This is a genomic window from Paenibacillus sp. 2TAB26 (genome assembly GCF_052115145.1).
Classification (GTDB): Bacteria; Bacillota; Bacilli; order Paenibacillales; family Paenibacillaceae; genus Pristimantibacillus.
This window is the reverse complement of record NZ_JBFRGC010000033.1, coordinates 1-57671: the sequence shown is the minus strand read 5'-3', so window position 1 is coordinate 57671 and position 57671 is coordinate 1. Positions and strand designations below refer to the sequence as shown.

General features: G+C 45.2%; 48 protein-coding genes, 6 tRNA genes, 1 rRNA gene and 2 pseudogenes (1 of these 57 running past the window's edge). 10 read left to right on the top strand and 47 right to left on the bottom strand.

Annotated elements, in window-relative coordinates; all coding sequences use genetic code 11:
- The 7 genes from htpG to AB4Z50_RS29750 all read right to left on the bottom strand — a co-directional run.
- A protein-coding gene (gene htpG / locus AB4Z50_RS29780) for a molecular chaperone HtpG (protein ID WP_441885073.1) crosses the window boundary here: on the bottom strand, positions 1–1495 show its 5' portion. 386 nt of this gene lie to the left of the window's left edge; the window shows 1495 of its 1881 coding nt (coding positions 1–1495); it begins with the start codon at positions 1493–1495; its stop codon lies beyond the left edge, outside the window.
- 265 nt (positions 1496–1760) lie between these two features.
- Positions 1761–2819 carry a polysaccharide pyruvyl transferase family protein gene (locus tag AB4Z50_RS29775; RefSeq protein ID WP_441885071.1) on the bottom strand — a complete coding sequence of 353 codons (1059 nt, stop codon included), beginning with the start codon at positions 2817–2819 and terminating at the stop codon, positions 1761–1763.
- Positions 2820–2835: 16 nt separating this feature from the next.
- Entirely contained in the window at positions 2836–3957 is a 1122-nt protein-coding gene (locus tag AB4Z50_RS29770; protein WP_441885069.1) for a glycosyltransferase, read from the bottom strand.
- 6 nt (positions 3958–3963) lie between these two features.
- Positions 3964–4656, bottom strand: a complete 693-nt coding sequence (locus AB4Z50_RS29765; RefSeq protein ID WP_430063383.1) for a glycosyltransferase family 2 protein — start codon at positions 4654–4656, stop codon at positions 3964–3966.
- Positions 4632–5507 (bottom strand): glycosyltransferase family 2 protein, encoded by an 876-nt coding sequence (locus AB4Z50_RS29760; RefSeq protein ID WP_441885067.1) that lies wholly within the window; start codon positions 5505–5507, stop codon positions 4632–4634. The genes AB4Z50_RS29765 and AB4Z50_RS29760 overlap by 25 nt, the downstream gene beginning before the upstream one ends.
- Entirely contained in the window at positions 5491–5691 is a 201-nt protein-coding gene (locus AB4Z50_RS29755; RefSeq protein ID WP_441885065.1) for a hypothetical protein, read from the bottom strand. The genes AB4Z50_RS29760 and AB4Z50_RS29755 overlap by 17 nt, the downstream gene beginning before the upstream one ends.
- Before the next feature lie 189 nt (positions 5692–5880).
- Positions 5881–13437 carry a glycoside hydrolase family 3 N-terminal domain-containing protein gene (locus AB4Z50_RS29750; RefSeq protein WP_441885063.1) on the bottom strand — a complete coding sequence of 2519 codons (7557 nt, stop codon included), beginning with the start codon at positions 13435–13437 and terminating at the stop codon, positions 5881–5883.
- Between the two features lie 334 nt (positions 13438–13771).
- On the opposite strand from AB4Z50_RS29750, the gene AB4Z50_RS29745 reads away from it, so the two are divergent.
- Entirely contained in the window at positions 13772–14218 is a 447-nt protein-coding gene (locus AB4Z50_RS29745) for a tellurite resistance TerB family protein (RefSeq protein WP_076267368.1), read from the top strand.
- A 79-nt stretch (positions 14219–14297) separates the two neighbouring features.
- Here the strand turns inward: AB4Z50_RS29745 and AB4Z50_RS29740 are convergent, their stop codons facing one another.
- The 16 genes and pseudogenes from AB4Z50_RS29740 to AB4Z50_RS29665 form a co-directional block, all read right to left on the bottom strand.
- Positions 14298–14888 carry a thymidine kinase gene (locus AB4Z50_RS29740; RefSeq protein ID WP_441885061.1) on the bottom strand — a complete coding sequence of 197 codons (591 nt, stop codon included), beginning with the start codon at positions 14886–14888 and terminating at the stop codon, positions 14298–14300.
- Positions 14889–14941: 53 nt separating this feature from the next.
- Positions 14942–15511 carry a hypothetical protein gene (locus AB4Z50_RS29735; RefSeq protein ID WP_441885059.1) on the bottom strand — a complete coding sequence of 190 codons (570 nt, stop codon included), beginning with the start codon at positions 15509–15511 and terminating at the stop codon, positions 14942–14944.
- A gap of 314 nt (positions 15512–15825) precedes the next feature.
- The gene (locus AB4Z50_RS29730) at positions 15826–16920 is read right to left on the bottom strand and encodes a toxic anion resistance protein (RefSeq protein WP_441885057.1); all 1095 of its coding nucleotides are present in this window, start codon (positions 16918–16920) and stop codon (positions 15826–15828) included.
- 18 nt (positions 16921–16938) lie between these two features.
- A complete protein-coding gene (locus tag AB4Z50_RS29725; RefSeq protein WP_339205089.1) occupies positions 16939–17631 on the bottom strand; it encodes a hypothetical protein in 693 nt (230 codons plus the stop codon).
- A 169-nt stretch (positions 17632–17800) separates the two neighbouring features.
- A complete protein-coding gene (locus tag AB4Z50_RS29720; RefSeq protein WP_441885055.1) occupies positions 17801–18829 on the bottom strand; it encodes an ATP-grasp domain-containing protein in 1029 nt (342 codons plus the stop codon).
- Positions 18830–18877: 48 nt separating this feature from the next.
- Entirely contained in the window at positions 18878–19675 is a 798-nt protein-coding gene (locus AB4Z50_RS29715; RefSeq protein ID WP_441885053.1) for an HAD family hydrolase, read from the bottom strand.
- A complete protein-coding gene (locus AB4Z50_RS29710; protein WP_441885106.1) occupies positions 19672–20826 on the bottom strand; it encodes a cysteine protease StiP family protein in 1155 nt (384 codons plus the stop codon). Before AB4Z50_RS29710 ends, AB4Z50_RS29715 begins: the two co-directional genes overlap by 4 nt.
- A 27-nt stretch (positions 20827–20853) precedes the next feature.
- Positions 20854–22020, bottom strand: a pseudogene (locus tag AB4Z50_RS29705) (phosphoribosyltransferase family protein); the annotation flags it as partial.
- Between the two features lie 76 nt (positions 22021–22096).
- A complete protein-coding gene (locus AB4Z50_RS29700) occupies positions 22097–23302 on the bottom strand; it encodes an HpcH/HpaI aldolase/citrate lyase family protein (protein WP_441885051.1) in 1206 nt (401 codons plus the stop codon).
- Between the two features lie 100 nt (positions 23303–23402).
- The gene (locus tag AB4Z50_RS29695; RefSeq protein WP_076267376.1) at positions 23403–24194 is read right to left on the bottom strand and encodes a TerC family protein; all 792 of its coding nucleotides are present in this window, start codon (positions 24192–24194) and stop codon (positions 23403–23405) included.
- 23 nt (positions 24195–24217) lie between these two features.
- Positions 24218–25498: a TerD family protein gene (locus AB4Z50_RS29690; protein ID WP_339205092.1), complete on the bottom strand. Its 1281-nt coding sequence runs from the start codon at positions 25496–25498 to the stop codon at positions 24218–24220.
- A gap of 73 nt (positions 25499–25571) precedes the next feature.
- Positions 25572–26150: a TerD family protein gene (locus AB4Z50_RS29685; protein ID WP_076267378.1), complete on the bottom strand. Its 579-nt coding sequence runs from the start codon at positions 26148–26150 to the stop codon at positions 25572–25574.
- 168 nt (positions 26151–26318) lie between these two features.
- Complete coding sequence (locus AB4Z50_RS29680; protein WP_441885048.1) at positions 26319–26900, bottom strand: TerD family protein; 582 nt, start codon at positions 26898–26900, stop codon at positions 26319–26321.
- Positions 26901–26928: 28 nt separating this feature from the next.
- Positions 26929–27522, bottom strand: coding sequence for a TerD family protein (locus tag AB4Z50_RS29675; protein WP_076267380.1), 594 nt, complete (start codon positions 27520–27522; stop codon positions 26929–26931).
- Between the two features lie 541 nt (positions 27523–28063).
- Positions 28064–28759: a response regulator gene (locus AB4Z50_RS29670; RefSeq protein ID WP_441885045.1), complete on the bottom strand. Its 696-nt coding sequence runs from the start codon at positions 28757–28759 to the stop codon at positions 28064–28066.
- A complete protein-coding gene (locus tag AB4Z50_RS29665) occupies positions 28756–30348 on the bottom strand; it encodes an ATP-binding protein (protein ID WP_441885043.1) in 1593 nt (530 codons plus the stop codon). The genes AB4Z50_RS29670 and AB4Z50_RS29665 overlap by 4 nt, the downstream gene beginning before the upstream one ends.
- A gap of 262 nt (positions 30349–30610) precedes the next feature.
- Between AB4Z50_RS29665 and AB4Z50_RS29660 the strand changes: the two genes are divergently transcribed.
- The 5 genes from AB4Z50_RS29660 to AB4Z50_RS29640 all read left to right on the top strand — a co-directional run bounded on the left by AB4Z50_RS29660 (position 30611) and on the right by AB4Z50_RS29640 (position 35470).
- Positions 30611–31627, top strand: a complete 1017-nt coding sequence (locus tag AB4Z50_RS29660; RefSeq protein WP_441885041.1) for a Bug family tripartite tricarboxylate transporter substrate binding protein — start codon at positions 30611–30613, stop codon at positions 31625–31627.
- A gap of 108 nt (positions 31628–31735) precedes the next feature.
- Positions 31736–32191, top strand: coding sequence for a tripartite tricarboxylate transporter TctB family protein (locus tag AB4Z50_RS29655; RefSeq protein ID WP_339205098.1), 456 nt, complete (start codon positions 31736–31738; stop codon positions 32189–32191).
- Between the two features lie 17 nt (positions 32192–32208).
- Positions 32209–33735, top strand: coding sequence for a tripartite tricarboxylate transporter permease (locus tag AB4Z50_RS29650; RefSeq protein ID WP_441885038.1), 1527 nt, complete (start codon positions 32209–32211; stop codon positions 33733–33735).
- 39 nt (positions 33736–33774) lie between these two features.
- A complete protein-coding gene (locus AB4Z50_RS29645) occupies positions 33775–35196 on the top strand; it encodes an NAD-dependent malic enzyme (protein ID WP_441885036.1) in 1422 nt (473 codons plus the stop codon).
- Between the two features lie 28 nt (positions 35197–35224).
- The gene (locus AB4Z50_RS29640) at positions 35225–35470 is read left to right on the top strand and encodes an HPr family phosphocarrier protein (protein ID WP_441885034.1); all 246 of its coding nucleotides are present in this window, start codon (positions 35225–35227) and stop codon (positions 35468–35470) included.
- Positions 35471–35574: 104 nt separating this feature from the next.
- Here AB4Z50_RS29640 and AB4Z50_RS29635 read toward each other — a convergent pair whose 3' ends face one another.
- The 4 genes and pseudogenes from AB4Z50_RS29635 to abc-f form a co-directional block, all read right to left on the bottom strand.
- Positions 35575–35880, bottom strand: a complete 306-nt coding sequence (locus tag AB4Z50_RS29635) for a hypothetical protein (protein WP_441885032.1) — start codon at positions 35878–35880, stop codon at positions 35575–35577.
- A gap of 432 nt (positions 35881–36312) precedes the next feature.
- Positions 36313–36468 (bottom strand): annotated as a pseudogene (locus AB4Z50_RS29630) (helix-turn-helix transcriptional regulator).
- A gap of 227 nt (positions 36469–36695) precedes the next feature.
- Complete coding sequence (locus tag AB4Z50_RS29625; RefSeq protein ID WP_441885030.1) at positions 36696–37145, bottom strand: DUF4362 domain-containing protein; 450 nt, start codon at positions 37143–37145, stop codon at positions 36696–36698.
- 31 nt (positions 37146–37176) lie between these two features.
- The gene (abc-f, locus tag AB4Z50_RS29620) at positions 37177–38991 is read right to left on the bottom strand and encodes a ribosomal protection-like ABC-F family protein (protein WP_441885028.1); all 1815 of its coding nucleotides are present in this window, start codon (positions 38989–38991) and stop codon (positions 37177–37179) included.
- Positions 38992–39426: 435 nt separating this feature from the next.
- Between abc-f and AB4Z50_RS29615 the strand changes: the two genes are divergently transcribed.
- Together AB4Z50_RS29615 and AB4Z50_RS29610 are read left to right on the top strand one after the other, a co-directional pair.
- Complete coding sequence (locus AB4Z50_RS29615) at positions 39427–41301, top strand: 3-oxoacyl-[acyl-carrier-protein] synthase III C-terminal domain-containing protein (protein WP_441885026.1); 1875 nt, start codon at positions 39427–39429, stop codon at positions 41299–41301.
- Entirely contained in the window at positions 41298–42182 is an 885-nt protein-coding gene (locus AB4Z50_RS29610) for a DUF6999 family protein (protein WP_441885024.1), read from the top strand. Before AB4Z50_RS29615 ends, AB4Z50_RS29610 begins: the two co-directional genes overlap by 4 nt.
- A 65-nt stretch (positions 42183–42247) precedes the next feature.
- Here the strand turns inward: AB4Z50_RS29610 and AB4Z50_RS29605 are convergent, their stop codons facing one another.
- On the bottom strand, positions 42248–43486 hold the full coding sequence (locus tag AB4Z50_RS29605; protein WP_441885022.1) for a TraB/GumN family protein: 1239 nt from the start codon (positions 43484–43486) through the stop codon (positions 42248–42250).
- Positions 43487–43762: 276 nt separating this feature from the next.
- A complete protein-coding gene (locus AB4Z50_RS29600; RefSeq protein ID WP_441885020.1) occupies positions 43763–45376 on the bottom strand; it encodes an S-layer homology domain-containing protein in 1614 nt (537 codons plus the stop codon).
- A gap of 182 nt (positions 45377–45558) precedes the next feature.
- Between AB4Z50_RS29600 and AB4Z50_RS29595 the strand changes: the two genes are divergently transcribed.
- Complete coding sequence (locus AB4Z50_RS29595) at positions 45559–46179, top strand: M15 family metallopeptidase (protein WP_441885018.1); 621 nt, start codon at positions 45559–45561, stop codon at positions 46177–46179.
- Between the two features lie 97 nt (positions 46180–46276).
- Here the strand turns inward: AB4Z50_RS29595 and AB4Z50_RS29590 are convergent, their stop codons facing one another.
- The 6 genes from AB4Z50_RS29590 to AB4Z50_RS29565 form a co-directional block, all read right to left on the bottom strand.
- Positions 46277–47293, bottom strand: a complete 1017-nt coding sequence (locus tag AB4Z50_RS29590; RefSeq protein WP_441885016.1) for an LLM class flavin-dependent oxidoreductase — start codon at positions 47291–47293, stop codon at positions 46277–46279.
- Positions 47294–47516: 223 nt separating this feature from the next.
- A complete protein-coding gene (locus AB4Z50_RS29585; RefSeq protein ID WP_076271867.1) occupies positions 47517–47960 on the bottom strand; it encodes an RrF2 family transcriptional regulator in 444 nt (147 codons plus the stop codon).
- A 224-nt stretch (positions 47961–48184) separates the two neighbouring features.
- Entirely contained in the window at positions 48185–49198 is a 1014-nt protein-coding gene (locus tag AB4Z50_RS29580) for a hypothetical protein (RefSeq protein WP_441885014.1), read from the bottom strand.
- 27 nt (positions 49199–49225) lie between these two features.
- Complete coding sequence (locus tag AB4Z50_RS29575; protein ID WP_441885012.1) at positions 49226–49993, bottom strand: RNA polymerase sigma factor; 768 nt, start codon at positions 49991–49993, stop codon at positions 49226–49228.
- A gap of 115 nt (positions 49994–50108) precedes the next feature.
- The gene (locus tag AB4Z50_RS29570) at positions 50109–51017 is read right to left on the bottom strand and encodes an aldo/keto reductase (RefSeq protein ID WP_441885010.1); all 909 of its coding nucleotides are present in this window, start codon (positions 51015–51017) and stop codon (positions 50109–50111) included.
- A gap of 99 nt (positions 51018–51116) precedes the next feature.
- The gene (locus tag AB4Z50_RS29565) at positions 51117–51809 is read right to left on the bottom strand and encodes a type 1 glutamine amidotransferase (RefSeq protein WP_441885008.1); all 693 of its coding nucleotides are present in this window, start codon (positions 51807–51809) and stop codon (positions 51117–51119) included.
- Positions 51810–52015: 206 nt separating this feature from the next.
- Between AB4Z50_RS29565 and AB4Z50_RS29560 the strand changes: the two genes are divergently transcribed.
- Positions 52016–53077 carry an endonuclease/exonuclease/phosphatase family protein gene (locus AB4Z50_RS29560; protein WP_441885006.1) on the top strand — a complete coding sequence of 354 codons (1062 nt, stop codon included), beginning with the start codon at positions 52016–52018 and terminating at the stop codon, positions 53075–53077.
- A 68-nt stretch (positions 53078–53145) separates the two neighbouring features.
- Here AB4Z50_RS29560 and AB4Z50_RS29555 read toward each other — a convergent pair whose 3' ends face one another.
- The 12 genes from AB4Z50_RS29555 to AB4Z50_RS29500 all read right to left on the bottom strand — a co-directional run.
- Entirely contained in the window at positions 53146–54441 is a 1296-nt protein-coding gene (locus tag AB4Z50_RS29555) for a PQQ-binding-like beta-propeller repeat protein (protein ID WP_441885004.1), read from the bottom strand.
- Between the two features lie 142 nt (positions 54442–54583).
- Positions 54584–55072 carry a DUF2203 domain-containing protein gene (locus AB4Z50_RS29550; RefSeq protein WP_441885002.1) on the bottom strand — a complete coding sequence of 163 codons (489 nt, stop codon included), beginning with the start codon at positions 55070–55072 and terminating at the stop codon, positions 54584–54586.
- A 142-nt stretch (positions 55073–55214) separates the two neighbouring features.
- Complete coding sequence (locus AB4Z50_RS29545; RefSeq protein WP_441885000.1) at positions 55215–55799, bottom strand: GNAT family N-acetyltransferase; 585 nt, start codon at positions 55797–55799, stop codon at positions 55215–55217.
- 40 nt (positions 55800–55839) lie between these two features.
- Positions 55840–56013 carry a hypothetical protein gene (locus AB4Z50_RS29540; protein WP_441884998.1) on the bottom strand — a complete coding sequence of 58 codons (174 nt, stop codon included), beginning with the start codon at positions 56011–56013 and terminating at the stop codon, positions 55840–55842.
- A 405-nt stretch (positions 56014–56418) separates the two neighbouring features.
- The gene (locus AB4Z50_RS29535; RefSeq protein WP_441884996.1) at positions 56419–56580 is read right to left on the bottom strand and encodes a hypothetical protein; all 162 of its coding nucleotides are present in this window, start codon (positions 56578–56580) and stop codon (positions 56419–56421) included.
- 286 nt (positions 56581–56866) lie between these two features.
- A tRNA-Leu gene (locus AB4Z50_RS29530) sits at positions 56867–56948 on the bottom strand.
- Between the two features lie 13 nt (positions 56949–56961).
- Positions 56962–57038, bottom strand: a tRNA-Arg gene (locus tag AB4Z50_RS29525).
- A 17-nt stretch (positions 57039–57055) separates the two neighbouring features.
- Positions 57056–57129, bottom strand: a tRNA-Cys gene (locus AB4Z50_RS29520).
- 8 nt (positions 57130–57137) lie between these two features.
- Positions 57138–57212, bottom strand: a tRNA-Gly gene (locus AB4Z50_RS29515).
- A gap of 7 nt (positions 57213–57219) precedes the next feature.
- A tRNA-Gln gene (locus tag AB4Z50_RS29510) sits at positions 57220–57294 on the bottom strand.
- 30 nt (positions 57295–57324) lie between these two features.
- Positions 57325–57400 (bottom strand) — tRNA-His (locus AB4Z50_RS29505).
- Between the two features lie 167 nt (positions 57401–57567).
- Positions 57568–57671, bottom strand: a 23S ribosomal RNA gene (locus AB4Z50_RS29500); the annotation flags it as partial.

Here is a 57671-nt window from a genome sequence, read left to right as displayed (position 1 = left end):
CCTTCTCGTCCTCTTCAATACCAAGATCGCCGCTTGATACCGACTTGAATTCTTTATCCTTATACTTCGCAACCATCTTGATGGCAAATTCATCAATATCGTCCGTGAAGTACAAGATTTCAAAGCCTTTATCCGTTACCAGCTCGGTTTGCGGAAGTCTATCAATCCGCTCAATCGATTCACCGGAAGCATAATAAATGTACTTTTGATCCTCGCTCATTCTTGACACATACTCGTCCAGTGTAACTAGCTTCTTCTCTTTCGAGGAGTGGAACATAAGCAGGTCTTGAAGCACTTCTTTGTTCACGCCGTAATCGTTATATACGCCGAATTTCAACTGTCTGCCGAATGCTTTGTAGAACGACTCATACTTCTCTCTATCATCCTTCAATATGCCAAGCAGCGCGCTCTTGATCTTGCTGTTGATGTTCTTCGCAATCAGCTTCAGCTGACGGTCATGCTGCAGCATTTCACGAGAAATGTTGAGCGATAGATCCTCCGAATCAACCATACCTTTAACGAAGCTGAAATAATCAGGCAGCAGGTCTGAGCATTTATCCATAATTAGAACGCCATTTGAATAAAGCTCCAGCCCCTTCTCATATTCCTTCGTATAATAATCGAAAGGTGTGCTCTCCGGAATATACAAAATCGCATTGTACACAACAGCGCCATCCGCACTAATATGAAGATGCTTGATCGGTTTGTCGAAACCATAACGTTTTTCAAAATAAAACTGATCATAATCTTCCGATGTCAGCTCATTTTTGTTTTTACGCCAGATCGGCACCATGCTGTTAACGGTTTGCTCTTCTTGATATTCCTCAAACTCGTTTTCTGCATCTGCTTTAGGCCGTTGGCCTTTCACATCCATCTTAATTGGGTAGCGAATGAAATCAGAATATTTTTTGATGATCGACTTCAAACGGTACTCTTCCAAGTACTCATCGTATTGATCATCTTCGGTATTTTCCTTAATATTAAGTACAATTTCCGTACCAACGGAGTCCTTCTCGCATGATTCAATCGTGTAGCCGTCGGCGCCAGTTGATTCCCATTTGAACGCCTCATCGCTGCCAAGAGCTTTGGTCACAACGGTAACCACATCCGCCACCATAAATGCAGAGTAGAAGCCCACCCCGAATTGGCCGATAATGTTATGTCCATCCTTAAGCTCATTTTCCTTCTTAAAGGCAAAAGATCCGCTCTTCGCAATAACGCCAAGGTTATTCTCCAGCTCTTCCTTCGTCATGCCAATCCCTGTATCGGTGATCGTTAATGTTCGGTTTGCCTTGTCGGCAACGACTTTAACATAATAATCCTCTTTGTTAAATACCAATTGGTCATCAGTTAGCGCTCTGTAATATAGCTTGTCGATCGCATCGCTGGCATTCGAGATAAGCTCTCTCAAAAAAATCTCGCGCTGCGTATAAATGGAATTAATCATCATTTCCAGCAATCGTTTCGATTCTGCTTTGAACTGTTTTTTGGACATGGATAGATCCCCTTTCCATTCATCAATAATTAGTAAGCCTAAAGGTAACGCAACAGGAAGGCTTGTTCAACGTTTATTAAACCGCTACCTTATATTTTAGCACTCAAACTCTTTGAGTGCCAATCCTTCTTTTTATATATCATAAACTATTTTTCGATGTCAACCTTCTTCCTATAATATCCATCCTTTGTCTATTAAAAAAAGAGCTGCCCCGAAAGTTAATAAACCTTCGGGCAGCTCCTCTTACGCTGTTGCAGCTATTTCCTTAAAACAGTTCTTCTTGAAATGGCTTTTTCAGCAGCTCGCGATAACGGCTCTGATGCGAATAAAACTTTTCGCGAATCATATCCGTTTCTTTTTCAATTTTGGCTACTCTGTCCAGAATGCTTTTGCCAAGTGCCGTATCGCCGGTGGAGAGCACATAATCCTGAAGATCCACCGAGCAGCCAAAGTCTATGCATTTGAATCGATATCCAAGGCTTACGAACGGTACCCCTGCCGCTGCTGACAGGTAACTAGCATGCAATTTGAAATTGACCGTCAGCGCATAGGACTTAAGCTTCTCCATCAAATCCTCATGATGGTACAGCTCCAAATCAAGATCCACATTCGTCTGGTTTCCCAGCTTCGCATACAGACGCTTGCAAGCTTCTCTATCAGGACCCCAAACGGAGAAAATATTGACGCGATAACCCTGCGATATTAATATACGCAGCGCCTCTACCAATTGCTGCTCTACCTTTTCCTCGTTGCCGCCGAAAATTCGATTATAAGCAGTTCCCCAGTTCACACCAATCGTTCTGCTAGCCTGCCCATTCTTGCGTGGCGACGGTGCAGGCAGTAGAAATGCCGGGTCACCGCTTATGATCGCCTGCTCCATTCGGACGCCAGAATCCTCGAGAAACTGATAGGACAACGGACCTCGGACGCCGCAATACTTTGACATCTTCACTAGCTCAGCTAATTTCTCATTCGTTGCTAGGTTCTCACCGGTGTAGGCCAAATGGGCTGCGACCTTCCCCGAGGCATCAAATACAGGAAACTCCTGTCTGTCATGACCGCTGCCCCAAATCATTACTTTTTTATGGTTCCGAGCCGCTTGGTATGCAACATCGATATATCCTGGAATGAGCAGCGAGCCGCCGCCGAGCACGACAACATCATACGGACCCGAATTCCGAATATCTACGCCCGGTATTGACGGAATGACATCATATTTTTTCTCAGGCAGATACGCTCTGCACAGGTCGCGAAACAACAGCCACATTAACTCATCACCAACATTGTTAAACCCTAACCAGCCTACATACAAAATTCTTTTCATTGCGTACCGCCCTTCATTAAATCTCTCCAATTGCTGAACGATACACGCTCATCATTTGATCAATGGATTGATCGATATGAAACTCACGTTCCACCCACCGTCTTCCCTCTATTCCATTAGCGCGCAGCCCCTCCAGCCTGCGGCATCCATCTGCAATCTCGCTTGCAAACAAATAACGGGAATAAGCAGCAGACGAACCGTGGTCTCCAAAATAGTTAAGCCAAGCCTGCTCATAATTACTCGGCTCCACCCAGCCAAAATAGCCATGGTTGCCAATGGCAAGCACTGGCTTCTCGCAAGCCATTGCCTCCAGCGCAACGCGTCCTGTACCGACAACGATATCTGAAGCATTGTAATACTCTCGCATTTGCGATTGTTTCCCAACCATATGAATGAAGCGTCTTCCGCTTTCTGCCTGAATAAATTCCGCAAGTTCTGAAATTGCATTATATTTAGGGCCATCCCCGACAACAACAAGCTCAAGCTTATCCCACCCATAACGATAAAGATCCTTCATCGCCCGCAGCAGGACATCACATGCTGTTGCCTTTCCCCAAGCCAAGCGGCTAGCATACATAAGTACAATTGCATCTTCAGAAATACCTAAGTCTGAGCGAAGCTTTGCGCCGCTGGATGGATAAAACTCCGCTAGATCGATGCCATTCGGGACAACGATAGACGTAAAGCCAAGCCGCGTGATGTAGCTTTGAAGAGGAGCACTTACACATATGACCGATTCCGAGTAAACAAGCAGCGATTTTAGAGCAGTCTGCGGATAATAGGTGCCATGAACGGTAAATATAGACGGAATTCCTAATAAATTAGCTGCCTTTGCCGTAAACAAACCTGATGGAGTCTGATGCACATGAACGCAATCTACTTTCTCGCTTCGCATAATTTCCTGCAGCCTAACGATTCGCTCCGTTTGAACTGACGCTCCAGCTGGCTGGAATTCAAACAAATATACATGGCACCCGGCATCCTCAAACCGAAACCGCATAGGGCCGTCCGCGGCAATTATACCCACTCTTTGACCTATTTTTATTAGTGCTTTTGCTAGACTTAATACATGTGTTTCCGTACCACCGGCATCCATACTGTCCAGAGCCATTAAGACGGATAACGGCGAGCCTGCCATTTCACCTCACTCCTTTTTCGCATAAAAAGCCAATGAACGTTGGCTCGCATGCAGACGATAGTAATAAAGAATTTCAGGAATATTTTCAATACGGGCTTTGTTATTCAAAAATTTAACGATGAACTCATAATCCTCCGCCCCGACAATTCGTCGGCTCAATCCGCCAATTTGGTCAAAAGCATCGCCGCGAAACATGATCGTCCCATGGCAAACACAGTGACCGCCGCTGCGGTAAACATCATGAATATCATCACCGAACCGCAGCCATTTTTCCTGAACATACTGCCTCTTCTCGGCCTCATCAAAGCTAGCGTAGCTCGTTCCTACCAGTGCAACCTCTGCATGGCTTTGGAGATACGCTACTTGTTTCTCTAAACGCTGCGGATGAGAGAAATCGTCCGCATCTTGTACCGCGATATATTGTCCGCGAGCGTGGAAGAAACCCGTCGTAACAGCTCCAGAAAACCCAATATTTCTAGGAAGTCTAACGAGTACGATAGATTCTGTACCCGCTACTCCGTTCGCTTCGCACCAAGCCTCGATAACATCCAGCGACCTATCGGTCGATGCGTCATCTACAATGATGATTTCTTTATTCAAATACGTTTGACTCATCAAGCTGTCCAAACATTCAATGAGATATGCTGCACGATTATAATTTGCAATAACGATACTTACTTTTCCAAATTCCCGCTGCACCCTATCTCTCCTTTCTTGCCCTCTCTCCTATGAATGGCATGCAGAGCCTCAAAATGATCCCCTATTATTTGCATCGTTGCAATGGAATGGTCTCCTCCGGCATTGCTGTGTTTGCTCGGACGATAACGGTTTAAGCGATCAACTTCTACGCAGTGAACAGCCTTGACGGTTAACCCCCCGAGCAGTCCCAGCGCATAAGCTTTCGGCGGACATAATAAATTGGACCAATGAATAACATTAAGCACCCGCCTATTCAGCGCAAATGGAACATGCACGAGTGAAGCATTCGCCAGATCCTCGCGGCCAACTGCCATATTCAGTGCTATTTTCAGCGTTGTCACGGCACTCCAAGGCATGCGCATGCTGAGGTGGTGATCCAGCTTATTAACAGCCAGATCACATTCCCTTAGCAGCGCATTAGGAAAAGGAGCAAGCTCCTTCCAAGGGATATGAAAATCACCATCCACAAACAGCAGCGTATCGCCAGTGGCTGCATATGCGCCAATAGCTCTGCCAACATCCGTTCCGAGAGGCTCCTGAAAAACGATAACCGACGCGCCAAGCTCTCTAGCAATACTCTCTGTACGATCATTGCAGCCATTAACAACTACGATAATTTCAGCTGGCGACAGCAATATTATTTCTTGAATGACACGTCCTATTGTCCGCTCCTCATTTTGAGCGGGTATAATCACTGACAAGCGCTGGAGAACCCCGCGCCGATTGCCAGCTTGGGAGAAATCTCTTCCTTTTCGTAAAGGAGGCAGCACATCCTTATCCGCGATCAATCGCTCGACATAGTCACGCCTTCTTCCATCATCCGTACAGCCATTCCTATAAAATCCGGACATATTCGATGACCCGCAAACGTATCAACACATCTTCCGTCCCACCGTATCCAGGTACACTCAAGGTTCGAACCACAATGTATGAGAAGCCTACCGTCAGCAGCACACCTGCAACCACATCCGCATTAGAGAGAATAACTTCTACGTCTCTCCCTAGGTACGTGCGCAGCTTAAAATAAAATGACACATAATCAACTCCTACCGTTTGATACCCTCATCCTATTCGCTAGATTAATAGTGAGAACGGCATACGACTATTTTGAAAAATTTTTCATAGAATAGGCAAAAAAAAAGAAGCCCTCTTTCCCACTTTAACAGTGAGTTCGAAGGCTTCTTCCTTGTCATTCAATGAGCCGCATCGCTAACCCCAATCTTATTACTTGTTGTAAATGGCATACATAATAACTGCTGCTTCTGCGCGGGTTGTATAACCAAGCGGGTTAAGCTTAGCGCCGTCGCCCTTCACAATGTCGTTCGCTACGAGAAGAGCTGCACTGTCCGTTGCATAAGCTGCTAGCTGCTTCAAATCGGTGAACGATTGCAATTGCTCCGAGCTTCCTGCTTGCAGCTTTTTGCCAGAAATATTTAACGCTCTTGCTGTCATCGCGATCATTTCTTGCCTTGTAATGGAGGCATTCGGATCAAATGCACCGTCCGCACGGCCAGTTACTACGCCAAGCTTCTTCGCAATGGCAACCGCTTCATGATAATAAGAACCTTTTGCCACATCGGTAAACTGACTATCATACGCAGCATTAAGACCTAAAGTTTTCACGAGCAGGGTAATAAAATCTGCCCGCTTCACATTTTGAGCTGGAGCGTATGCTTTATCCGATATGCCGTTGATGACGCCTTTAGCCGACATTACCTTAATCGCTTGTTGCGCCCAAGGATATTTGCCAAGATCGTCAAACGTTTTGCTTACGAATACTACGCCATACGTACTGAAATGATTTACTGTGAAAAGCACAGCACCTTGCGATTTATCATACTTGCCGCTTGGCACTGCAATCACTTTACCTGCTGCATCGAAATACCACACTGTAATTTGCTCGCTGCTCGCCAGCTCATCAGCTGTTGGAGTATAACTAAGCGATACGTTTACAGCAGCTTCTGGATTGCTCCATTCCACTTTAACGCCGTCAACGTAGAGATTCAGCTCAACCGCAGGACGGCTGCCGATGGCTGCCCTCGCATCTTCGCTAAGCTTTGTTTTATCGATGTTCGCAATCACAATGGACACGTTTTTCGCATCCGAAGGCAGTGATTTCAACATATGGCTTGGTACAACAATCGTACCCGTACCTGTCTGAATTTCATACTGTACCGATAGCTTAGCCTCGCTAATTGTCCCTTTAGGCAATTGCACCTCGTAGCCATTAGCTCCATTTACACTCGGTACTTTAATTGTAATGGTTTGAACGGCACCATTATTTCCTTCTACTGATTTCAAAGCTTCGTCGATAAGCGTTTGGCTTATCGCAGTTTTACCAAGTCCGCTAGCCGTGTCTGTGACCGGAGTTGGTGCCGGTATTGTGCCCTTTCCACTCGGAGGCGTCGTAGGAGCTGGCGTTACAGCTGGCCCCGTCGGTGTCGTCGGTGTTGGTGTTGGCTCCGTCGGTGTCGTTGGCGTCGGCGTTGGTGTTGGTGTTGGTGTTGGTGTTGGTGTTGGTGTTGGCTCTTCCCCTGGCGTAATGATATACGTAAATGGTGCAACAAAGCTGTCCTTCATTCCTGCTTTAATCGCAATCGTGCGGAGCACTGTCAGCTCCGAGAGCTTAAGCTCTCCTTTGTACAATTGCCCGTTTGTACTGCTAGGCAGCGATCCATCTGTTGTATAGTAAATGGCTGCTCCTTCTGTAGCAGTCGTTAAAGCAACCGTTTTGATTCCTTTGTAGGCTCCAGCTTTCAGCGAAACAGTCGGAAGCGCTGTGGTCCCTGTAATTTGCGTAACCGCTTCTGTCTGCTCAAGCGTGATCCAATCAAGGTTTGCCCCATCATTATTGCTAGTAAATTGAATCGTTTGTACGCCTTCTGCAAGCTCTACAATGCCAGAAGCCTCCGCATATTTATCCCATCCACCACTTGCTCCTAGCGGCGTAGTAGACAACTTTTGCCCATTGACGGACAACGTTCCACTCACGCCTGCTTGCGGCGTTGCATAACGGTAGGTCACTTTGTAGAAGATCGATTTTGCGATACTTACGTCAAAATAAAGCGAGCCTGCTGCCGCGATAAAACCTACGTTTTTGAATAACAGCGTTTGTCCGTCCATATTGCTTTGAACAGCAGCCGCATCCGCATGGGTGTAGCTTTCCGCTTCAATTTTCATAACACCGCTCTGATCCATTACCTGTACAACATAAGGCTCAAATTTAATGCCTCTAAGCTCGTAGCCGGATGCTCCAGCCAGAATACGAAGCTTTTGGTCACCTTCAACGAGATCAATGACAATTCGCATTTCAACCACCTGGTTGTAAAGGTTTGGTACGTTAATCGTTTTCCGAACTGTGCCATCTTGCGCCTCCAGCACGATGCCATTCACAGCTTGGCCGCCAGATGTAGCCTTAAAGGTTGCAACATAGGAACCAGTAGCTGGCACGTGTACCAAATAATCGGCATAATCGCCCGCATCAATTTGGGTTAGCCTGCTCGCGCTTCCTGTTCCAGACACTGCGAATCCTTTTAATCGATTGAACTGATCCAATGAATCAAGGGACAAAAGATTTACTGGCTCCTTCACATTTTCGGTTCCAAGCAGCACTGCCTTAGCGTTTAACGCCGTACCTCCTGTTGAATCATCGTAGGCTTGCAGTGGAACGTTAACCTGCAATTCCAATTCATTATAGTAAACGGTTCCGCTCCAGTTCAGCGTAAGCTTCACTCGATTAGGGCTGAGAAGCTCCGCCGAGCGCAGTGATACGCCTCCTTGCAAGGTCGCCGCTCCCGACACGGTTATCGCTCCAAGCTGACTCTGTACGAAAGTACCGCCAGCAAGGGTAACGATTAGTTCTTTGCCATTTACGTCATAAGCAATCTGACTCTCTGACAAGAATAACGACTCCGCATCATCAATAGCCTTAATGATAACTTTAGAGCTCATCGTCTTACCGGTGCTTCCATAAGCAGCTTCATATGTGCTGGCTGTTACTGTGACGGTACGATCAGAGTCATAGTCTCTAGTCCCCCCTCCTCCTAAGGTAAGCTTAGCCATATGGTCATCAACACGATAAACGCTGTCTACAACCGTTCCCGCATACCCGTCGATGGACCAGTTGGAGGAAGTCAGCTCCTCTTTATACGTGTCGTTAAGCAGCCGGACAAAAATATTGCTTCCAGCCTCTGCACCTTCTGTTACGGCTGAGGCATCTGCGATAATAGCAGGCCCAACCGCAATGGCATTCAAGTTGAAGCCTTGATCAACGATTCGAACTCTTAGCGTATGAACACCTTCAGTCAGAGTAACTGTATCTGAAGCCATTGCCCAAGCATCCCAGCTCTCGCTGTTTGGTAGTTCAGTCGTTTTCAGTACATTTCCTCCTAGTGAAAGCTCTGCTTTCGCTCCGTCATAGGTCGTGGAATATTGATACGTTATGCCGTAGTTTCCATCCGCCGGAACCTGCACCTGATATTCCATCCAGTCATTCGGATCGGCATAGCTGACCGCTGATCCGTTTACGAGTACATTAAAGGCAGATGTGAATTTACTCGCCTCTATAGATGCGGGAAGTGAAATAGCTGCCTTATCCGCCTTCGTGAACGCAATACTTCTAACATTGAAGTCGTTTTTACTCACTTTCATTGTTAATTTGTGTGCACCCTCTGGAAGCATAACGCGCTCGCGGCGATTAGCGAAGTACTCCCACTGGTACGTCGTCTGATTGATCGGCAGTGACACAAGCGGCTGGCCATCCAGTTCAAAGCTAACCAGACCATCCGTTTGGAAACCTGCAATCGCCAGATCGAGTTCATACTCGCCTGCTTCTGCTACATTTACAACATAATCGAACGAAGCTGTTCCATTTGGTGCAAAAGAACCTAAGTATCCGTTCGGATTAACCTGGAACTCGCCTTCTGCTGAAGCGAAGCGCGTAGCGTCAATCGTTGCTGGAACGTTTGTTATTTGCGTACGATTCCAGCGATAGGTTGCTGCTGATTTGGCTGGAATGACCGCTTCAATTTGAAGTCCATCAACTATCATTTTAAATGGCTGCGGGTCACTCGTTTGGTTGATGACAACCGTTACAATTTCTTTGCCGTCTGGGCTTGCAAACGCAACGTTGGTTACTGTCGCAGCCGAGCCGTAATTGCTATCGATTCGCACATAACCAGGCTTCACGAATTTCGTAAACTGCCCCATCAAATAATACTCCGGCAGCAGCCAGTAGTGATCTGGATTCGAGGAATCCTGTACGACTGGAGTCGGATCAGGAATGCCTACCCATTGATGGGATGAAATATCGCTGTCCAGCATCGTAACCCAGCTGTTATAGCTTTTGGCATAGTTGCGGAAATATTGTGCGATTCGGTCAGCGCCCGTTGTACCCCATACCGCACGCTCCGTTAAATACACGCTTTTCTGCGGGAACAGCTTTTGAAGCTCCGTCATCATGGACAGCTCGCCGCCATAATCGTGGAACGCCGTCCCTTCTATGGCATCGTAAGCCCCTTCTACGGAATTGCCCAGAATTTGTGCTGGATAAGCCATCGTATCGCCAGGATTGTGGTCGAACATCCATAGCTTTACACTTTTGATTTTTGCATTGCTATTCTGATCGAGCTTTGCCCGCAGCAGCTTGGCTAGACGTGACGCTTGCTGCCATGACATCGCTGTACTTGGATAATCAATTTCGAGCAGCGGCTCATTTTGCAGCGTCATGCCTTCAAAGTAGATGCCATGCTCAGCGTATGCCTCTAAAAATTTCACATAATAATCTGCAAGCACAGGAAGATATTCTTCCTTCACTTGACCTCTTACCATGCTGCCCGTTGTTTTCATCCAGCCTGGAGGGCTCCAAGGCGATGCAAAAAACTGAACATCGGGATTAATCACTTGTATCTTTTTGACGGTTGGAATAATGCCAAAATCAATATCCTTCTGAATGGAAAATTTCTTAAGCTCAACGTCCGTTTCACCTGCAGGCAAATCATCGTACGAATAAAACTTTTGTGCTGTAAAATCGGAGGTTCCGATCGTTAGGCGAATCAAGCTCATGCCGATGCCGTTATCCTTGTCGATCAATTGGCGAAGCAGCTCTGTCTGCTTCTCCGGAGACATTTTCACAAGATTATGAATCGTCGCTTCTTCCATGGACGAACCGATTCCTAGCATCGTTTGATACTTTTTATCCGGATTTATCGTAATCGTTGTCGCTTTGCTGTTATCTGGAAGGGTAATATCTAAATTCGTCTGCTGCTCCAGCTTCTTATCGCCAGCTTGATAACGATCCGCATAATACCATTTGCGGTCACCCGCATCACGTTCACTGGAGATCCATGCCTCAACAGCTCCGCTAATAAGGGCTGGCTGTTCGCCGCCTCCATTACCTGGATCAGTGCCGCCACCGTCGCCGCCAGCTGGAACATCGCCTGTACGCGTAAACTCTACCCAGTTAAAATTAATGTCTCCGGCAATAAACTCAAGCCTCAGCTTTTGAATGCCTGCTTGGCTTAGCACGATATTCTCGACGGTGGCCGTTTGCCAGCTTTGCCAGCCTCCTGTGGAGCCTACGCTCAACGTACCAAGCGTCGCTCCCGCTTCGCTCTTAATCTTAATCCCCGTTGCACCGCCGTTGCCAGCATAGCGGAAATCGGCTTTATAGGTACCGGGTTCGCTCACTTTCACCCTATAATCCAGCCATGCGCCGCCGGACGTCCATCCAATATTTTTGCCGCCGCCAATGTCCTGCGTGTCCTCTGTATTCAATCCGCTGCTCTTCGCATCGAACGCTTCCGCCTCGACCTTGCCCGGGATAGGCAGTGAAGGCTTCTCTGGTTCTACAGGTTTGCTCGGCAGATCAGGCGTAGCCTGCCCGCTCATCAAGCCGTAACCGATAGGAAACAGCAAATTCGGACTGACATCGGTCATAATTGGATAATTATTCGTTACATAAAATGGCCATTTAATCGGGTTTTTCCCTTTAAACGGTTTGCCCCCAATCAGTACATCAGCCACGCCTTGACCTTCCGTACCTGGAAGCCATGCTGCGACAAGCGCATCCCAGTCACCCAGTTGATCCGCTATCGTAAGCGGGCGTCCGGATACAAGAACAACAACGAGTGGAATGTTCGGATCAGCTGCACGAATATTTGCAATCGTTGCGAGATCCTCTTCGTCGAGATTCAGGCTCGTACGATCTCCATTCGTTTCTGCATAAGGCGTTTCGCCTACAACAGCAATAGCTACGTCATAACCAGCAGCGCCGCGGCCATGCTTGTTGTACGTTACCGTCTTCGCGGCTCCTGCAACCTCTTTAAGTCCTTCATAGATTGTCGTTCCGGTCGTAATCGCCCCGGATGCTCCCTGCCAAGTAATCGACCAGCCGCCAGATTGGTTGCCGATATCGTTCGCATTTTTACCTGCTACGAAGATTTTGTCCATATCCTTCAGCTGAGACATAATCGGTGAACCGTTCACCTCATCGTTCTTCAGAAGAACGAGCGACTCCGCCGCAGCTTGACGCGCAAGCGCACGATGCTCAGATGCACCGAAGTAGCCTGCCAAGTCCGTATCTGTCTTTGGATTCTCAAATAGACCAGATGAAATTTTTACCTTCAAAATACGGAGGACTGCATCATTGAGACGCTCTTCCGTAATGCTGCCATCCTTAACAAGACTAATTAAATGCTCAAGGCTGGCTCTCCAGTCACCCGTCAGCATGAACATATCTACGCCTGCATTAACGGACGCTTTCAGCTGATCTTTCAAGCCGCTGACTGCTTTGCCGTCTTGATCACGCGTGATTTGCTGAATCGCGTTATAATCCGAAATAACAAAACCTTTAAATCCAAGCTCACCCTTCAGCACATCCGTAAGAAGCCGCTTATTCGCATGCATCTTGAGGCCTTGAATGCTGTGGTAAGATGCCATTACCGTTTGTACACCTGCATCAACGGCAGCTTTGTACATCTCTAAATCACTTGCAATGAGCTGATCCTCTGTGTACTTCGTTATATTCCCTTGGTTAACGCCGTTATCCGTATAGCCTTCACCTAAAAAATGCTTCGCAGCGCCAACGACATGTTTCGTCTGACTGCGCTCCGCAGGTGTTTCTCCTTGCAGCCCTTGAATGTATGCTGCACCAAGCACCTTGGATATCGCTTGATTTCCGCTGTATCCTTCATAGGTCCGGCCCCATCGAATATCCTGCGGGGCTGCAATCGTCGGCGCAAAATCCCAATTTGCTCCGGTTGCACGTATTTCCTTTGCTGTCGCGGCGCCGATTTGTTTCACCAGCTCAGCATTATTCGCTGCACCCAAACCGATATTATGCGGGAACAAGGTTGCTCCCTTCACATTGTTATGTCCGTGTACTCCGTCCACGCCATACAGCAGCGGAATCCCAAGACGCGTAGAAAGCGCGCCATCCTGATAGCCGTCTATAAGCGTCTGCCAATTTTCAAGCGTGCTGTCCTGCTGCTTGCCGTTCGGGAACGAACCGCCGCCGCTAAGCACCGAGCCGATAAAATATTGCTTCACTTCCTCAGGTGTAATATTCGATTTCTCTGGCTGTATCATTTGTCCTGCGCGCTCTTCTAGTGTCATCCGGGCAAGCAGATCCGCCGCCCTTGCATCCACGCTTTTTGATGGGTCCAAGTACTTCGGCAATCCCCCATTTGACTGCGTCAAAGGCGCTGCTCCTACTGAAAGCAAGCTCGTCATTAGCGATATGACCAGCAGCATCGCCGTCATCATCGACATTTTTCTTTTCAAACCAAACCCTCCCCATAACTATAATTGTCGTCTCACGGCATATCCCTTCTTAATTGAAATGGACAGCTGTAGACGAGATTACTTACAAGTATAAAATTGAAAACGATTTCATAATATGAGTCATTTTTAAGATGATGTGCGTTGTTTTTTGTATAATATAATCGATTTCAAAAATACATCGTCTCTCATTCTATAGTTCATCCTATTTCCTTTTCATTCAACGATCTAATCTAATAGCATAAACAGACAATTTACCGCAAAATTTGCTAAATGACCCCAATTAAATCTACAATAGAATAATAAGATTTAAATTCACTCTAGGAGGCTGAGCTAAATGAGCTCTTTCAAATCATGGCTGCAAACAAGTAAGCAAGGACTAACCGATCAGGTCAAAAAATTTAAAAATAAAGAATTCCTAGATGCGGTAGTAGCTGGCTGTGCGATTGTAGCAGCAGCAGACGGTTCCGTCGACTCCAACGAAAAACAAAAAATGGCCGGCTACATAGGCCGCAGCGAAGAATTAAAAGTTTTTGATATGAGTGATGTGATTAACCGTTTCAATCACTTTGTAGGCAATATGGAGTTTGACGCGATGATTGGCAAGCAAGAGGCGCTTAAAGCGATTGCCAAATTCCGCAGCAAACCAGACGTTGCTCGTGTAATCGTTGGTGTGTGCAGCGCAATCGGAGCAGCAGACGGCGATTTCGATATGAAGGAACAAGCTGCTGTGCGTGACATCTGCAATACCCTTGGACTTAATCCAAGTGAATTCAGTCTTTAATAGCAAACCAAACAAAAGAACCTCCAAAGCCACTGCAACAGTGGATCTGGAGGTTCTTTTGTATTGTTATTACCTCTGCTTACGCATTGCGAAAAGCTTCATTATAGCAGCGTCTGCATACAGGCTTATAATCCTCGTTGCCGCCAATCTGGATTTGCGCACCTGCATTCATCGGCTGTCCGTCATTATAGCGTATAACCATCGTTGCTTTCCGATCACAGAACCAGCAAATGGTTTTAATCTCTTCAATTTTATCCGCCTGCACGAGCAAGTTGTAGCTGCCCTCAAATAATTGATTTTGAAAATCGTTTTTGAGCCCAAACGCCATAACAGGGATGTTAAGCTCATCCACGACTTGTGTAAGCTCCAAAATATGATGTTTCTTCAAAAACTGCGCCTCATCCACGAGTACGCAATAAATTTTGGATGGTGCAGCTCCTGCAACGAAGCTTTTCACACTTTCAAAAAGGTTCGTATACTCTTGAACCGGAATGGACTCCCGCTCGAACCCTACACGAGAACCTACACGATCCACCCCGCCTCTTGCACTTACCGATGGTGAATAAATAAGAACCTGCTTGCCTTGCTCTTCATAATTGTGAGCCACTTTAATGATTTCGAAAGATTTACCGCTGTTCATTGTTCCATATTTGTAATAAAGCTGTGCCAACCTAATCTCCTCCAGAACCATTCAGTGCTTCTATTATACAGGAAGTGACTCCGTTATTGTATCGTTTGGAGCCTTGTTTTCGCTTCCCCATATGTTTTGACAATTTGTTGAATTTTCTGGAATTCCGGGTCGGTTGGACCTAGATCAGCCATGAACATTCGGTGCAATATTTGATTATAAAGATTTTGACGCGATTCAATCATTTGTACCTCGATCCGAATAAGATCCTCCAGGTCATTTTCTTCAATTAACTGTTCGATATTGATTTCTTCTGGCTTGGAAGAACGCTGTTCGTCAAAGATCAGGTCCGAACCACCGCGCCCTATACGAGGAAGCGCTTCGTACTCCACCTCTGTCTCCTCCTGCTGTCCAAGCGGAATGGATGTATTCAGCTCGGAAAGAAGAATGCCTTCTTTCGCCAACATCACTTGAAAAGGTTTATGCTGGATCAAATCTGCTATGACAAGCCTGCTCATATCTTTATTGCGAATCAAAGAGGAATCAAAAGGGTGAAGGACCCATTGCTGGTCTCGATTGAACAGATTAAAAGTAAACCACTCACCGCCATAGATGAACCGTACATTAATATTTGACTCCGAAATAATTTCATAGGTAAACTCCAATTGGAACACCTCCGATCAGCCAGTATAATTCATCCTATTATACCAAATCAGAGGTGAACACAAACAGCGATGCTTAAAAATCTTTCAAAATATCCTCCGCCCGTTCAAAGCTGGCAACAACAATTAAGACGACAATGAGTGCAGCTATGGCAATTTCGCCAATCATAGCATGATCACCTCGTTTTTTCTTTAAGACTATGCTGTTTCTTTATGCTTTATGAGCCATTACATGTAGGACATCCGTCATTTCTTCTCAAAAAACGCAAAAAAACGAGCCCTTGGAGAGCTCGTCCTGCTAATTATGCTTTTTTGAATTACTCCAAAAATCCTTTGGCTGCTGAAGAAGGAAGCTCCGCTTGGCTAGCTCCAGAACCCGCTTGAATGCCTAAGCGTTGTCCAACCTTTTGATTAATTTGCGTCATTTTTTCCGTTTGCTGGGATACCGTTTGAATAATTTGTCGATTGGAGTTCTCGTACTTGTCCATCGCGGAGAAGAGATCCGACATTGCCCGCTCCACAAGCTCCATGCTCATAGCCGGCTTCGTTAATGCTTGATTAGCTCGCTCGCTCGTTTCATTCAAAAGACGCGCATTCTCAGCAAATTGATTGCCTAACATTTCGTTCGTTGAATTGACTGCTTCTATTGCCTTCATCTGGTCATCAATCGCACTGGCAATCAAGACTGACACCGACATGAGATGCTGGGTTTTATCAATCGAGCTGTCCAGCGCATCCATTAGCTTATCATTTGTATCATTAATAATATCCGTTGCGGCAATGGCTTGCTGATAAAGCATGATCATTTCCGTATACGTTTGAAGCTTCGTTACAACCTTTCGAAGCCCGCGCTCCAAATAGGTTTTCCGGTGCTCGTTCTCAGGCTTAGCAATTTCCTCTTCGAACATTTTTTTGAGACGATTGCCATATTCGACAAGCAGCTGCAGGTCGTATACATTGTCTAGACTGCTGCGCTTCAAGTTTCTCATGTGAATGACGTTCTCTTCCAAGTTGTCGCGGCCGTCTCTGAGCGATTTGACGATCACCTGCACGTTAGACTTTGCAGATTGATATTTATAAATATAAGCCTTCATCGGTGCTTTCCGAAGCAGCTTCTGCACGAGCGAGAGCTGCTTGCTTTTGCTCAAATCCTCAACCTCGCTGCGAAGCTTAAGCATGTTGTTTGCTACCTCAGACCGTTTGCCTGACATGAGATCCGACAGCGGTCTCTCGAGCATCGTAAGCGTCTGGCTTGAGCGCTCAAGCGTCTTCTGGCCTTTTTTCGTAATCTCATCCATTAGTGTATCCAGATGCATAGCATCGGTTGTCGCTACCTTCAGCATCGTGTTCTGCACTTCTTGCTCCAGCTTCTGAATATCTTCATTTTTTAATTGTACGAGTTGTTGCGCCATTGTTCATTTCCCCCTTCATTAGTCAGTAAGTCGATAACGCTGCTGAATTAACTCAGCCTTTGTATGAAGCTCCATAAGATCCTTTTGCTCAAGCGTCTTCGTATAAAAAGTAAGCTTGGAATCTACATCCTTAATGCCATCAAGCAAAAGCCGCCTATTCTGGCGTTTCGCTTCTCCGCTGAGCCGCAGAAATGGATTAATGGTCGAATTTAAATCCTTTCGCACCAATCGCAAAATGTTGTGATTAATGCTTGAGTCTCCTAACGCCATTAAATCCGGAATTAATCGGTTTAACCGCGACAGCAATGCGAGCGTCTTCTGAACAATTTCATCGTCTAAATTATTTTTCTCGCCTTCGAGTAAAATCATATCTTCAATGATTCCGATGTATTCTAATGCAGAAGCAAGCTCCGGATCTAGAACCTGCGGCGGAATGACAGCTGCAGGAGCTGGCTTTGAGGCCAAAGATGCTTGAGCAGTTGAAGCTGCATTGGGTTGTTGTATGGGCGGGTTTTGCGTATTTTGCTGCAGCTCTGGCTCGCGTGTTGGCTGATTAATTTCTTTCCTTGGACGCTGCTTCCATGATAATGCGATTAACAAACCGAACACGGGAACCGCCATAGCTATATATGGGGAGGTAATCCCATTAACAACTAATGTGACTGCATAAACGCCAATCGCGATGGCTGCGTTTTTTTTCAATGCATTCATTGCTGCACCTCCATATGAGCTTTCTGAACCTAATCTTTATGCTCGTCTTCTTCCTACAATTATCTCGTTATTGGTACATAGAAGTCAATTTTAAAAAATAAAAAAAGGATGTTGTGCCAAATTAATGAGCACAATATTAAAAAAAAGGGGCTCTCGCCCCTTTCTTCGGTTATTCTACTCTGTTCATTTCCATGATCAAAGGCTGCTCTACATAACCCGCTTGTATACCGAACTTCGGATCAGGCGGATCAATCGTTTTTCCTTGCAGCGCTTGAACAGCCAAATAAGGCATATTTACGCCAGACAAGCAGGTAATATACAGGCCGCCAGACATCCGCGGGTTGATCTCCAGCAATTTCGGTATGCCATTGTTGTAACGCACCTGAATATTAAAGGCATAAGGAATACGAAGGCTTGTCGCAATACGATCTGCAATCGCCAGCAGCTCCGGCGTATCCTCCAATAGATAAGTCCTGCCCGTTGATTTGCGGCGAGGAATAGCTGTAATGAGTTCACCCTCAGCAGATGCCACACAATCGATACTATACTCCGTACCGTCGAGCAGCTCCATCACCATCAGCGTGTCAAAATGCTCCGTTAATGACAACGTTTCATAAGCTTGCTCAAATGTTGTAGAAAGGGTTACATATCCATAAAGGTCACGTAGCGGGTCCCGTTCATTATCAATAATCCGGAAACCCATGCCGCCTTCTGACTTCGTTGGCTTAAAGCACACCTTATGACCAGCAGCTGTGAGCTCCTCATAAGCTTGCTTAAACTGTTCTGCTGTATTTACAACACGGTAGTCTGGAATCGTCACGAGATCTTTTCCTTGCAGCGCTTCGTAAAATTTATCCTTCTCAATCATGGAGTCCAGCAATTCGATATCACGGCATACCATGACCTTTGTTCCGATCTCATCAAACAAATGAACAAATCTTGATATTTCCTCCATATGCAAACGAGGAATGAAAATATCAATTTGGTTACTTTTGCAGAAATCTACACAGAAATCTACATATTCGCGTCCAAAAACAGCAGGCTCTGTTCCGATATGATCGGATGCAAGCAAGGACATATGATTAATATCCGGGTGCGTGCCAAAAAACTCAAACGACTCGCCGTCTGGATTGTTCCGAATCATATTAATGTAATGGTAAGCTACCGAAAACCAACGATTCATATAAACTCGTGTCATGTATAAAAACCTTCTTCCATCTGATTAGATATATTTTTGCGATTGCATTTATAATCTTCGTGCATGCTCTAAGATGGAGTCTAGCAGTTCTTCCGAGGCAAGCGCGCCTCTTGCTTGTGTAAATTGAATATGTGGATGTGCCGAATAGGATCGTCCAAGTTCACCATGTACAGGCGATATGGCATAATCAGCTGCTAACAGCAGACTCTCGTCGAGCAGGCTGTCGCCGGCCGCATATACGAAATTTGAAGCGAGCTTCTCTTTCACATACTGGATGGCCGCACCCTTGCTTACCTTCTCTGGAACCAAATATATTTTACGGCCTTGAAGTGAGTAGCTCCAGCCAAGCGAAGCAAGCTTCGGCTTTAGCTCCTCCAACGTTTCATGCGGCAGCTGATCTCTCTCTACCTTAACGGAATAAAAGAGCTCATCACAAAGATCCGTCGACTTCACCCAGTGGGTAGAAGCAATTTCCGCAAACAGGCTCGCAATTTCCGTATGCTCAGCACAATGCTCCCTCACAGCTTCACGAACGAAGCTATGCCACTCCTGATCAATTTCTCCGTTACGGAGAACGGTACCGCCGTTGTTGACGATCACATATTCAGGACGGAACTGTTCTCTTATCGCGAAGATGCGGTTGTATTGCTCCGGAATTCGCGTCGTCACAGGAACAAATCGCATAATGCTGACAAGCTCTTGCAGCTTCTGAATCGCCGGCTTTGTCATATAAGAAATATATCTTTCCTCATAACGCTCAACCGGGATCATTTCTTCAAGTTCTATCTCGCCCTTGGATCGTACGGAATAAATTAAAGTTTGGTCCAAATCGCTCGCAAAAATCATTCCGTCTCCCCCTTCAAAGCCTTAATAATACCGCAGCAGGAATAGGTCATGTTTGGATATTCCTCCACAGGTACACCACGGTCCTTAGCCAGCAGCAGTATATGCTTCAAGTTAGGATTATCAAGACGATCAACGAGGATTTTCCAAGGGACTCTGCGCAGAAGAACACGAGTCGTTTCACCTACGCCAGGCTTGATGAAATTAATATCAGAGATTGCAAAATCAGCTTGGATACGAGCAATATCCTGCATCCCTTGCCAAGTCATTTCATTTTCCGCAGGATTTGCTTCCATTTGAAGAGCTTCCGCTTTGGAGTCATCCGCTATCTGATCAAAATAAGCAGAAATCGTGTCCACAAATAATTGAGACAGATCAGAGCTCTCCCACTCCTTATAATACTTTGCACCATGAAAATCATCGGCGCCAATAAGATCGCTGCGCAATACAGTCCGGCTGACTAAACCTGACACCGTTGAATTAAGGCAAGCGCTTGGAATGAGGAAATCCTCTCTTGTCCCGAACGTACTTGCACAATAGCCGGGGTCTGCGAGCACCGCAAGCTCATCGTTCAGTTCAATGCCGTATTTTTGCTTCATCTGGCTGCAAGCTGCTATGAGCACTTTGGCAATTGCACCTTTGCCCGTCCAGCCATCTACAAATTGCACGCGTTTATGCGGATGGTTCTGATTGATATACAGCAGTGCATTCTCATCAATGCCTTTGCCTCTAATAATTGAAAGGCTATAATGCGGAACCTCAATACCATACATGTGCTTGATATATCGCTTAATTAATACCCCAATTGGCGTACCGCCTCGCGCTAAGGATGCAAGCACAACATCAAATCCATTTTTTTGAATGATTCGCTCGGAAACCGTTCCAACCGCTCTTGCGATTCGAATGGCCGAATCACTGAGCGTATTTTGAAACAATTGTATATATTCATCAGTAGGCTGATATTCAATCGGCAAGCTTTCCGAATAGTGGCCGCCTGTTTGCATGGCCGCTTCCCGTTCCTCCGTTCGCTGCTCTAACGAAATATCGCTAAGGTCTTTTAGCAGAAATGTAACATCCTCCTGCTTATAGCTCCCGATAGGAGCCGGATCAGCAAGCTTTTTCCGACTGAAATAAACGATATGAATACGCTGGATTCCTAAGGAGAGAAGAACCTTATTAAGCTCCTCCATTTGCGCTCCTGCAACCTCGCGCTCCATAAACAAAAACATCTCATCATAATAGCCATTCGGTATGTTGTACATAAAATTCATGACGTCAGCATGCTCAGGGGAAATAAAGGGATAAGCTGTATTCACCGCATATTGTGAACTGGAATCCGGATGAATGGGGCTTCTTGTACTCGATTGATACCATACATCATCGCCTAGTTCTGCTGCTACGCGCATAGGAATGAACATAAATTCGCCGGTTCCCATGCAAAGCACCTTACTGCCCGTTCTATGTTCTCGGAGGAACGCAGCCGCCTGTCCTACTTCTGCGTCAAGCACCAAGCTTTCTTCAGCCGTCAATCCGAAGCGGCCAGTATGCTTCAGGTAGGAAACTTCTCGATTTAATGAGGGAAGGCTAGCAAACCGATTGCCCACATAGAGAACATTAATGGCAGGCTCCAACTCGTTTGCTTGCAACTCTGCTGTTTTGTCAGCATTTTGAATAGGGCTACCCTTAACAGATATCCGCCCCGCTACAAGCGATAAGCAGTTCACCGATATGCCAAGCTCTTGCTCCAGCTCATCAAAACGTTCCATATCCTCGTTTGAACGCCAATCAAGTAAACTAGCAACAATATATGTTTTCTTCCCATACCTTGCATTCAAATCGTGAATTATATTGATGGCTGTTTTCCCGGTCGTCATCTCATCATCGACCAGCACAATTGTTTCTGCATTCTCGAATACAGCTGGATTGTCAGCATAGCAGCGATGTGTAGTCGCATGGGAATGCTCTTCCTCAAAATCGATGCAGGACGTCATATAGTCAATTTTTTCCCGCGTTGTGTGCAAGAAAGACGCATTACCCTCGAACATATCGAACATGCTGTGTCCAAGCGCTGTTGCCGTTTCCGCAAAACCGATAAACAGCGTTTTCTCATCTATGACCATTTTATTTTGCTTCATCTGTTCATAGATTTTACCTGCTGCCTCAGGAGATTCAAAGGCATGCAGCAGCTGCTCCATCTGGATAGGAAGCTTCTCACCTTTAAACTGCTGATACAAAAGCCCAAGTGCCGCACCCGATAATAAGGACACATGCGGGCGAACAGGAATATGCTTGCCAAGCACCTTGCTTACGAATAAAAAACTGCGTTTTTTATTAATTCGGGCTGCCATTTGAAAAAGCTGCTCAAGCGGTATATGAAACGTATTACTCGTAACTTCAATGGCAATCTCTAAATCTCCAATAATATTAAACGATTGCTGATTCTCGTTCTTCTGCGAGCAAGCAGGTGAAGTTTTGGTTTTCATTTAGCACCCCATAAATGTCTGATCTGAACAATATTCGTTTGGCCCATGTCATATGCGGCTTAAACTCATTCATTTTGTTCGAATAACGGCTCTTCATCACACCCAAATCGCCTTGTTCATTTTCCATAATGTGCAGGGCATCCATATACTCCTCATGCGTCACCACAAGCATCGACTGTACCGGCTTAATGTGGGTAGGATGGATAATGGTCTTGCCAATTATCCCATTTTCCTTGTCCATTGCGACCTCGCGAATAAGCCCGTCCACATACTTATTAATATAATCCATACGCAGAATCCGTCCGTGTCTTCCCATGCTTTCCTCAAAAGGCGTTTGCCTGAGCTGGGGCTTAAATACGCGATCACTCTTAAAGTACTCCCATACGGGACCGGAGATCACATAATGATTATCCATCCGTCCAAAAACATTTACGATATCCGCAATACAATCACGAATGACGCCGATGTCGTAGATCGTATGATCCGGACTTCTTCGAAGCCCAAATAAACTCGAAAAATCTGTTGCTCCAATACGAACATTCAGCACATAGGCCTTGTATTCATTCAGCAGCTGGGAAATGCCCAGTAGCGTTTCCATTCTTTTCTCGCGATAAATGACGTCAGAGCTTTCCAAAATAGGCATGCCGTATAACGTGGAGCTTGTTGAGCGTTTGTTCTTGTTGTATTCATGCAGCAGCTTTAAATACTCCCCGCCAGTCTCCACGTTGAACTTCGGAAACACGATTCCTGTAATATATTCAATCTCTTCACCGAAAAACGAGAGCAGTCGTTTAAGCTGTTCAACAGAGCGTACTCTTATAAACATAAGCGGAATATCGTCGGCATGGAGCAAACCAATCGAAATGTAACGGCCAATCTTAATCAACGTTGCCTTCAACGTCTCTTCGGCAAATTCGATTTGATTATCACCTACTGCATCTTCAAGGTCTATCACCATAGACACGAGTCCTTCGTGTTTTCCGGTTACCAAATCATCTGCTATGTTATCCTTGGTGGCAGGCATATAGAGCGCCGCACCAATCGCGTGAGCAATAACTTCTTTGTCAGCATAATTATTGAACTGAGTTGGAAGGGAGTAAAAGAAATTTCGCTCTTCTTCATTGGTAAGATAGTTAAAATACCTCAAAGTGATCCCTCCTAAAAGTTGTGTAAAGCAATCTGAGAGTGAAAAAATATCCCTCGCGATCCATTGAGGGATATTTTTCATAAACAGAGTATTATCGAATCTAAACCGCTTTTGATTCTCTTTTCTTACGTGCTGCGCTGTAAAGAAGGGTACCACCGAATACAGCTATAATTAAACCGAAGAACAAAGCGTGCGGCACATGCAAGCCATACGCTCCGCCAATCATTTTTGCTGCGATTACGATAATTAGAATAAACGCCGCTTTCTCAAGCTCAGGGAACTTGTCAATCAACTTGAGGAATACTTGAGCAACGCCACGCATCATCAGAACGCCGAGAATACCGCCGAGGAACAGAACCCATACCTCTTCACTCACGCCGAATGCAGCTAGTACGCTGTCGATACTGAACGCGATATCCATAATTTCAACAGCAAGCACTGTACGCCAGAAACCGTAGCCTTTATTTTGAACTTCAGCATCATCGTCGTTACCCTTCTTGCCGATGTAAGGAATTAATGGAATGTTGCCGACACGAGCAAGCTTGAATTCCAGATGGAATAGATTGCTTAACGCAATCCATAACAGATACAATCCGCCCGCTACTTTAATCCATGTAATTTGTACGAGATAGACACCTACTCCGATGGCGATAAATCGGAAGATATAGGCACCAATAATACCGTAGAACAACGCTTTTTTCTGCTGGTCTTTCGGCAAATGCTTTACCATAACCGCTAGTACTAGCGCATTATCTGCCGATAACAAGCCTTCCAAAAGAACGAGTGTTGCAATTATTCCCCAGTTTGTCGGGTTGGTGAGAACTTGTGACAAGTTGTCCCAGTGAAAGAAGCTCCCGAAGTTGGCTATTACATTTTGAAAAAAGTCGACCATCTCTTAAACCTCCGCATTTTTCTTTATTTGCTTCCTTGTACCCATCTGAGACCCCAGCGATAAGCCTCGTCAAGCTCTTTATGGCCTGAGAAATATTGCACGAGCCGCTGAATGCTGAAGGTTTGATCATTTACATTCTCGATCATCGCAATCGCACACATACCCTTGCGATTATTATGCTCGTCCATCCGCACCTCTATATCAGGCCCGCCTGTTTGTGTGATGGTAACAATACCAGCAGCCTCCGCCCAGTTCGTAGCTCCTTCATAGATGTATGCGTATATGACGATTCTCTTAATCTCAGAAACTTTATTACCGTTGATTCTAAGATTTTCACCCGTTGTAATAGAGCCGGTTCGGTCATCCCCGTCAAGCGAAACGTACGGCGCTCGCGAAAAATCTCCGAAGCTGTTGCCTAGCGCTTGAACGGAACCTTTCATACCATTTTTCAATTCATACAAACATCCGACATCTAGATCTACACCGCTGCTTGAACGGCCAAAAAAACCAGTGGAGGCTTTTTTCTGATTCCAGTTCAAATTAACGACAATCTCACCAAGTGATCCGGCACCTTTTTGTAAATTGATGACATCACCGCGTTTGGTAAGCGAGATTTTGCTGAGGCTTATTGGCGGACTGCTTGGTTCTGGTACGATTGGTGCGGGAGGTTTAGGTGGAATAAGTGGAGCTTTCACTGGTGCTGGTGCTGGAGTTGGCGCTTCAGCAGGAGCGTCTGCCTTTACTTCAATACCAAAGCTATTGCAGAGTGCAGCAAGACCGCCTGAATATCCAGACCCAATGGCATTGAATTTCCATTCGCCATTATATCTATATAAATCTCCTACGACTATCGCAGTCTCAATAGAGAAATTTTTTCCAAGATCATACCGCAAAATTTCGCGTCCTGTTCCTTCGTCAATAACCCGGATATAGGCATCATTCACGCTAGAAAAATTTTGTCTCTTCGCTTCCCCATCATAAATGGTTAAAGTAAATGAAATACGTTCAATCGTTTGAGGCACATCGCTAATCGCGATCAATACTTGTTCGGTATCCGTTTTCCCTGCAAAACTTCGTTTATTGCCGCTTGCTAGTTGAATAGAACCGCTGACATCCTTAGGATTGCTGTAAAAAATCAAATCTTGGTCTCCAGCTGTTTTTCCATTCGCTCGTAATAGAAAAGCCGAAAAATCGACATCTACACCTGCTGCAGTGTTCCATCCCATGCCAACTAGAAGGTTTTTTATGGAAGGATTATTTTTGGTAATATCCGCTTTTTGACCTTTCATTAATGCCAGCTCCATGCTTAAACCGCCCTTCGGTAATAATAGAATAGGGTGACAAACCCTCAAACTGCCACCCTATACGCCAGATGAATTAAACCGTAAGCCCGTAATTACGACAAAGCGCTGCTAGTCCGCCAGAGAAACCTGAACCTACCGCTTGGAACTTCCAATCGGCATCATGTCGGTACAGCTCGCAGAAGACAATCGCTGTTTCAACGGAGAAATCTTCTCCTAGATCATAGCGCAGCACTTCTCTTCCAGAAGACTCGTCTACTAGACGAACAAAGGCATTGGATACTTGACCAAAGTTTTGCAGCCTGGACTCGGCATCATGAATCGTAACGCTAATTCCGATTCGCTGAATGTGCGGAGGGACTTTTTGGAAATCAATTTTGATTTGCTCGTCGTCACCTTCACCCTCACCGGTACGATTATCGCCCGTATGCTCAACAGCGCCGTTATAAGCAATCAGTGCATTGTAGAATACAAAGTCCTTCTCGTCCTTGGCTTTGCCGTCCTGATGAAGCAAAAACGCGCTTGCATCAAGGTCAATTTCTCCGCCGCCTGAATATTTGTTCGTATCCCAGCCTAGACCGAGAACAACCTTCGTAAGGCCTGGGTTTGTTTTTGTAAGATCAATGCGTTGACCTTTGGAAAGATTTATAGACATCGTTCTATTCCTCCTTGAATTGACTAGGTTTGAACGCCAAAGTCAGTGCAAAGGCCTACTAGACCGTTTTGATATCTGCTGCGACTTTCCGCTGTTCACTTGCTTATAAATTGTTATATTTTAAAAAAGGGCCGCCACTGGCGACCCTTTACGGGTAGATAAGTATGACTAGCTAGCAGAAAGACCAAAGTTGCGAGCAAGACCGCCTAGGCCGTCTTGGAAGCCGCTTCCGATTGCGCTGAATTTCCACTCGCCGGAATGACGATATAGTTCACCAACGATTACTGCTGTTTCTACAGAGAAATCTTCTCCAAGATCATAACGGATAAGTTCTGTGCCGCTTTGCTCGTCCACGATACGAACGAATGCGTTGGATACTTGTCCAAAGTTTTGGCTGCGTTCTGCGCCATCATGAATCGTGATGCAAAATGCGATTTTGTCTGTTTCAGCTGGAACGGCAGAAAGATCAACATTTACTTGCTCATCATCGCCATCGCCTGCGCCTGTGCGGTTGTCACCTGTGTGAACAACTGAACCGTTTGTGTTTTTTGGGTTATTGTAGAAAATGAAATCAGATTCAGAACCTGCTTTGCCTTGTGCATTCAAGCAAAATACAGAAGCATCAAGGTCAAAGTCTTTTCCGCCGTCATATTTATTAGTATCCCAGCCTAGACCTACTGTAATCTTTGTAAGACCTGGGTTTGTTTTCGTGAGATCGATTTTTTGTCCTTTGGATAAGCTGATTGCCATTTTAAAAGCCCTCTTTTCTCACATAAATTTATTGGTATTGACGTGCAAGGATATCAACATGGGCAGCATGAGTGCCTTCCCCAATTGCATTAAACTTCCATTCACCATTGTGTCTGTAAAGCTCACCTACGACTAGAGCCGTTTTGCCTGAATAATCATCCGTCAAGTTAAAGCGAATCAGTTCTTGATTGTTCGCAGGATTGACGATACGAATAAAGGCAGATTTGATCATGCCAAAATCTTGTCGTCTGGATTCACATTCGTAAATGTTAACTACGCAAAGGATTTTGTGAATATTAGCAGGAACACGATCAAGCTGCACGATGATTTGCTCATCATCGCCATCGCCCTCACCAGTAATATTATCACCCGTATGAACGACCGAGCTGCATCCGCTTTGCTTGTTGTAGAAACAAACGAGATTTTTCTCGCCACTTAGCTTACCGTTTTCATCAAGCAATAATGCCGATGCGTCACAGTCAACGTTAGCCGCTTTTTTCATTCCGAAAAAACCGCCTTTGGTTTGAGCCGGGTCCCAACCTAAACCAACGATAACTTTGCTGAGACCAGCATTGCCTTTCGTTAAATCTACCTTTTGACCTTTTACGAGAGAGATAGCCATTGTATTTGCACCCCCTTTCCATAAGGTTCACTACTAAAAAAATATCCAAATACAGCGATTCTGAACCTACTAACCAACAATACGCCTATTCGACATGCAAGTTCCAAAAAAAATGTATGATCCATACATTATTCTACAAAACCTGAATATTACCTCTTCTTTACGGCAATTTTACATAGAAAAAAGTGCATTGGCAGCAGGCAGTTCCTTATCGCCTCTCCCAATCAATTTTATAACAATTGCTGCTCCAAATACAAATTTCTACAAATAATGAACCTTAAAGCGGAATAAACATAGGCTTAGGCACAAAAGCGTGCATTTTTTCCGTCACAAACTTAATATTCGCTTCATTTTTACCAAAAAAAAGGTGGAAAAATAAGCCCAAAAACGAGATAATTATATGTAGTAAAAAAAAGTGGCGAGGTGTTCGAATGGAATTTATAAAAAAGAATAAAACCGGCCTTATCTTTGGTGCGCTGCTCCTCATTAACGGGCTATTTTTATTATCCATTGTCCTCTCGAAAAACTAAGTATGGCAGCCTCACATTTGCTCTTTTCTTTTGTAAACCCGCTCCGGCCTTCCAACGGTCCCATAAGAAATATCAGCTATTAATTCACCCTTGGCCACATAATACTCCAAGTAACGCCGAGCGGTCGTACGGCTGAAACCAGCCTTTTTCCCAAGCTCCTCCGCCGTTAATACTTCAGGACCTGCCTGAATGAAGGAGAGTATTTTCTCATTCGTTATCTTATCGATGCCTTTTGGCAAATAAGAATCCTTATCCGTACGATCATTTACCCCCCACAGCAGCTGATCAATCCCCTCTTGATCCACTTGTTTATTTGAGCCGCCGAGCAGTGCCATTTGATTATGATATTTTTGATAAGACTTCAGCTTCTCTTGAAAACGTTCAAATACAACCGGCTTGATCATAAAATCATATACCCCGCCGCGAATGGCTTCACGAACCGTTTCAAATTCCTTGGCGGCCGTAATAATAATGACATCTGTTAACGGGTTGTTTTTCTGTATGTAGTGAAGCAGGTCAAGTCCGCTCATATCGGGAAAATATAAATCAAGCAGCACTAAATCCGGGACCAAAATATCTAAATGCTCATGCGCCAGCTGCTTATCTGTTGCAATTCCAACGACTTCGAAACCTTCTATCTTCTCTAGAAAGCGTCGATTGATTTGTGCAATTCGAAGGTCGTCCTCGATTATGACCACTCGTATCATATATCTTTCCCCTTTTCTTTTGGAATCACAACGGTAAAGATCGTCCCTTCCTGCGGACGCGATTCAAAACGGATATGGCCCCTTAACTGTTGTATCGCCTGCGTAACAATCACCAGCCCATAACCCCGATGATCCTCATTTTTCGTGGAGAAACCGAGCTCAAACAGCCGCTCTGCAACATCATCCTTAATGCCGCTCCCATTATCTTCGATAATGATCGTAATAGCTTTGCCAACGTCAGACAGAAACACCTTAACGGTTCGATTCTCATCATTTTTCTCGAGAACAGCATCCAGCGCATTGTCAATTAAATTGCCGATAATCGTTACCAGGTGATTGCGGTTTAGATCATCGGGGATTGTTTTGAAGGTGCTCTTGGAATCAATCTCAAGCTTCACCTTAAGCTCATTCGCACGATTGAACTTGCCAATTAGTATGCCTCCAATAATAGGATCGGGAATTTCCTGCAGGAGGAAATGGATCAGATTTTGATGAACATCGGTTTCATGTGTAATAATATCCATCGCTTCTTGATACGACTCCAGCTGGATTAGCCCATAAATCGTATACAGCTTATTGGAGTATTCATGCGTTTGTGAACGCAGCGCTTCGGTATAACGCTTCACCTGCGTCAGCTCCTCCGTTAATCGAAGCAGCTCGGATTTGTTGCGAAAGCTGGAAACCGCCCCTACGACCCGGTGCTGATGATCAAATATCGGCAAGCGATTGACGACGACACTGCTTTCGTTAATGGTCATTTCTTGATCGATTTCCGATTGCCCTGATTTAATAACCTCCATTAGCCGCGATTCTGGAATGACATCCCGCACATGCTGTCCGGTAATCTCCATTTGCTCGAGCGGATCGATCAGCTTCAAAGCCGTTTGATTGACGAGGGTAATCGTTCCCTCTGTATCAACGGCAATTATGCCTTCATGGATCGTTTCCAAAATAGCTCTCTTTTCCTGATACAACAAGCCGATTTCCTCAGGCTCTAGACCATGGATCGATCGTTTTACGCTATTGGCAATAACAATGGCTCCGCCAGATCCAACCATCAGCGCAATGGCTGCAAAAATAATCATCGCATTACGATAAGTCACTGCCGATTGTTCAATGTCTTTTAATAAAATACCCACTGATACAATGCCTATAACTTCATCCTGATCATTAAAAATGGGTGTTTTCCCCCGCAAGGAGGGGCCCATCGAGCCAACGGCCTCTGAAATGATCGACTCTCCATTAAGCACAGGCCCATTGTCACCGCCGACCATTTCTTTCCCTATTCGGTCCGGTAGCGGATGCGCATAACGAATTCCCTCTTTATTCCCAATGACGATGTACTCAGCGTCTGTTTCCATTCTAATTTTCTCAACGATGGGTTGAATGATGGCTGAAGGATTCTCCTCTTCAAAGGCATGTCTAATGACGTCCATCAACGCTACTGTCTTCGCAATTTTCAGAGCTGATGCACCTACATTTTTCTGCAGCGTCGTCACTAGTATTCTCTCAAAGCTGAAGGTAAGAGCAATGATAATAATAAATAGCAAAGTTCCAATTAACAAAATCAATCTCGTTTGTAATCGCATTCAATTACCTCCATGCAAAAACTTCTCATCCGCGGGACGCTGATTTTATTGTATTCTACATGCTTCCCTGAACATAGTCCCTTGAGTCGATAATGGCCGTAAATTTTATGAACAAAATAAACAGTATGACTACTTTTCAACTTATGTGGTTATTGTATTCAACCCTAATTCGCGATGGTAGTATGAAGCATATCAAACAGGTAAGCGCTTACAGTAATCATTCATACGTTTACTTGAATGAAACTAAAGGGGGATTATTCGTATGGGATACCAAACAAAAAATTGGAAAACTATAGTAGCTGCTGCTTTTGTTGCTGTTAGTTTGACGGCCTGCGGCGGAACAGCATCAAAAGGCGGATCGGCTAATTATCCTGAGAAACCTTTCATTGTGACAGCCCCATCGGGAGCTGGCGGCGGATGGGATAAGACAGCAAGGTCCTTGGCCAAAGTGCTAGGTGAAACAAAGCTCGTTGATCAAACGATGACTGTTGAGAACAAGCCCGGCGGCGGCGGCACTGTATTTTTAGCCGAATATGTAACCAAAGACAAGAATGACCCCTACAAGCTGTTTGTCAGCTCCCCGCCTATTCTTATTAACAATCTCAAAAAAGAAGGAAACAGCCCTTACGGCTACAAGGATGTTACCCCGCTCGCACAAATAACGAAGGATTATGGCGCAATCGCGGTTGCGGCAAATTCCAAATATAACGATCTTCATTCACTAATTAACGACATTAAGGCAGACCCTTCAAAAGTTACACTAGCAGGCGGATCGGCGCCTGGTTCTATGGATCATTTAATTAGCGTACTCCCCGCATTTAGATCAGGCGTTGACCCCAAAACAGTCAAGTACTTGTCCTATGATGGCGGAGGCGAAGCCATTGCTGCGCTGCTCGGCAACAATGCTGATGCGATTGGAACAGACATCTCTTCTCTTGGCAGCTATTTAAAAGCAGGAAAAATCAAAATTTTGGCCGTAACTTCTGATGAACGGATTGAAGGTGACTTCAAGGATGTGCCAACGTTAAAAGAGCTGGGCATAGATGCAGAGTTCACGATCTGGCGCGGCGTATTAGGTCCGAAAGGCATGACAAAAGAGCAAATTGCTTACTGGGATAAAACGTTAAAATCTCTCTCTGAACACGAAGCGTGGGCGAAAGAATTGAAAGCAAACGATTGGGTCAGCGAATACAAAAACTCCGAAGATTTCACTGCCTTCCTTGCTGAGCAAGAAGTTGCGGTACAAGAGCTGTTGACAGCGCTCGGTATGCAGAAGTAAAGGACTGAACGAAGAGTACACGCTTGATAAAAGCATAAGCATGAGTGATTGGATGGGAGAGAACTAGTCTCTCTCCTCTCCTTTCATCATTCATCGGAGGTGAAGGCCTTGAACAAAACATTTGATCGATACGCCAGCATTATATTTTTCCTTCTCGGTGTTGGATTCATGTGGCAGAGCACATTAATTAGCGCTTCATCCTACGGCAGCAAGGTTGGGCCTAATATCGTTCCCTTTGGTCTGGGGGCGCTGCTTGTCATTTTAAGCTTACGCCTATTTTACGAAGTATTAAAGTTTAAAGGCTCTAGCAGCAAAGCGGGAAAGCTTGATTACAAGAAGTTTCTCATTATTTTCGCTTCTGCTTTTTTATACGCCTTCTTCTTAGAAACGATCGGCTATATCATCGGGACATTCCTCTTCCTTCTCATTAGCTTTCAAGTTTTGGAAAGAGGAAAATGGCTAAAATCGATCTTGATCTCCGGATTGTTTGCAGTCGGCGTTTACGTCATCTTTGTTGTCATTCTGGAAGGTTCAATGCCTGGTTTTCCGTCATGGCTATCGTAACTAAAGGAGGCATATGAATGGATACACTACAATTTCTCGCAGACGGCTTTGCGACCGCCTTTCAATGGCATAACTTGCTCTTTGCTTTCATCGGCGTGTTGATAGGTACGGCTGTAGGGGTATTGCCTGGTATAGGACCCATGAGCGGTGTCGCCTTGCTTATACCTGTAACTGCATCAATGACGGGCGGATTAGCTCCTGAAGCAGCGGCCACAAGCTCTATCATACTTTTGGCCGGCGTTTATTACGGTGCGATGTACGGAGGATCAACGACCTCTATTCTGCTTAATACACCCGGGGAATCCTCCTCTGTCGTGACAACATTAGACGGCTATCAAATGGCTAGACAGGGTAGAGCTGGTGCTGCCTTATCCATCTCTGCAATCGGTTCTTTCGTTGCAGGAGTATTTGCTGTCATCGCGCTCATCGTATTAGCAGAACCACTATCAGAGGTTGCGATAAAGTTTGGTCCTGCCGATTATTTCTCCTTAATGCTTCTTGGACTATGCGCCGTAAGCGGCTTGGCTGGAAAGTCCATTACGAAAGCTCTCATTATGACCGTATTCGGATTGCTGCTCGCAACCATCGGAATGGACACCGTATCGGGTGTTGCAAGGTTTACTTTCGGCATGCCGTTGCTTTATTCCGGCCTTGAGTTTTTAACAGTAGCAGTTGGTTTATTTGCATTGGGAGAAGTATTCAAAACCATTTTGGAGAGAGACTACACCGCCGGTAAAGCAGCAAAAATTGAACGTATCCTGCCGACAAAAAAGGACTTGAAGGATAGTGCAGGACCGATTGCCCGAGGTTCGGTTTTAGGCTTTTTTATTGGTATTTTGCCTGGTGCCGGTGCGACTTTAGCTTCTTTCTTCAGTTATATTTTGGAGAAAAAAATAAGCAAAAATCCAGAAACCTTTGGCAAAGGCAATATTGCAGGAGTGGCTGCGCCTGAATCAGCGAACAATGCTGCATCAGGCGGGGCTATGATTCCTTTACTTACACTAGGCATACCTGGTTCAGGTACAACCGCTATATTGATGGGCGCTTTAATTATGTATAACATTCAGCCAGGTCCTTTGTTATTTGAGGAGCATCCGCAAGTAGCTTGGGGGTTAATTGCCAGCATGCTAATCGGAAATCTCATTTTACTCGTACTCAATATGCCACTGGTGAAGGTGTTTGCAAAAATCATTCAAACGCCGCCGAAATATTTGATACCGATCATTATTGCTATTTCTATATTTGGTGTTTATGCCGTGCAGGCTCAAGTTTTTGATTTGATGCTGCTGCTCGGCTGTGGAATTGCAGGATTCTTTCTTGTACGAAATGATTATCCGCTAGCTCCTCTCGTGCTTGGTTTAGTACTCGGGCCAATGATTGAAAACAATATGCGGAGAGCATTAACGACATCTAATGGAGATTTTATGATTTTCGTGCAAAAACCGATGTCGCTTGTTTTCTTAATTATCGCAGCACTCTGGTTAATTATACCTATTTTGCTAAAGAAGAGAGGGAAAGAGGTTGTCATTAACGAAGAAGGTTAATTACGAACGATAAAAAATACAGATTTGATGGGGGTAGCCATGGATAACAATAAACTAGGTGGGAAAAGTGTAATACTGCGTCTCGAAATGAATACGAAAGAGGTACATTTCGGACAGGTTGCATCCTCTATTTTCGAAGCCGGTGGAGATATCGTGGCCATTGACGTCATTCAGACCAGTCAGCATATGACGATAAGAGATATTACCATTACCGTCACGGATACAGTCGATATTAGCATTATTACTGAAATGATTAAGAACCTGCACGGAGTCAAGCTAGTGAATATTTCGGATAGAACATTTCTGCTGCATCTTGGCGGTAAAATCGAAACTAAACTGAAATCGCCTATTCAGAACCGCGACGATCTCTCTCGTGTTTATACGCCCGATGTTGCACGCGTCTGCTTAGCCATTCATGAAGAACAAAGAAAAGCATTTACGTTAACGATCAAGAGAAATACGGTTGCTGTCATTTCGGACGGCAGCGCTGTCTTGGGGCTTGGCAATATTGGCCCCTATGCAGCTATGCCCGTTATGGAAGGAAAATCTATGCTATTCAAGCAGTTGGCAGACGTAGACTCCTTCCCTATCTGCCTTGATACGCAAGATACCGAGCAAATTATCGCAACTATTAAGGCGATTGCACCCGGCTTCGGCGGAATTAACCTTGAGGATATTTCATCGCCGAGGTGCTTTGAGATTGAAGAAAGATTGCGTGAAGAACTCGATATTCCAGTATTTCATGATGACCAGCATGGTACAGCAGTTGTATTGTATGCGGCACTAATCAATGCATTAAAAATTGTGAATAAGCCCATTCATGACATTAAGGTCGTTGTTTGCGGAATCGGTGCAGCAGGCGTCGCTTGCACAAAAATTCTTTTATCCGCCGGCGTTACAAACATCATTGGTGTAGATCGGAACGGCGCGATAACCGCTGGAACTGACTATGATAACCGCATGTGGAACTGGTATGCCGAGCATACCAACCCTAACCGCATTGAAGGCTCTTTACGAGACGTGATCCAAGGCGCTGATGTATTCATTGGACTTTCTGCTGGAGGACTGTTGCGACGCGAAGATGTTATGGCGATGGCCGAAAATCCTATCGTCTTTGCAATGGCGAATCCAACACCTGAGATCAAGCCTGAGGAAGTTGAGGATATTGTAGGGGTAATCGCCACCGGACGTTCGGATTATCCGAACCAGATTAACAATGTGCTGTGTTTCCCTGGTATTTTCCGCGGGGCATTGGACTGCAGAGCTACTACGATTAACGAGGAAATGAAGCTGGCGGCATCAGAGGCGATCGCATCCGCAATCTCGGATGAAGAACGAAGCAAGCACTACATTATTCCGAGCGTTTTCAATCAGGCCGTTGTGAAAGCCATTCGCGATCTCGTCATTAGAGCAGCGATCAAGACAGGCGTAGCACGCAGAATACCGCGGGAGTACAGATAAACAAGAAAAGTGGAACGGAGGTTATCCAATGACAGCTGGAATCAGAGCTATCGTTGATATTAATCAAATGGCGGCCGATTTTAAATCAAGCATCGTTCTCCGCACCAGTGATTCCAAATTTATCGATGTCAAAAGCATCCTTGGACTTAGCATCATCTTGTACCAAACCCATTCCTACCACCTTGAAATACATGGTCCAGATGAAGAGGAAGCCAAAACCGCCATGATTCACATTTTCAAAAAACATAATCTTCAAGTCGATGTGAATCGATAATCCCCCGCTTCAATTGCCTCGTACGTTGGTTGCAGTGCTTTTAAAAATAGGGGGTGTCCCATAAGCAGATGTCATTGCTTATAGGACAACCCCTTTCCTCTTCCTCACGGACCCGTCCCTAAACTCGCTACATACCATAACGGCCCCAGCTTCTTCAAATAAACGGCTCCCAGCTCATCTCCCGTAGGGTAATGCATATACCCGATCACATTGTATAAATGACCGTACTTTTCATCGACTCTGCTCGTTGTGGAAATATCCGCTTTCAAGCTATTGATAGGCTGCAAGCTCATTAGTATATGTCTGCGGATCGTCCACTCGGGAGATAGGAAGGTAAGAATCCATGTAAAAACAACTACAATAGCTACAACGATAAATATTGCCTTTTTCTTCTTTAAGATCGTACTCACCTCCGAGTAATGGTTAAATCATTAACATTATAGATACTTCCGTTAATTGTAATTGCTTTTATTCACTCAACACTCAATCTCTAATAAAATCTTTCAATACTTTAGTCCAAAAGCATTCTAGCATAGTCGCTTAACTCAACCATCTGTGTTTTCATGTTCATGCTTTATCCTAACGAACTCAGGTGTCGTTATTCTTGAATATCAGGGCTATATTAATCTCTAACGAACTCAGGAGTCGTTATCAGCCCTTAATAGAGCCCAAATGATTGAAATTACAAGAAATAAGGCTCGCTGTGTTCGTTAGATTCAAAAACAGAACGCTACCCTGCAAATAAGGCCTCTGGAGTTCGTTAGCTAAAATACCGAACGCGTGATGCCCCTACTTTTGCACTTCTGACGTGATCCGTTTATCTCCGAGCTTCTAAACCTTCATCAAGATGCCTCCCAAAATAGATCGTTTAACGTTTTGCCGAGTGTCTTGCAAATAGCGATACAAAGAAGAATACTCGGATTGTAATTGCCAGCTTCATTGTGTCCGACCGTCTACCTAGTAGCTCCAAACGCGTCAGCCAGCTGCTCCTATGACATATCGTTCTCCACTCTTACCAGCTTTAATTTCACATTTGCATGTTCACCCATTCGTATTCACAATATCTTCCATCATTCACTTTGTAAATACTGTAATTTATATCCATATAGATGTAAACCATATATTGCATTTCAAACTTACAAATTCGATTCATGCAACTCTGCGATACTTAATAGCAACAAAAAAGAGCTATCAAATCGATAGCTCTTTCCCTTATATCTCCTGCCTAAATCGGAACGTCCAACAAATCTATCGGCTTATTGGCTGCGCCACAGCCACTTAGCTTATAGGCGTAAGCGCGTCCCGTTTCTTCTTTTCTCAAACCGTCACATGAATAGGTTTTTACGCTTGATGATCCATACTGATCCTGTGATGTATCGTAACGCACCTCGATCTGATCCTCCGCCCACGCAAGATTATAAAAAATCGGGTTTCCTTCCGTTATAAAACGTACAACTCGCACCTGATCTATAGCTCCGCTCACAAAAGCATCTAATTTCTCGCTATTCGTTACTTCACCGGACTTTGCAATAACATCCTCCGTCTCATTAATCGAATAGTCATAGGGTTCATCTGAAGCTGAAGTTTGCTTCGGCACTTTATCCTGCTCCTGACCAGCACATCCAGCCAGCATGAGCATCGCTAAGACTATATACGCCATGTTTCTCCTAACCATGCTGTAAATCCACCTTCCTCCAGCCTGCCCATCAGCTATTTATTTGCGCGCGCAGCTGGCGAATTTCATTCATCAATTGCTTCTGCTCCGCTGGATCTTCCGGCTCAGCACAGCTCATAAGCTGCGTTAATCGCAGCTGCAGCATCTCCCGCTCATTTTGGCTTACCTGTTCATCCGCTGAAAGCAGCCGGCTTCGATCCTTAGACACATACTCCTCATACGATCCGTGGAACAAGCTTGGTTCACTTTTTCCATCGAGTACGAGCAGTCGATTAGCTGCTTGGCGAATTAAATAGCGATCATGCGTGACAAGCAGAACGGCACCCGGATAATGCTGAAGCGCCTGTTCGACCTGCTCTCGCGTGCTAATATCCAAATAGTTTGTCGGTTCATCAAGCACGAGCAGATTCGCTTTGCCAAAATAAAGCTTCAAGAATGCGACTCGGCATCGCTCACCCATGCTTAAGTCCCCGATTCGCTTAAATACGTCCTCCTTCGTAAACAGGAAGCAGCCCAAAATCGTCCTTGCATGCGACTGCGTCATCTCCGGCAGCAGCAATAAGCTGTCAAGGATGGTCATCTCATTGTCGAGCTTATCAAGCTCCTGCTCAAAATATCCGATTTTCACCTGCGGATGAATGCTAACCTTGCCCGTGCTAGGCAATAAGCTCCCTGTCGCAAGCTTTAACAATGTCGACTTGCCTACACCATTCGGACCAAGCACAGCTAATCGATCACCTCTACCTAAGGTGAGGTTTAACCTGCTTATAACGCTCCTATGCCCCTCATAGGCAAAACTAACGTCCTCCATCCGAAGCAGCGTAGCCGCTGCAAAACCGTCGGACTCCAGCTGCATCCTCAGCTGTGAGTCCTCGCGCGGCTTCTGCACCTTATCCTTGTTCAACCGCTCAAGCGCAGACTCCTTCGCATGCAGACGCGACACGTTTTTCTTGGATTTTGATCTAAGAAAATCATTTTGACCCGCCGCCTTATGCGCCTGCTGGAACCATTCGGCATACATGCGTATACTCTCAAGCAGCTTCTCACGCTCCAGCTCCTGCTTCTTATGCAGCGCCTCCTGCGTCCTTAGCTCCAGCTCTTTCTGCGCCTTGTACTGCGTGTATCCGCCCGAATAGCGCCGGCACCCATCTCGCTCAAACTCAAGAACAGTCGTTGCTGTCCGGTCGATAAACGTACGATCATGCGACACATAAATAACCGTTCCCGGGTAATCCTGCACCCATTCTTCCAGCCAATCCAGCGCCGAAGAATCCAAGTGATTCGTCGGCTCATCCAGCACAACTAGCTTCGGCTCTCTTACCATCAGCGCAGCTAATTGTGCTTTCGTCTTTTGACCTCCGCTTAGCTGCGAAAATGATAAGTGCCATAACGAGGGATCAAAGCTTAACTGCGTTAAGCATCTCTCCACCTTCATCTCCCAGCTATAGCCATCAAGCTGCGCATAACGTTCGTACAGTTCACTGTACTCGCTTAACAGCGACTCACTTGCATCCTCTTGCATTCGCCTTGTTAACTCCACCATCGACCGTTTTAATCGGAACAATTCTTCTGTCCCTGCCTGCACGAATTCAAGCAGCGTGAGTGAGGAATTCATCTGTGCCTGCTGGTCGAGCCAGCCCCACTCTGCAAGAGGAAGCAGCCGCTGCACCTCACCATCATCGAATGAGATTCTGCCTGTCAATCCTTGCAGCAGCGTCGTTTTGCCCACGCCATTTCGTCCAAACAGAGCCAGCCTTTCGCCTTCTCTGACTTCAAAATTTATATTCTCGAACAGGATATTGCCGTCCCATTCCTTGTTCACATGTTTAACTTTTAATAGCATCATTGAACATTCCCCATTTCAAAAAAAACATAATAAAAAACCGTGGCCAGCGGCACACGGTCGAATACGCAGGGGAATATCAGGTAAACGAAAATAACGATGCGTCACACCGCTAGTTAGCGGGTAAACATCTCGTATCTATCGCTGCTGATTGACTATCCATAAGCCCCCAAATCGACGCACGTATCCCTGACCGGTTCTCGCTAATGAGAACGCCGCTTGTACTTAAACAAGTTGTTTACAGGAATCGTGTACTTACTTCATCGGCTGGGTTACCTCCGTCAGTCATCAGTTTTGATATGCGTTTATTATATAAGACGATCATGCATATATTCAAGCCCTACTTTAATTGCGGTACCAAATAAAGTTAGTACTAGGCTTGAAACGCTGCATAACCGATCATAAGACTTATAAATATTTCTTATTTGGAGGTGCTTGATGAATCCCGTCTATATAACCAGCATTGGTAAATTTCTTCCCGGCTCCCCTATCGGTAATGATGAAATCGAGGATTATCTCGGCAAAATAAACGGTAAAAGCTCCAAGTCGATGCGGCGCATTCTTGATCAAAACAAAATACGCTTTCGGCATTATGCGATAAACAAAGAACAAGAGAGCCTATATTCAAATGCAGAAATGGCAGGACTTGCGATACAAGATGCGCTCTCCCGCAACCATGCGGCACTGAGCGATCAAATCGCATTTCTCGCTGTCGGTACGACCCAAGGTGATTTGCTTGTTCCCGGCTTCGCRAGTATGGTGCATGCCGAAACGAAGCTGCCTGTCATGGAGGTTGCGACACATCACGGCGTTTGCGCCAGCGGTATGCAGGCGATGAAAAACGCATTCCTGCATGTGCAGTCAGGAGAGCAGCAAACCGCCATTTCCTGCGCCAGTGAATTTCCGAGCCGCGTGTTCAAAAATACGAGGTTCGAAGCGCAAAAGGGTGTCGCCGATCATCCCATTCCTTTCGACACTGACTTTCTTCGGTTTATGCTGTCCGATGGAGCAGGTGCAGCGGTTCTTCAGCATCAACCTGCCGCCAGCGGTTTATCCCTGCGCATCGAATGGATCGACAACAAATCCTACGCTACTCTATACGATGTCTGCATGTATGCAGGAACCAACAAGGATAATGCCGAGCAGCAAAGCTGGCTTGACTATGCCACCATTCATGAAGCTGCTGACGACGGGGCTCTTAATCTCAAACAAGATATTCGGCTCGTTAATGAAATGCCTAAGGTCGGGGTTAATCGATTTTTCGAGCTGGTAGATGAGGGCAAAATCGAACCGAGCGCTATCGATTGGATGGTATGCCACTATTCATCTCATTTTTTCCGCGACGAAATATTTAAGCTGCTGCAGCTTGGCGGACTCACCATTCCTGAGGAGAAATGGTTTACGAATTTATATACGAAGGGCAACACCGGTGCTGCTTCAATCTACATCATGCTGGAGGAGCTGCTTAACGAAGGCCATTTGAAGCCAGGTGAGCAGGTGTTATGCATGGTGCCGGAAAGCGGCCGATTCCAAACCTCCTATATGCTGTTGACGGTTGTTGGCGACACAGCTGATGTGCGACATATCGCAGATCCGTTGTTTGAAGAGAGGCAGCCTGAGGCACCTCATCTCGAATATAACGAAGCAGACCACGTTCAAGCGCAGCTCGTTAGGCAGCTCGTACAGGTTTGGATTGATTTTGAGCAAAAGCTGGCTCATGTCCCGGTTATTCATAAGCTGTACAACAACAAATTTACCCTTCATGACTACAAGCTGCTAATGGAAAACATCCGCCAACAGGTCATTGACGGTTCGCAGTGGATTGCTCGTGCCGCCTCGTATATCGCGATTGAGCATATCGATCTTCGTTCGACGTTCATTGCCCATGCGCGTGACGAGCATCGTGACTTTCAAATTCTAGAACGCAACTACGTCGCCATCGGCGGGGACCTAGCACACATACAATCAGGCGAAAAAAATATTGGCAGTGAAGCATTGTCGGCTTATTTGTTCCAGCGTGCTAGCCGCGAGAATCCCGTTGATCTCATTGGCGCTATGTGGATTATAGAGGGACTTGGATGCCGTATGGCGCGCTACTGGGGCGAAATGATTCGCGATCAGCTTGGGCTTAGCGATGAAGAAGTGTCGTTCCTGCTTTATCATAGCGACTCTGATGAGAAGCACTTTGAGAGGCTCGAGGCAGTCGTCCAGCATCCGATGCTCACTGCGGAGATTGCAGGACGAATAGTGAAAACAGCTAAAACGACGGCGCGCTTATACTTGCTGCAATTAGAGGAGCTGGGCAATGTATGAGCAAAACTGATTATTTTCATCAAATGCCGCATGACAAAAACGATCCCAATCCGTTTTTAGCCATCTTTATGGATCAGAGCATTCCCTTCAATGAGGAGGCCAAGGCTGCTTACCTCAAGGATTGCTCTAGCAGATCACGGCAGTTTCTGCTGCCCGTACTGCGTCCTTTTGCGAGATTAATGATTATTGTTCTTCAGGTTTACAAAATAATCGTACCTAAAGCACTCACCTCATCCCGGCTGCTGCACCGCGTCCTGCATTTCGGAATGAAAACCTTCGTAAGCCCAGATGCTAATTATATGATTTTGCGCCACTTCTATCTTGGCTCTGAGGTGCTTGGCTTCATTCGTGATAATGTGCCTGACGTTCAGATCGAGATGAACCCGCTCAAACCAACCAATCTGGAGCCGGTAAAAGATGATCTTTTTCTCATTCACGATCTCAATTTATACAACTTCGTCATCAATCTTAATCGCGAGATGCGTCACAAAGGAATTGAGGTTACAAAGCAGGACCGGCTTAACTTTAACGCCATCACATCGGAACCTCTGCCTATTGAGCAAATGCCTAATCGCTGGACCAGTTTTATGGATTTGACGACCGCCATTGAATGCTTCACCCCTGTCTATCAAATGTTTCTAACCGATAATGACTTCTGGCGTGCGACGAACTCCCTTCAGCTGGATGAAACGATTGGCATCCTTGCTTCCAAAATTATCGGCAGCAACGACCGACTGGCGCTTATAAACAACAAACATCCCATGGTGCCGCTCACGACGCTTAAAGCAGGCTTTCGACTCGTACTGCATGGCCTAGCGACAGAGCAGCTGCACGCGCTGCTTGTTGAGCTTAAGCTCAAACAGCAGCAGCATATCGGCTGATCATACAAAGAACAAAAAGAAGGCAAGCACGCTCACTGCGTGATTGCCTTCTCTCTTACATGCGGTTATTGACGAACTACAGTAAAACCTTTCTTCTCCAGCAGTGGAACGAGTCCGTTCTCGCCGAGCATATGTGCAGCTCCTACGACTACGAAATATGATTTTTTTGTCGTGTCATTCAAGTAACCCGTTATTTTCTCAACCATTGGAGCATTGCGGTCAGTAAGCAGCGCTTTATTAAGCTCCGCATTCGACGAAGCTGATTTCGTCAGCTCGAGCAGCTGCTCCTCATTTCCGGTAACCCACATTTTCGTAAGATCTTCAATCCCTGATACTTCTGCAAAATAGTTCTCAATAGAACCTTTCAGCATTTCTTCTTGCAGTTTGTCTGAAAAATTATTGAACATATTAAGCTGGTATTCGATCGATTCCAGCTCTAGAATTGGCTTCTTGTTCTCCAGCGACTGCTGCAAGAAATGGGCATCAATCCCTATGCCTGAATCATAACCTTCTTTTGCTGAGCTAAGATAATCCACAGTAGACGAAACGCTCCAAGGCTTATAGGTATCCAGCGTATTTTCCGGTAAGCCGTTCTCCTTCAAAATCTCGCCAAGCTTCTTGTAAGAATCAGCTGAGATATGATCTTTAAGCGTTGTATTATCCTTCAATACGCTTAAATCAAGCACTTGCTTTTGCACCTTCTCATCATTCATCTTCGAAATATCAGCCTCTACAACCAAATAGTCGGATGCATCATAAGCTTTTTGAATTTCAGAGCGCAAAGGGTACATCGCTTTGTTCGCAATATGTATCGACCCCAGCAAATATACGGTGCTGCCGTCCTTTTCTACTTTCCAAAGGAAACCTTTACTTGGCTCATTCTCCTTAAGAGAAACAGAGCGCTGCTCTTTATTCCAAGTAATTTCATAACCTGCTGCTTCACTTACCGTACGCAAAGGAATATAAACAGTTCCTTTAACGATCTTAGGCGCAGCAAGCAATCCAATTTCCGTCTCGTTAGCCATTGCCCCTAAGTTGTCGATTTGGAATAAAAGGGTTAGTCCTTGCTTCTTGCCTGAAATGACTTTATTTTTCTGATCCCAAGTTACTTGGAAATCAAGCTTTTGAAGAACCGTCTTCGCAGGAACAAGAATCGTTCCCTTTTCCATCGTAGGTTGATTCTCGCCAAGCTGTACCTGCTCGCCGTCAATCCAAACTGAAATAGGCTTAGCCTCTGCTTGGATGTTCGTTACGAAAGAAAATAGTAGAGCTAATGATAGAAATAATGCTGCAAACTTTTTCACGAATAGACCCTCTCCCTCTCATCTTAGCGGCTTCATTTCATCTACATATAACCAATAATTACCGCTCTGCCTAACATATTTTACACATTTCCACCACGCAATAGCTAGTTCGGAAAATACGAATCTAGTTTTCGTTGCTTTACAGCATATTCATAACATATAATGCCTCATCTCATAGGTTAGCAGCAGCCTTAAAAAAAGGCACCCCTCTTGATTAGAGGGGTGCCCATGTCATTTGCTTTTGCGAATCAATTCAGCGGTTTTGGTAAATAACTATTATGAGAAGGAATAACCCAAAAATCGATCCGCATTTTTTAGACTTATCCATATATCCGGACTTTCGCCGCCTACGTACCAGTAAGCTAGTCCAGCAAGCTTGCTTTTTACAGCCAGCTTATATTTTTCGGTTAACGAGCGCCCGTCCTCGACCCATATTTTATGCTGTATACCATTCTTCATATATACAGCTGTGTACTGCCCGATTTTGGCGTCCCATAAAGGCCTGATTCCATATTTACTAATGAGCGCATTCTGCTCACCAAATGATATAAATGCAGAGGACTCAACGCTGCCGTCCTTCTTTAAATCCCAATCACGGTTATAAAAGGGCACGCCCAATATTACCTTTTGGCTTGGCACCAATTTAAGAAGCTTATTTACAGCGGCTTCATCAAAACCTATAGAAGCGTTGGAGCCCGCTTCCGAGCCGTCTCCCCAGTGTTCATCATAGCCCATCAATACGATATAATCTGCAAGCTTTCCAAGTGCAGCAAAATCGAAGGCGTCGGTCCAGTCCGTATCACGGTCAGGAGATACATCTAGCGAGAGCGTAACGTTCAAGAGCTTCATTTTTTTAGATAGCTCCGTTATGAATGCAGTCAGAGCTGCTCGGTCCTGCGGGGCTACATTTTCAAAATCGATATTAAGACCATCCAGCTTGTATTTTGTAACAAACCCTGTCAGCTGCGTGATTGCTTTGGTGCGTGCTGCGGAACTAGATAGCAGCTTATGTGTAGCCGCTTGATCCGAGCGATTGCCGACCATTGCCCATATTTTTTTATTATGCTGCTTCGCCCATGTCACAAGAGAAGGATCCGTGTTATCCGATATTTCTCCCGCTTCCCCTGTAAAATACCAACGCGGAGACAAGGTGTTTACATTAGAATTCAAAACCGTTTGTTCATACTGCTGCGTCGTCTGGCCATACTGCCAGCCTAGCTTTATCGTTTCCTTGGGCTTAGCTGCAAGCTCAGCTGCCCAGTTCACATTTTGCAGCACCCGATGAATCATTACTGCGGTTTCTTGTCTGCTTATCGGATTGCCTGGACGGAAATTCCCCTTATCGTCACCTTTCATAAGGCCAAGAGCGTTCATCGCCGCTACAGAAGAACTTGCCCAAGCAGCAATGCGGCTGTCATCGCCAAAGCTTAGCTTTACTGCCGATTTATGATCCAGCTTCTTCAATGCTCTCGTTAATAATACGGCTGCTTCCTGCCTTGTAACTGCCTTCGCAGGTGCAAACAAAGAGGCGCTGACGCCGTCTGCTAAGCCAAGCTGCACAGCAGCCTGAATCCATCCGTAATACCAAGCCTTCATAGGTACATCAGTATATGGCGATACTGGCGTCGGTACAGGCTCAAGCCCGAGCAGCCGATCCAGCACAGTGACAAACTCCGCTCTCGAGATCGATTGCTTCGGTGAGAAGCTTCGCTCCGATGTGCCCGTTATAATCTTTTTATTATACAAATCGATTATTTCCTGTTTGGCATAGCTGCTTGATATATCATCAAAAGGCAGCGTGCTTTGAGCCGCAATGGGATGAGCAACAAGTGTTATGATATATAGTAAAGTAAATGCTGCTAGAGCAAATCTAGTATAAGTATGCTTCACGAAAGACCCTCCTCATGCGATCAATCCTCGAAGCATACCAAAATCTACTCTATAACTCATTACTAAAATATTGGTAGAAAGCATAATCAATAGTAATTAAGCCTAATCCCCTACCACAGACTAGGGTGTCAAAATAAACAATATGATAAAATAAGCGGATATAAAACGTAAGGAGATTCAGCATGCTGGAGCGAAATCAAGTTTCTCATCCTACATTACCGGCTCAGCTGAGCCTGGCAGCAAGAAGTAAGCGCAAGCGAAACCGAATACTGCTGTTTATTATTTTAGCGCTAACCGCTGCTCTTTTATGGAAAGTTATTCTTTCCTTTGATCCATACTTGCCGAACAATGATCCTATTGAAGCTCCACCCGTAACGGCACTGCATCCGATCGTATTCATTAAGCAGACCGAGCTGATTGCCGAAACGAGCAAGGCCGGCATCACCATTCTCGTCACAGACGGCTTCCGTTCAAGCGAGGAGCAAAACGCGATTTATGCAAAAGGACGCACAACGGAGGGTAAAGTCGTTACGCAAGTTCAAGGCGGACACTCCTATCACAATTACGGCCTCGCTGTCGATTTTGCCCTGCGAACGAAGAAGGGCGAGGTCATATGGGACATGGAGTATGACGGCAATAAAAATGGGCGGTCCGACTGGATGGAAGTTGTTGAAATCGCCAAGCGCCTTGGCTTCTCTTGGGGAGGGGATTGGAAAAACTTCCCTGACTATCCTCATCTTCAAATGGACTTTGGTTATTCCATTAATAAGCTGCGCAAAGGGCACTATCCGCCTATCGAGTAAATCAGCCCATTTAAAGCAAAAAAAGAGAGTGAAGACTTGGTTATTAAGTCTTCACTCTTTTCTATTCTGCTTCAATTTTATTAGCTAATTCGGTATATTACAGACCCGCTATAATTTCATATGAGCGCAATCTAGCTTGGTGATCATAAATATGTGCGGCGACCATAATCTCATCCGCCTTCGTCGCCTCAATATATTGCTTCAGCTTCGTGCGTACCGTCTCTGGCCCGCCAACAATGGAAGAGCCTAGTTGCTGCATCAAAGCAATCTTCTCCTGCGCTGTCCAGACGTCATCCATATTGCGAACAGGTGCAGGCAAAGCTCCACGCGTGTTGCGAATAAAGGATAGGAACAGCTGCTGCATCGATGTCGCTAAATATTCAGCCTCTTCATCCGTATCTGCCGCAATGACATTGACCGCTACCATTCCTTTTGGCTTATCGAGAATCGCTGATGGCTTAAAGCTGCTTCGATAAAGATTCATTGCTGGAACTGTGAAATTGGGCGAGAAATGTCCTGCAAAAGCAAATGGCAGGCCCAGCTGTGCAGCGAGCAAGGCGCTAAAATCGCTCGAGCCCAGCAGCCAAATCGGAATTTCTAGACCTTCGCCCGGAATCGCTCGCACTGGCATGCCCACCTCAGCACTCGACGGATCTAGAAACGCGCGCAGCTCAGCCAGCTGCTCGGGGAAATCATGCCCATTGCTTCTTCTGTTTCCACGAAGGGCAGCTGCTGTAAGACCATCCGTTCCAGGAGCGCGGCCAAGTCCTAAATCAATACGGCCTGGAAACAACGATTCCAATGTACCGAATTGCTCAGCAATAACGAGCGGTGCATGGTTCGGCAGCATAATCCCCCCAGCGCCTACACGAATCGTGGATGTACCTGCCGCAACATGGCCAATAACGATGGATGTCGCTGAGCTGGCGATGCTTGGCGCATTGTGGTGCTCCGCAAGCCAGTAACGGTTATAGCCCCATTTTTCCGCATGCTGTGCAAGATCTAATGTATTGCTAAGTGATTCGGCAACAGTGCCGCCTTCTACAATGGGAGATACATCAAGAACGGATAACGGAATATTAAAAGCTGAATTGTTTATCGTTTGTTCTGACATGACATTCACTCTTTTCTTTACGAATAGAAGCTGCAGCTTCTATCAATATTATTATTGGCAAATCAACTGTACTATTATTAGATACATTTTACACGTAAAAAAGAGCCGCTGCAAATGCATCAGCTTCATGACAGGAGCGGTAATATACAGTATTCAACCATATTTACCGCTCTATCGTGAAACAGACATGATGCCTGCATAAACTGGCAAGCATTGAAAAGCATCAAACCTGCTTTTCTTTAAGCTGCTGCTGACATTTTCGAATCTTGTCCAAAGCAGTTTGAAGCGTATTTTGCTCCAAATAGGCCACGTAATGAAGCTCTGCCTCGTAAAAAAAATGATCCATCACCACTTGAATATTCGCGGATACCAGACAGTCCTCCTCTGGATTTCCTGAACACCAATGCGGCTTTAGCGTACCGCCTGATAGTGCTCGATATATTTGGGCCAGCGTAACCTCATTCGGCTCACAATTCAAAATATATCCCCCGCCGATTCCTTCCTTTGTCTTCACAAAGCCATGCTTCCGTAAGGAACTCATAATTTTGCGAATACGTGTCGGATTCGTCGAAACGTTGCGAGCAATGGTCTCGCTGCTCGCCATATGATCAGGCAAATAAGCTAACAGCACTAAGCTGTGAACCGCAACCGTAAATTCACTATTCATTTTCACAACTCCCTCTCAAGAAGGATACTGTAATGTTATTTCATACAGTTGATAATGTCAAACCTTCCACCCTAAGAATAGCACAGAGAGAAAGCCTTGGTATAGGCTTTCTCCCTGTCAAACTTTTTTGAGCAGCTTTATTTGAGGCTATCGCTGCTTATATCTTTAAAAAATTCCCCATTGTCCTTCATCATACACTTGCCCAACCGTTACACAATGATGACTCAGTTCACCCAGATCTCCGAATAATATTCCTTCATAAAATGAAACAGCTGCTCCAACTGCTCCAATCCCTTCGACTCCGCCGCCTGTGCTTGCCGAAGCAGTACGATTGCACGATCCGCGGTTTCAGGGTCCTTCGGCTTGCCGCCTTCTGGGAAGGGGAATAGCTCTCTCAGCTTGCCCAGCGCCTCAGCAACTACCTCGTAATGCAGCGCTGCTTCACCCGCATGCTTGCGAACCGTTCTCTCCACAACATTTGTCCCATCCCAGCGGAATGCCAATTCGCGTAAAAAACGAGCAGCGAACTCACGCGCATCAGAAATGACAGCAATGTTATAGGCATGACCATGCTCATCCGCATTTCGCCGCTCCATCACACCAATCCATGCCTCATAACCCGCTAAGCCCTGTACAAATTTATCCTCGAACACATGCGTCCATTCCTTGCCTCGCCCATGATCCACGATCATCGATAACGCCATGCGCAATATTTCGTATTTCGAGTGAGGCAGGCTTTCGCTAATCGTCGTCACGAACAACAAATCAATCTTGGAATCGGCAAAATCGGCATAACTTATCGTGCCGTCCTTCGATACATCTTTTGCATGAAAGAGCTGCTTATCATCATCATAACCATAGATCAAACCGAATTCAGGTATAAACAAATCAAATGAAATGGCAGGGATGCCACGGTCGATTGACTGCTGAACGAGAGCGATAGTTCGCTCTACTTTATCCGGCGTTAACGGGAGCATAGGATCAGCCAAACAGCTCGTAAAGCCGAGATTTCCTATATTCCTCCTCAATATATATCCACCTGGGAATGAGGTTGGCCCTGCCGCGTTAATACTGACGGGATCAATATTCATGCGAAAGGCATGACCGGTAAATCCCATCACATCTGTTAGCGTAAAATGTTTTTTATCCGTGTAGCTCACCGCGCCATGTATAGCAGCAGCGGCCGAGGTCCATGTTTTGGACCAATCCCTATCCAGCGTCATTATTTTCAGCTCCATTCAAGATTTGTCATAAACGTTCTGAACCTACATAGGGGGCGGAGTGAGAATTTTCCTTCTGGGCAAACCGAGCAACGCCCGTTGCTCCACATATAAACTAATCGATATGCGAATACGCTCCTTCTGAAGCTTAACCCTTGATCTCGACAGCATATTGTATACGTTTGAAGTCGTCGTATCGAACAGCTCAGCAATCTCAGCCGGCGGCAGCTCGCCAAAAAATCGTGCTTCAAAAATGTCCCGCTCCCGCTTGTTCAAGCATCGGATCAGCGTATGAATGCTCTGGAGCGTTTCTTGGCGGATGACAGCATGCTCCGGATTTTGTCCTTCACTCGGCTCATTCATGGCTTGATCTGTTAAATGAAACAGGATGCTATCGATATCGCTCCAATCAACCAACTGCCCGCTTTTACCTGCCTCTGCTGGCAGCCCTGATTGGCTCATGAAGCTAACGAATGGCCGCTCCTTGCTATAGGGTCCGCCTCTCCTCAGCTTCATATAGGCTTGATTTCGCACGATCCGGTGCAGCCAAGGAATAAACCTGCTTGCGTCTGTAAGCGTACCGAGGTGCATAAATGCACGAATCAGCGCTTCCTGCACAATGTCCTCTGCCATAAACGCATCCTTCGTTAAGCTGCCAGCGAGTCCAAGCGCCTTAGCTCGATGACGACGCACCAGCTCCCCGAAAGCTTCCTCATCGCCGGACCTTGTTCGTTCAACTAACGACTGCTCTTGTGCTTCTGCCCCTGCTCCACTGCTTAACAGAGATGGCAAATCGGGCGCCCAAACCTCCATCATTCATCCCCCTTACTAGACAGATGCCACTTACGCCAAATATCTATCAATGGATCAAAACTTTTTTATTTTATAATCAAAAAGAAGCTGCCTATCAGGCAGCCTCTCCTACTCTCTAACGGTGCTGTTCAAAACGGTTTTCTTTACTTAACCTCTTGATGGTCTCCAGCTCAGCGGGAGATAGCTGAAGAACTTCACTTGCCGCGATATTGTGCTGCAGCTGTTCTAACGAGCTCGCGCCAGGAATGACAGCAGCTACAGCTGGATTGGCCAAAGCATACCGGATTGCTGTATGCGCCAAATCACGAGAGCCTTCTCGCATCTCTAGCAAAACGTCTCGCAAAGATGACAGCTCCTCTTTGTCATAATCCAAATAACCCTTATCCGCCTTGGCAGCTCCATTATCGGTTAAAATCCCTTTTGCCACCGGACCTCGAGCGATTAAACTAATGCCCTTCTCTTCTAATAAAGGCAATATTTGCTCTTCAGGCCTTCTGTCCAAAATACTATATTGGCTCATCACACTGACGATATTTGAACGCTCCACATATTCTCGAATAACATTTGGACGAATGGAAGAAATGCCGTAATAGCGAATGAGTCCCTCTTGCTTAAGCTCCTCAAATGCTTCAATCGTCTCCGATATGGGATCATCCAGTGTACCTCCATGCAGCTGATACAAATCGATATAGTCCGTTTGGAGCCTTCGCAAGCTGTCTTTTACAGCCGACTTAATATAAGCTTTGGACGGGTCCCACGACCAGCCCGCTTTTCCCTTCTCCCAACGATTGCCGACCTTCGTCGCAAGTACAATATCTGCCCGTTTTCCCTTTATTGCCTCGCCGATTATTTCCTCATTAAGACCCTCATCATAAAGATCAGCCGTATCTAGAAAATTAATGCCCTTCTCGATCGCTTCATGTACTAAGGCTGTCGCTTTTACTTTATCTGTCCCTAGTGACATGCAGCCAAGGCCGATCTCACTTATGTAGAGCTCTGATTTCCCGAGACGATTGTGCTTCATGCTTGAAATCTCCTTTTCCTTAACCGATAATCTAGCCGCTTCATTATTCATTTATGATATTACTTTTGGACTAAGGGAGCAACAAAAATGGTTCCACTATTAACACTTTAAGGAAATCTGATCCAATATGCCATGTAGTAGCGTTAGAGACTGCTCAGTGCGCGCGAATTGACTGCGAATCTGTTCAGCTGTTTGAATGTATGGCGCCTGAACTAGCTCTGAAGACCAGTGTGCAAACATGGATTCCATGCATGCAGCTGTCGTCTCCAAATGAAATTGCAGTCCCATGACATGCTCGCGATAAGCGAATGCCTGCACCTTGCACGCCTCTGAAGAAGCGAGGAGCCGCGTGTCCTGCGGCAAGTCGAAGGTATCGCCATGCCACTGAAACGAAACAAATTGCTCAGGCATGCCGCAGAGCCAAGGATGCTGCTCCTGCGTACGGTTAATCGAATGCCAGCCTATTTCTTTATGCGTATTTCGGTATACTCGGCTTCCCAGCAGTTCAGCTATCATTTGAGCACCAAAGCAGATGCCCAGCACTTTTTTGCCAAGCTGAATGGCTTGCCGTACGAACTGCTTCTCTGCCGTAAGCCAAGGATATTTCTCCTCTTCATAGACGCTCATTGGCCCGCCGCATATAACAAGCAAATCCATATCGTCAAGCCATTTGACATCAATCTCAAGAGCAGGATTCTTAACATCCAAGCGATGTCCTCCAAAGCTGGCCCATGAACGAAATGCATAATCATCATCAAAAGCGAAGTGTTTAAAAGCTATGATATTCATCATTCATTCCCCATCCTTGGTCGCATATGACCTGTAATGAGCTTAATTATAGTCTCATTATTTAGTATCGTTAATATCACTTTCCTGAATAGTGAGAAGACATCAATAAAAAACAACTAGTTCCCTAACCCATATCATGGTACATTTCCAATAGCATACTTATAATCTTAAATGTGAGTAACGCAATACGTAATGAAAGGATGGATCATATGGGGAAAAAGATATTAAAAACAATTGGTACGCTTATCCTACTCGCAGTTGCGATTGCAGGAGGGTTTTTACTGTATATTACTTTATCCGATTATAAACCCGCAGAAGTTATCGAGATTACGTCAGAAAATAATAAAGAGCAACTCATCGAGCAAGGCGTTCCATTTACAGTTACGACCTTCAATATCGGCTATGCTGGCTTGGACAAAAAACAAGATTTTTTTATGGATGGAGGTAAAAAATCACGCTCCAGCAGCAAAAATCAAACGATTTCCAATCTAGACTCCATTTCCTCCTTTATGAAAACAAACCAGTCCAATTTTTATTTGCTTCAGGAAGTCGATGCCCGCTCGTCAAGAAGCTACCATATTAATGAAATAGACTATTTGGCAAAACCTTTGGAAGATTACGGCTATGCATTTGCTTATAACTATAAAGTGGCATGGGTTCCCGTTCCGATTTTTAATCCAATGGGCTCCGTTCAGAGCGGCCTTCTAACCTTCTCAACATTCAAAAACAAAAGCAATCAGCGATACGATCTTCCAGGCAAAGAGAGCTGGCCGATACAGCAGCTTGAATTGGATCGTGCTTTTATAGAAAGCAGATTTGAGGTCAATAACGGCAAAGAGCTTATTGTTATCAATCTACATCTATCTGCCTTTGATGAGGGTGGCAAAATCCGCAAGCAGCAATTGGATTATTTAGCCGCTTTTTTAGAGAAGGAGAATGGCAAGGGCAATTATATTATTGTAGGCGGAGATTGGAACCATGCCCTGCCCGGCACTGCCCCTGATCGATTCGAAACGACACAGGCATGGCCAGAATGGCTTCAGCAGTTTCCTGAGGATTTCAAACCAAGCGGCTTCAAGTGGATGGTCGACGACAGCATCGCTACTGTACGTACATTAGATATTGCATACACGGAAGGCGTTAATTTCAGAGCCATAATTGATGGTTTTCTCGTTTCTTCAAACGTAGATAAAATTCGGCTGCAAAGTACAGATTTAGCATTCGAACACAGCGACCATAATCCGGTAACCGCTGAGTTTATTTTACGATAAAGCAAAGAGCCCCGATTTTTCGTAATCGGGGCTCTTTTGTAATTAATGATCATTGAGCTGTTATTTAATTACTTGACGCTAGATTTCAAGCTGGCAGGTTGTTTAAATGCGAGCAGCTTGCCTTTTGCCTGAACCACAATCATTCCGCTCTCAAGCAGCGTCTCTCCAAACTCTCTTTCATTTGTTTTTAATTGTACAATTGGCGCTGCTGTATCTAAATGAATAGCTGATACCGTTCCATCCGTTTGCGCCACATATATTCCTTTACCAATTAAATCAAAACGTGCGATGAGGCCTGTTACACCAGCATTATAATCCACGGTTGTCTTATTAATTAATTTAACCCCATATATCCCGCGGCCATTCGTATAAATCAATTTCCCCTCATATGGCCCAGCCGCATATTTGAATCCTGGCGCGTAAACAACAGGCTTATACACCTTGGGCTCTATTTTGCTCGGATCAGCATTTAGAGGGTAACTATACACCTCAGAATTGAAATTGACGAATACGTTGTCCCCGTTAATCCAAGCGTCTCCTTCGTTGCCGGATTCTCCTTTATTTAAGTCAATCTTTAGAGGATTATATTGTTTGCTGTTAAGTACTTTGCCCGTCTTGATATCTAGGGTATCAAGTGTAGTTAATGGAGCAGGCTCGAACAGGTTAACGAGCTTCTGCGCAGTTATAGTTCCATCCTTTGCACCAATTGGAAAGTTGTAATGTGCAGCTTCCCAAACCCTTTTTCCTGTCTTGCGATTAAAAGCATGAAGGAGCGAGTAAGTGTAAGCACCCGATAACTCATTTTCTCCTATTATAAAATCGCCATGAAACAGTATCTTTGTGTGCAGCGGCTCTTTGTAATTGTCACGCCACTGAAATTTACCATCCTTTATGCTGTAAGCTTGAATGTCTCCATTAAAGGTGAACAGCTGATCGCCATCCGGAATAATATCATGAATGTTATTAGCGTTCACGGAAGCCACCCATACTTTCTTGCCTGAGGACGCCTTAATAGCGTGAACACGGCCTCCGCTCGAATTGACGTACAGTTGGCCTTCCTTATATACGACAGGAGCTTTGAGCTGACTGCCATACTCCCAAAGTTTTTTCCCATTCTGAATATTAACAGCTATCACTTTTCCCTTTAGCAAATAAAAGGCTTTACCTTCACCTGTTGCTGCTATACCTTCGTAGTTCAATGACCATTGCGGTTTAATAATAGGAGCAGCTATCTCCGTTTCCTTGTTATCTCCCACATAGGAAGTGCGTGAATCAAATGATGCAGATACAACAGAACTCATTAATAGTAGAGAACAGCATGCCATCATAACGCCTCGCGAAAAAGCTGTTTTCCAGTTTCTCATTTCACACCTTCTTATCTCCAATTTTCATCACCCAACTTACATAACGTATAATAATTGTAAAATGTTTCTAATCAATCCGTGTTGTCTTCACACTAAAAAGACCAGTCAAGGATAAATCCCTGCTGGTCATTAAATATGAATACTATTCATCCTGCGGAAACGGTTTTCTGCCCATAAACCCATCATGTAAACCATGATAATGGCTAACCTCAGCTTCGCCTTCCTTCCAGCAAATCAGAATATCCTCATTATCGAGCACCGCTGGAAAGTCAATTAAACCAGGAGTAATCATTTTCAACTGCACGCCTTTTCGCGAGAAGTTTTCAATTAGCAGGTCTACCTCCATCTTCATAAATTCCAGCTGGCTTTCCCTCTCAAAGAAAGGGTCCTCACTGTCTTCAATAGCAGCAAAAACTTGTTCATAAGCAGCCTTCTCTTTCTGATAACTTATATATAAATCTTCAAATTGCGCCGTAATGTGTTGAAGCTTCCGTAAATCCTCTTGCAACTGCGGCAGCATCTCGTTCGCTTCGCTCAGCGTGAAGGTTTTGTTCCCCATCCCGTAAACACTCCCTGTCTGATGATAATCATTTATTTCATTCCATAATAAGTATCCTACACTCTCTTTCAAGCTCCGTAAAGGAATGGGTTCTAGAGAAGAGTTGGAATCTGCTCCTCTTTTGACGAAAGAGCAAGCTTCTGTCTTCCCTCGAACGATCGAAGATACCTATTCATGGTTGAAAAATAAGTATATATAGTGCTGTTCTTTTTCTTCAAAATTCTTTGTCTCTTACTTTCGCAAACAACATCGTATCCCGCAGAATACCGTTGACATCACATTTTTCATTTCGGAGTATGCCTTCTAATGTGAAGCCCAGTCGCTCCGCAACTCGCGCGCTTCGATAATTCCTAGCATCACAACGTATTTCAATACGATTGGCTTCTAGCTCATTTATTGCAATTGTTGAAATTGCATTCGTCGCTTCCGTTATATACCCTTGACTGCTGTAAGCTGTACGAGCCCAATACCCGATTTCAAATTTTCGCGCTTGCCAATTTATGCGATGAAGACCGCTGCTTCCTATCAACTGACCTGTATCCTTTAAAAAAAGAAGCAGCATGAGGTCTGAACGATCCATATACTTGGACCGTGACTTCCTGATGACAACTTCAGATTCTTCGATCGTAGGCATCGCTTGAGCCCATGGCATCCAAGGTTTGAGCTCATCTTCACTTTCTCTAACGGCCTCATTCAGCTTCGCTCCGTCCCCCCATTGGGGCGCGCGGATAAGAAGACGGCTGCTTTCAAAACTCTCTGGAATGGATAACAGCAACGGGTTGTTATTATAATGGCTCATCCTAACGCACCTCCAAGAATGGCTTCCTATCAGCGGAATATTATAATCGTCTGCCTTTTTCATCTAAATGAATATCTAAAGCTTTGATCGCTCTTATCAAAAGTTTAATAAGTAAAAATAGACAATAAATACCCATAAGCGCAACGACACCATACACAATAAACAATACTATTGGAAATATTCCGAAAATAATACCTGATGACATACCGTCCATTACCTCATATCCCCCTTATGTATTTATTTTAAAGAACAGAAAAGTTCAGTTATGTATTAACTTACAGATATTAACTGTAAAATGCAATCATCGCTACGATCATTTTTACCTACGACTATGATATTGCGATAAGAGCAAGCATTCTTCTGAGCAAAAAAAAGAGCCATAGCTAAAATTCTCTTATAGAAGTAGGTGAATAGACAACCTTCAATAGAGGATTTTAGTATGACTCACTATCCGATTAATGCATATTCTGAACCTTTAGCATTTTTTAATCCATCGATCTACTCATTCAAATACGTCGTCACCCGATTCTGGATCAGCTTGCTTACTTCTTCCGCAGATTTCTGCCCGCTCATGAAGCTATTGAACTCCTCCATGGCGATCATTAGCACCTTCATATCGCTAAATCTTCGAAAATCCGTCTACCGACTGAACGTACTTCTCCACGTCTGCCAGCGAGATGGATTCCATGCTCATGCCGCCTTCTCCCGTTTCCTGCGATACTTTGTATTCCTTCAAGTCGATATGAATGTTTGTATGCTTTTCCTCAAATTTTACCATCACTGACGTTTTAATACCACTATCGCTGATCCATCCTGCTGACGTTTAAGCGATGTTTACTTTTACTGCCGATACCGCAACCTACTTTTCACCCAAAACAACTTTTTCATATACGTTTCCGTTCAGTGAGATGTGCACTCCAGCGGATATCATGATCTCCGACCAACGTTAATTCTCATTTGGAGTACATTTCGAAGCTAGCATCGGCTAATGCTATGAAGGAGGTTTTAAAGCAATACAAAAAAAGCTCATTAGATAAAATATCTAATGAACTATCGTTTATGCAATATGGTGCCGATGAGAGGACTCGAACCTCCACGGTTTCCCTCACGATTTTGAGTCGCGCGCGTCTGCCATTCCGCCACATCGGCATTTGAGTAAAGATGGCGTGCCCTAAGAGATTCGAACTCCTGGCCTTTTGATTCGTAGTCAAACGCTCTATCCAGCTGAGCTAAGGGCACATTTTATAAAATTGTAATGGAGGCGCCACCTAGACTCGAACTAGGGGTAGAGCTTTTGCAGAGCTCTGCCTTACCACTTGGCTATGGCGCCAACTTAAATGGAGCGGAAGACGGGAATCGAACCCGCGACCCTCGCCTTGGCAAGGCGATGCTCTACCGCTGAGCCACTTCCGCAWMTAAATGGCTGGGGATTCAGGGATCGAACCTGAGAATGACGGAGTCAAAGTCCGTTGCCTTACCGCTTGGCTAATCCCCAACAAAAAATGCCATACTACTTATTAAAAAATGGGGCGATCGAGGGGAATTGAACCCCCGAGTGTCGGATCCACAAACCGATGCGTTAACCACTTCGCCACGACCGCCATAAATAAAATCAGGTGCTGGACAAAAAAGAAAACCCACTTTTGTGGGTCGTCTGCTAATGCATGCATTAGCAAGTTGCGCCCTGAAAACTGGATACGAAAGATTAGGCTTGCTGAAGCCTTTTATGCTGCTGTCTACCGGATGTATGGGTCACAGTAAACGTGTTTAGGATAAGCCCTCGACCGATTAGTATTCGTCAGCTACACACATTGCTGTGCTTCCACCCCGAACCTATCAACCTCGTCGTCTTCAAGGGGTCTTACATACTGG

What these genes read in the sequence shown, in the direction of transcription:
- AB4Z50_RS29775 (WP_441885071.1), bottom strand. Translation starts at nt 2,819, where the DNA reads ATGAAAAGAATTTTGTATGTAGGCTGGTTAGGGTTTAACAATGTTGGT.
- AB4Z50_RS29770 (WP_441885069.1), bottom strand. Translation starts at nt 3,957, where the DNA reads ATGGCAGGCTCGCCGTTATCCGTCTTAATGGCTCTGGACAGTATGGAT.
- AB4Z50_RS29760 (WP_441885067.1), bottom strand. Translation starts at nt 5,507, where the DNA reads ATGTCCGGATTTTATAGGAATGGCTGTACGGATGATGGAAGAAGGCGT.
- AB4Z50_RS29745 (WP_076267368.1), top strand. Translation starts at nt 13,772, where the DNA reads ATGAGCTCTTTCAAATCATGGCTGCAAACAAGTAAGCAAGGACTAACC.
- AB4Z50_RS29730 (WP_441885057.1), bottom strand. Translation starts at nt 16,920, where the DNA reads ATGGCGCAACAACTCGTACAATTAAAAAATGAAGATATTCAGAAGCTG.
- AB4Z50_RS29725 (WP_339205089.1), bottom strand. Translation starts at nt 17,631, where the DNA reads ATGAATGCATTGAAAAAAAACGCAGCCATCGCGATTGGCGTTTATGCA.
- AB4Z50_RS29720 (WP_441885055.1), bottom strand. Translation starts at nt 18,829, where the DNA reads ATGACACGAGTTTATATGAATCGTTGGTTTTCGGTAGCTTACCATTAC.
- AB4Z50_RS29715 (WP_441885053.1), bottom strand. Translation starts at nt 19,675, where the DNA reads ATGATTTTTGCGAGCGATTTGGACCAAACTTTAATTTATTCCGTACGA.
- AB4Z50_RS29695 (WP_076267376.1), bottom strand. Translation starts at nt 24,194, where the DNA reads ATGGTCGACTTTTTTCAAAATGTAATAGCCAACTTCGGGAGCTTCTTT.
- AB4Z50_RS29690 (WP_339205092.1), bottom strand. Translation starts at nt 25,498, where the DNA reads ATGGAGCTGGCATTAATGAAAGGTCAAAAAGCGGATATTACCAAAAAT.
- AB4Z50_RS29685 (WP_076267378.1), bottom strand. Translation starts at nt 26,150, where the DNA reads ATGTCTATAAATCTTTCCAAAGGTCAACGCATTGATCTTACAAAAACA.
- AB4Z50_RS29680 (WP_441885048.1), bottom strand. Translation starts at nt 26,900, where the DNA reads ATGGCAATCAGCTTATCCAAAGGACAAAAAATCGATCTCACGAAAACA.
- AB4Z50_RS29675 (WP_076267380.1), bottom strand. Translation starts at nt 27,522, where the DNA reads ATGGCTATCTCTCTCGTAAAAGGTCAAAAGGTAGATTTAACGAAAGGC.
- AB4Z50_RS29670 (WP_441885045.1), bottom strand. Translation starts at nt 28,759, where the DNA reads ATGATACGAGTGGTCATAATCGAGGACGACCTTCGAATTGCACAAATC.
- AB4Z50_RS29665 (WP_441885043.1), bottom strand. Translation starts at nt 30,348, where the DNA reads ATGCGATTACAAACGAGATTGATTTTGTTAATTGGAACTTTGCTATTT.
- AB4Z50_RS29660 (WP_441885041.1), top strand. Translation starts at nt 30,611, where the DNA reads ATGGGATACCAAACAAAAAATTGGAAAACTATAGTAGCTGCTGCTTTT.
- AB4Z50_RS29650 (WP_441885038.1), top strand. Translation starts at nt 32,209, where the DNA reads ATGGATACACTACAATTTCTCGCAGACGGCTTTGCGACCGCCTTTCAA.
- AB4Z50_RS29645 (WP_441885036.1), top strand. Translation starts at nt 33,775, where the DNA reads ATGGATAACAATAAACTAGGTGGGAAAAGTGTAATACTGCGTCTCGAA.
- AB4Z50_RS29640 (WP_441885034.1), top strand. Translation starts at nt 35,225, where the DNA reads ATGACAGCTGGAATCAGAGCTATCGTTGATATTAATCAAATGGCGGCC.
- AB4Z50_RS29625 (WP_441885030.1), bottom strand. Translation starts at nt 37,145, where the DNA reads ATGGTTAGGAGAAACATGGCGTATATAGTCTTAGCGATGCTCATGCTG.
- abc-f (WP_441885028.1), bottom strand. Translation starts at nt 38,991, where the DNA reads ATGATGCTATTAAAAGTTAAACATGTGAACAAGGAATGGGACGGCAAT.
- AB4Z50_RS29610 (WP_441885024.1), top strand. Translation starts at nt 41,298, where the DNA reads ATGAGCAAAACTGATTATTTTCATCAAATGCCGCATGACAAAAACGAT.
- AB4Z50_RS29595 (WP_441885018.1), top strand. Translation starts at nt 45,559, where the DNA reads ATGCTGGAGCGAAATCAAGTTTCTCATCCTACATTACCGGCTCAGCTG.
- AB4Z50_RS29590 (WP_441885016.1), bottom strand. Translation starts at nt 47,293, where the DNA reads ATGTCAGAACAAACGATAAACAATTCAGCTTTTAATATTCCGTTATCC.
- AB4Z50_RS29585 (WP_076271867.1), bottom strand. Translation starts at nt 47,960, where the DNA reads ATGAATAGTGAATTTACGGTTGCGGTTCACAGCTTAGTGCTGTTAGCT.
- AB4Z50_RS29580 (WP_441885014.1), bottom strand. Translation starts at nt 49,198, where the DNA reads ATGGAGCTGAAAATAATGACGCTGGATAGGGATTGGTCCAAAACATGG.
- AB4Z50_RS29575 (WP_441885012.1), bottom strand. Translation starts at nt 49,993, where the DNA reads ATGGAGGTTTGGGCGCCCGATTTGCCATCTCTGTTAAGCAGTGGAGCA.
- AB4Z50_RS29570 (WP_441885010.1), bottom strand. Translation starts at nt 51,017, where the DNA reads ATGAAGCACAATCGTCTCGGGAAATCAGAGCTCTACATAAGTGAGATC.
- AB4Z50_RS29565 (WP_441885008.1), bottom strand. Translation starts at nt 51,809, where the DNA reads ATGATGAATATCATAGCTTTTAAACACTTCGCTTTTGATGATGATTAT.
- AB4Z50_RS29560 (WP_441885006.1), top strand. Translation starts at nt 52,016, where the DNA reads ATGGGGAAAAAGATATTAAAAACAATTGGTACGCTTATCCTACTCGCA.
- AB4Z50_RS29555 (WP_441885004.1), bottom strand. Translation starts at nt 54,441, where the DNA reads ATGAGAAACTGGAAAACAGCTTTTTCGCGAGGCGTTATGATGGCATGC.
- AB4Z50_RS29545 (WP_441885000.1), bottom strand. Translation starts at nt 55,799, where the DNA reads ATGAGCCATTATAATAACAACCCGTTGCTGTTATCCATTCCAGAGAGT.
- AB4Z50_RS29540 (WP_441884998.1), bottom strand. Translation starts at nt 56,013, where the DNA reads ATGGACGGTATGTCATCAGGTATTATTTTCGGAATATTTCCAATAGTA.